This window comes from Microbispora triticiradicis (assembly GCF_005864065.1).
Classification (GTDB): Bacteria; Actinomycetota; Actinomycetes; order Streptosporangiales; family Streptosporangiaceae; genus Microbispora; species Microbispora triticiradicis.
Window position 1 is genome coordinate 57,283 of record NZ_VANP01000009.1, and the last position, 57,671, is coordinate 114,953.

51 protein-coding genes (2 of these 51 only partly in view) are annotated in these 57,671 nt (G+C 72.5%); 21 read left to right on the plus strand and 30 right to left on the minus strand.

Annotated elements, in window-relative coordinates; genetic code table 11:
- Nucleotides 1-634 carry the 5' end (the start) of a tetratricopeptide repeat protein gene (locus FED44_RS22880; protein ID WP_111700849.1) on the minus strand. The gene continues 962 nt to the left of window position 1, outside the view, so only the first 634 of its 1,596 coding nucleotides appear in the window; it begins with the start codon at nt 632-634; the stop codon falls past the left edge of the window.
- Between the two features lie 333 nt (nt 635-967).
- Between FED44_RS22880 and FED44_RS22885 the strand changes: the two genes are divergently transcribed.
- The 4 genes from FED44_RS22885 (at nt 968) to FED44_RS22900 (ending at nt 4,505) form a co-directional block, all read left to right on the plus strand.
- Complete coding sequence (locus FED44_RS22885; RefSeq protein WP_111700928.1) at nt 968-1,228, plus strand: hypothetical protein; 261 nt, start codon at nt 968-970, stop codon at nt 1,226-1,228.
- Nucleotides 1,229-1,489: 261 nt separating this feature from the next.
- Nucleotides 1,490-2,506, plus strand: coding sequence for a mechanosensitive ion channel family protein (locus tag FED44_RS22890; protein ID WP_244302164.1), 1,017 nt, complete (start codon nt 1,490-1,492; stop codon nt 2,504-2,506).
- Between the two features lie 34 nt (nt 2,507-2,540).
- Nucleotides 2,541-2,924, plus strand: coding sequence for a globin (locus tag FED44_RS22895; RefSeq protein WP_244302165.1), 384 nt, complete (start codon nt 2,541-2,543; stop codon nt 2,922-2,924).
- Nucleotides 2,925-2,954: 30 nt separating this feature from the next.
- Nucleotides 2,955-4,505, plus strand: a complete 1,551-nt coding sequence (locus FED44_RS22900) for a glycoside hydrolase family 13 protein (protein WP_138461987.1) — start codon at nt 2,955-2,957, stop codon at nt 4,503-4,505.
- A gap of 174 nt (nt 4,506-4,679) precedes the next feature.
- On the opposite strand, the gene FED44_RS22905 is transcribed toward FED44_RS22900, so the two are convergent.
- The 10 genes from FED44_RS22905 to FED44_RS22950 form a co-directional block, all read right to left on the minus strand.
- Nucleotides 4,680-5,120: an acyl-CoA thioesterase gene (locus tag FED44_RS22905; protein WP_244302166.1), complete on the minus strand. Its 441-nt coding sequence runs from the start codon at nt 5,118-5,120 to the stop codon at nt 4,680-4,682.
- 112 nt (nt 5,121-5,232) lie between these two features.
- Nucleotides 5,233-6,897, minus strand: coding sequence for an energy-dependent translational throttle protein EttA (gene ettA / locus FED44_RS22910; protein ID WP_111700851.1), 1,665 nt, complete (start codon nt 6,895-6,897; stop codon nt 5,233-5,235).
- Between the two features lie 10 nt (nt 6,898-6,907).
- Nucleotides 6,908-8,209 (minus strand): GGDEF domain-containing protein, encoded by a 1,302-nt coding sequence (locus tag FED44_RS22915; protein ID WP_111700852.1) that lies wholly within the window; start codon nt 8,207-8,209, stop codon nt 6,908-6,910.
- A gap of 186 nt (nt 8,210-8,395) precedes the next feature.
- Nucleotides 8,396-9,106: a single-stranded DNA-binding protein gene (locus tag FED44_RS22920; protein ID WP_138461988.1), complete on the minus strand. Its 711-nt coding sequence runs from the start codon at nt 9,104-9,106 to the stop codon at nt 8,396-8,398.
- A gap of 125 nt (nt 9,107-9,231) precedes the next feature.
- Nucleotides 9,232-10,863 carry a GTPase gene (locus tag FED44_RS22925; RefSeq protein WP_138461989.1) on the minus strand — a complete coding sequence of 544 codons (1,632 nt, stop codon included), beginning with the start codon at nt 10,861-10,863 and terminating at the stop codon, nt 9,232-9,234.
- A gap of 49 nt (nt 10,864-10,912) precedes the next feature.
- The gene (locus FED44_RS22930) at nt 10,913-13,261 is read right to left on the minus strand and encodes a GTPase (protein WP_262367151.1); all 2,349 of its coding nucleotides are present in this window, start codon (nt 13,259-13,261) and stop codon (nt 10,913-10,915) included.
- The gene (cobA, locus tag FED44_RS22935; RefSeq protein ID WP_111700855.1) at nt 13,258-14,490 is read right to left on the minus strand and encodes a uroporphyrinogen-III C-methyltransferase; all 1,233 of its coding nucleotides are present in this window, start codon (nt 14,488-14,490) and stop codon (nt 13,258-13,260) included. The genes FED44_RS22930 and cobA overlap by 4 nt, the downstream gene beginning before the upstream one ends.
- A gap of 116 nt (nt 14,491-14,606) precedes the next feature.
- Nucleotides 14,607-15,692 (minus strand): nicotinate-nucleotide--dimethylbenzimidazole phosphoribosyltransferase, encoded by a 1,086-nt coding sequence (gene cobT / locus FED44_RS22940; RefSeq protein ID WP_138461990.1) that lies wholly within the window; start codon nt 15,690-15,692, stop codon nt 14,607-14,609.
- 257 nt (nt 15,693-15,949) lie between these two features.
- Nucleotides 15,950-17,179 (minus strand): sirohydrochlorin chelatase, encoded by a 1,230-nt coding sequence (locus FED44_RS37560; protein ID WP_244302169.1) that lies wholly within the window; start codon nt 17,177-17,179, stop codon nt 15,950-15,952.
- Nucleotides 17,180-17,506: 327 nt separating this feature from the next.
- Nucleotides 17,507-18,595, minus strand: coding sequence for a GNAT family N-acetyltransferase (locus FED44_RS22950; RefSeq protein ID WP_111700857.1), 1,089 nt, complete (start codon nt 18,593-18,595; stop codon nt 17,507-17,509).
- Nucleotides 18,596-18,730: 135 nt separating this feature from the next.
- Between FED44_RS22950 and FED44_RS22955 the strand changes: the two genes are divergently transcribed.
- Nucleotides 18,731-19,150: a DUF2795 domain-containing protein gene (locus FED44_RS22955; protein WP_111700858.1), complete on the plus strand. Its 420-nt coding sequence runs from the start codon at nt 18,731-18,733 to the stop codon at nt 19,148-19,150.
- A gap of 9 nt (nt 19,151-19,159) precedes the next feature.
- Nucleotides 19,160-20,227, plus strand: a complete 1,068-nt coding sequence (locus FED44_RS22960) for a baeRF2 domain-containing protein (protein WP_138461991.1) — start codon at nt 19,160-19,162, stop codon at nt 20,225-20,227.
- Nucleotides 20,228-20,236: 9 nt separating this feature from the next.
- On the opposite strand, the gene FED44_RS22965 is transcribed toward FED44_RS22960, so the two are convergent.
- The 11 genes from FED44_RS22965 to FED44_RS23015 all read right to left on the minus strand — a co-directional run bounded on the left by FED44_RS22965 (nt 20,237) and on the right by FED44_RS23015 (nt 32,470).
- Nucleotides 20,237-20,863, minus strand: coding sequence for a LutC/YkgG family protein (locus tag FED44_RS22965; protein WP_138461992.1), 627 nt, complete (start codon nt 20,861-20,863; stop codon nt 20,237-20,239).
- Nucleotides 20,860-22,254 carry a lactate utilization protein B gene (locus FED44_RS22970; RefSeq protein ID WP_208759142.1) on the minus strand — a complete coding sequence of 465 codons (1,395 nt, stop codon included), beginning with the start codon at nt 22,252-22,254 and terminating at the stop codon, nt 20,860-20,862. The genes FED44_RS22965 and FED44_RS22970 overlap by 4 nt, the downstream gene beginning before the upstream one ends.
- 56 nt (nt 22,255-22,310) lie before the next feature.
- Complete coding sequence (locus FED44_RS22975; RefSeq protein WP_111700862.1) at nt 22,311-23,069, minus strand: (Fe-S)-binding protein; 759 nt, start codon at nt 23,067-23,069, stop codon at nt 22,311-22,313.
- A 145-nt stretch (nt 23,070-23,214) separates the two neighbouring features.
- On the minus strand, nt 23,215-24,087 hold the full coding sequence (locus tag FED44_RS22980; RefSeq protein WP_138461994.1) for an alpha/beta fold hydrolase: 873 nt from the start codon (nt 24,085-24,087) through the stop codon (nt 23,215-23,217).
- Nucleotides 24,088-24,200: 113 nt separating this feature from the next.
- Nucleotides 24,201-26,030: an asparagine synthase (glutamine-hydrolyzing) gene (gene asnB, locus FED44_RS22985; protein WP_138461995.1), complete on the minus strand. Its 1,830-nt coding sequence runs from the start codon at nt 26,028-26,030 to the stop codon at nt 24,201-24,203.
- A 30-nt stretch (nt 26,031-26,060) separates the two neighbouring features.
- Nucleotides 26,061-27,194, minus strand: coding sequence for a potassium transporter TrkA (locus tag FED44_RS22990; RefSeq protein ID WP_138461996.1), 1,134 nt, complete (start codon nt 27,192-27,194; stop codon nt 26,061-26,063).
- A gap of 32 nt (nt 27,195-27,226) precedes the next feature.
- Nucleotides 27,227-28,453 carry a hypothetical protein gene (locus tag FED44_RS22995; RefSeq protein ID WP_138461997.1) on the minus strand — a complete coding sequence of 409 codons (1,227 nt, stop codon included), beginning with the start codon at nt 28,451-28,453 and terminating at the stop codon, nt 27,227-27,229.
- Between the two features lie 26 nt (nt 28,454-28,479).
- Entirely contained in the window at nt 28,480-29,859 is a 1,380-nt protein-coding gene (locus FED44_RS23000; RefSeq protein ID WP_138461998.1) for a DUF6002 family protein, read from the minus strand.
- Nucleotides 29,856-30,302: an aspartate 1-decarboxylase gene (gene panD, locus FED44_RS23005; RefSeq protein WP_138461999.1), complete on the minus strand. Its 447-nt coding sequence runs from the start codon at nt 30,300-30,302 to the stop codon at nt 29,856-29,858. Before panD ends, FED44_RS23000 begins: the two co-directional genes overlap by 4 nt.
- 26 nt (nt 30,303-30,328) lie before the next feature.
- Nucleotides 30,329-31,069 (minus strand): TauD/TfdA dioxygenase family protein, encoded by a 741-nt coding sequence (locus FED44_RS23010; RefSeq protein ID WP_138462000.1) that lies wholly within the window; start codon nt 31,067-31,069, stop codon nt 30,329-30,331.
- A gap of 429 nt (nt 31,070-31,498) precedes the next feature.
- The gene (locus FED44_RS23015; protein ID WP_138462001.1) at nt 31,499-32,470 is read right to left on the minus strand and encodes an ArsR/SmtB family transcription factor; all 972 of its coding nucleotides are present in this window, start codon (nt 32,468-32,470) and stop codon (nt 31,499-31,501) included.
- A 58-nt stretch (nt 32,471-32,528) separates the two neighbouring features.
- Here FED44_RS23015 and FED44_RS23020 point away from each other — a divergent pair, with 58 nt between their 5' ends.
- A complete protein-coding gene (locus FED44_RS23020; RefSeq protein WP_138462002.1) occupies nt 32,529-33,731 on the plus strand; it encodes an MFS transporter in 1,203 nt (400 codons plus the stop codon).
- 45 nt (nt 33,732-33,776) lie between these two features.
- On the opposite strand, the gene FED44_RS23025 is transcribed toward FED44_RS23020, so the two are convergent.
- Nucleotides 33,777-34,823 carry an ArsR/SmtB family transcription factor gene (locus FED44_RS23025; protein WP_138462003.1) on the minus strand — a complete coding sequence of 349 codons (1,047 nt, stop codon included), beginning with the start codon at nt 34,821-34,823 and terminating at the stop codon, nt 33,777-33,779.
- A 326-nt stretch (nt 34,824-35,149) separates the two neighbouring features.
- On the opposite strand from FED44_RS23025, the gene FED44_RS35955 reads away from it, so the two are divergent.
- Together FED44_RS35955 and FED44_RS23035 are read left to right on the plus strand one after the other, a co-directional pair.
- Nucleotides 35,150-36,517, plus strand: a complete 1,368-nt coding sequence (locus FED44_RS35955) for a hypothetical protein (protein WP_167521565.1) — start codon at nt 35,150-35,152, stop codon at nt 36,515-36,517.
- Nucleotides 36,518-36,551: 34 nt separating this feature from the next.
- Nucleotides 36,552-37,169 (plus strand): DUF4760 domain-containing protein, encoded by a 618-nt coding sequence (locus tag FED44_RS23035; RefSeq protein WP_138462004.1) that lies wholly within the window; start codon nt 36,552-36,554, stop codon nt 37,167-37,169.
- A gap of 977 nt (nt 37,170-38,146) precedes the next feature.
- Here the strand turns inward: FED44_RS23035 and FED44_RS23040 are convergent.
- From FED44_RS23040 to FED44_RS23050, 3 genes are all read right to left on the minus strand, one after another.
- A complete protein-coding gene (locus FED44_RS23040; RefSeq protein ID WP_138462005.1) occupies nt 38,147-41,728 on the minus strand; it encodes a DNA polymerase III subunit alpha in 3,582 nt (1,193 codons plus the stop codon).
- Between the two features lie 14 nt (nt 41,729-41,742).
- Complete coding sequence (locus tag FED44_RS23045; protein ID WP_138462006.1) at nt 41,743-42,009, minus strand: DUF6504 family protein; 267 nt, start codon at nt 42,007-42,009, stop codon at nt 41,743-41,745.
- Between the two features lie 189 nt (nt 42,010-42,198).
- The gene (locus tag FED44_RS23050) at nt 42,199-43,413 is read right to left on the minus strand and encodes a hypothetical protein (protein ID WP_138462007.1); all 1,215 of its coding nucleotides are present in this window, start codon (nt 43,411-43,413) and stop codon (nt 42,199-42,201) included.
- Between the two features lie 130 nt (nt 43,414-43,543).
- Between FED44_RS23050 and FED44_RS23055 the strand changes: the two genes are divergently transcribed.
- Both FED44_RS23055 and FED44_RS23060 read left to right on the plus strand, forming a co-directional pair.
- Complete coding sequence (locus tag FED44_RS23055; protein WP_138462008.1) at nt 43,544-44,464, plus strand: alpha/beta fold hydrolase; 921 nt, start codon at nt 43,544-43,546, stop codon at nt 44,462-44,464.
- 9 nt (nt 44,465-44,473) lie between these two features.
- On the plus strand, nt 44,474-45,118 hold the full coding sequence (locus tag FED44_RS23060) for a TetR/AcrR family transcriptional regulator (protein WP_138462009.1): 645 nt from the start codon (nt 44,474-44,476) through the stop codon (nt 45,116-45,118).
- Nucleotides 45,119-45,123: 5 nt separating this feature from the next.
- Here FED44_RS23060 and FED44_RS23065 read toward each other — a convergent pair whose 3' ends face one another.
- Nucleotides 45,124-45,639: a GNAT family N-acetyltransferase gene (locus tag FED44_RS23065; protein WP_167521566.1), complete on the minus strand. Its 516-nt coding sequence runs from the start codon at nt 45,637-45,639 to the stop codon at nt 45,124-45,126.
- A gap of 213 nt (nt 45,640-45,852) precedes the next feature.
- A complete protein-coding gene (locus tag FED44_RS23070; RefSeq protein WP_138462011.1) occupies nt 45,853-46,428 on the minus strand; it encodes a TetR/AcrR family transcriptional regulator in 576 nt (191 codons plus the stop codon).
- A gap of 93 nt (nt 46,429-46,521) precedes the next feature.
- Between FED44_RS23070 and FED44_RS23075 the strand changes: the two genes are divergently transcribed.
- Nucleotides 46,522-47,415 carry an alpha/beta fold hydrolase gene (locus tag FED44_RS23075; protein WP_138462012.1) on the plus strand — a complete coding sequence of 298 codons (894 nt, stop codon included), beginning with the start codon at nt 46,522-46,524 and terminating at the stop codon, nt 47,413-47,415.
- Nucleotides 47,412-48,299 carry a CE1 family esterase gene (locus FED44_RS23080; protein ID WP_208759133.1) on the plus strand — a complete coding sequence of 296 codons (888 nt, stop codon included), beginning with the start codon at nt 47,412-47,414 and terminating at the stop codon, nt 48,297-48,299. Before FED44_RS23075 ends, FED44_RS23080 begins: the two co-directional genes overlap by 4 nt.
- 52 nt (nt 48,300-48,351) lie before the next feature.
- On the opposite strand, the gene FED44_RS23085 is transcribed toward FED44_RS23080, so the two are convergent.
- Nucleotides 48,352-48,693: an ArsR/SmtB family transcription factor gene (locus FED44_RS23085; protein ID WP_138462013.1), complete on the minus strand. Its 342-nt coding sequence runs from the start codon at nt 48,691-48,693 to the stop codon at nt 48,352-48,354.
- Nucleotides 48,694-48,779: 86 nt separating this feature from the next.
- Between FED44_RS23085 and FED44_RS23090 the strand changes: the two genes are divergently transcribed.
- Nucleotides 48,780-50,033, plus strand: a complete 1,254-nt coding sequence (locus tag FED44_RS23090; protein ID WP_208759134.1) for an MFS transporter — start codon at nt 48,780-48,782, stop codon at nt 50,031-50,033.
- A gap of 48 nt (nt 50,034-50,081) precedes the next feature.
- Here the strand turns inward: FED44_RS23090 and FED44_RS23095 are convergent, their stop codons facing one another.
- Entirely contained in the window at nt 50,082-50,825 is a 744-nt protein-coding gene (locus FED44_RS23095) for a GntR family transcriptional regulator (protein ID WP_138462015.1), read from the minus strand.
- A gap of 111 nt (nt 50,826-50,936) precedes the next feature.
- Here FED44_RS23095 and FED44_RS23100 point away from each other — a divergent pair, with 111 nt between their 5' ends.
- The 7 genes from FED44_RS23100 to FED44_RS23130 all read left to right on the plus strand — a co-directional run.
- Nucleotides 50,937-52,088 carry an ABC transporter substrate-binding protein gene (locus tag FED44_RS23100; RefSeq protein ID WP_244302170.1) on the plus strand — a complete coding sequence of 384 codons (1,152 nt, stop codon included), beginning with the start codon at nt 50,937-50,939 and terminating at the stop codon, nt 52,086-52,088.
- 4 nt (nt 52,089-52,092) lie between these two features.
- Nucleotides 52,093-52,929 carry an ABC transporter permease gene (locus FED44_RS23105; protein ID WP_138462016.1) on the plus strand — a complete coding sequence of 279 codons (837 nt, stop codon included), beginning with the start codon at nt 52,093-52,095 and terminating at the stop codon, nt 52,927-52,929.
- Nucleotides 52,917-53,792, plus strand: a complete 876-nt coding sequence (locus FED44_RS23110; protein ID WP_138462017.1) for an ABC transporter permease — start codon at nt 52,917-52,919, stop codon at nt 53,790-53,792. The genes FED44_RS23105 and FED44_RS23110 overlap by 13 nt, the downstream gene beginning before the upstream one ends.
- Entirely contained in the window at nt 53,789-54,874 is a 1,086-nt protein-coding gene (locus tag FED44_RS23115) for an ABC transporter ATP-binding protein (RefSeq protein ID WP_138462018.1), read from the plus strand. The genes FED44_RS23110 and FED44_RS23115 overlap by 4 nt, the downstream gene beginning before the upstream one ends.
- Nucleotides 54,861-55,529 (plus strand): HAD family hydrolase, encoded by a 669-nt coding sequence (locus FED44_RS23120; RefSeq protein WP_138462019.1) that lies wholly within the window; start codon nt 54,861-54,863, stop codon nt 55,527-55,529. Before FED44_RS23115 ends, FED44_RS23120 begins: the two co-directional genes overlap by 14 nt.
- A 135-nt stretch (nt 55,530-55,664) precedes the next feature.
- Nucleotides 55,665-56,699, plus strand: coding sequence for a zinc-binding alcohol dehydrogenase family protein (locus FED44_RS23125; protein ID WP_208759135.1), 1,035 nt, complete (start codon nt 55,665-55,667; stop codon nt 56,697-56,699).
- Nucleotides 56,700-56,782: 83 nt separating this feature from the next.
- Nucleotides 56,783-57,671, plus strand: partial view of a quinone oxidoreductase family protein gene (locus FED44_RS23130; RefSeq protein WP_138462020.1) — the 5' portion only. 71 nt of this gene lie beyond the right edge of the window; only the first 889 of its 960 coding nucleotides appear in the window; its start codon is at nt 56,783-56,785; its stop codon lies off the right edge, out of view.

Below are 57,671 nucleotides of genomic sequence, written 5' to 3' on the forward strand. Positions count from 1 at the left end.
TCACCATGGTCTCGTCCATCCGCCGCCTGAGGTTCTCCACGGCGCCGAGCACCTCCTCGTTGAGCTCGTTCAGGCCGGCCGCGCTCACGGTGCCGCCGGCAAGGAGCCTCAACAGCGTCCTCCTAAGCACGTTCTCGTCCTCCTCGCCCCCGTCCAACGAAGGGGTGCAGTTGTCCGGCGAGGCCGGCGACGCCGGCCCTGCCCACGGAGCGGGTGAAATGTGTGGTCTGGCGTCTTCGAACGCGGCGTCCACGAGGACCTCGTGCCCGTGTCCGCAGATGCACGGGCCGTCGTAGCCCAGAGCGAGGGGTTCGACGCGGTAGACCGAGCACAGATAGTGGAGGTACTCCGGGCCGGGCCGCTTCATGCCCGACTCGTACGCGGACAGTAGTGTCTCGCCGATGCCGGGCACCGGCTTGCCGTCCCTCTCGAACAGGGCGCGTACCTGTTCGATGACGTCGGCCAGCGCCACGCCGTGCGAGAGGCGGTGGGCCTTGATCCGCGTCGTGCCGAACCGCTGCCCGCAGGCCTCGTAGATCTGCGCGGCGATCTGGGCCAGGGTGTACCCCGCGGCCAGGCCGCGCGCCCGGACCTGGCGCGCGATCTCCGTCTCCCTGTGTTGCCTGCCGGACATCCCGGCCCCTCTCTCATGGCCGGCCGCACTCGCAGCCGCGTGTTTGACCGATCACCGAATCAGTCACGGAGGGTGACTCGTCCGTCGCACTCCGCCCACACCATAATGATGGAACACCCTTTGCGAGGCCAAGTCCCCAACTTGAGGAGATTGACTAAGGATCGTCTCCCGGTGAGGGTTTTCTTTCACCCGACAGGGGTTTTCCTCCACCGGTCATCTTGACCTGGCGTTGACCCGGACGAGTCAGTGAGCCATCTTGGGCGCACCAGAGTGATCGAGCGGAAACGCAAAGTACACAATCAGCCGGGAACGGAAATGAAGGAGGACCGGCCGGTGGGGAACGAGGATTTCCTGCGCCTGGAGCGTCTGGTGGCCGAACTCGACGCGCGGGGCCTGCTCGCGCGAGTCGTACACACCCCTTCGGGCCGCGCCTACGTGCGGGTCATCAACCCCGCCGCGACGAGCCTCACGGAGAACGTCGTCTGCCAGGCGGCGGACTACTGGTGGTCCTGGGGCGAGCGGATGCACCGGGCGGACGACCCCGCCGGAGCGGCGTCGAAGGTCGCCCGCGTGCTCGCCGCGGTGATCGAGTAGCCGCACCGACCACCGTCCGGTCCCGCCGAGCAGGCGGGACCGGACGGTCATCGAGGGGATCCCCTCCTGGAGAACGGCGCCGGACGCGCTTCCGGGTGCGCGCCCGCGCCCTGCCGTGCCGTCACCGGAGCGTGCCGTCCGCCCTCGCGGCGCCGGACGCGTTCCCGTCCCCCCGGCGATGTGACGGAGGCCGGATCTGTCGGCAGTATTGACTACGTTCGAGAAGCTGTCGTCGATCCGATCCGTGGGGGGATCCACCTCGTGTTGCCGCTGTCGCCCGCGACACCCAGCCCAGAGCCGAGCCCGAGCCTGCCCGACCCGGACGTGATCGCGGCCAAGGTGTCGGCGGCGTGCGAGAAGAGCGAGGGCGTCTTCTGCACGGTGCTGAACAGCGCCTTCCCGAACCGGGACTTCCCCGCCTGGGTTCAACTGGTGGCGGGCGTCGTGGACGTGTTCCTGATGATCGCCCTGATCCTCGTCGGGACGCTGATCGTCCGGAACGTGGCGCTCCGGCTGATCACCCGGCTCACCGTGCGGGCGAGCGTCGGCGTGCTGCCGGAGCGGCTGCGCGGCAAGACGGCGCTGACCAGCGTGGACGCCGCGGCGGCGATCATGACCGAGCGCCGCAGGGCGCGCGCCGAGACCATGGGCTCGGTGCTGCGGAGCCTCGCGTCCGTCGTGATCCTGGGCACCGGGGCGCTGATGATCTTCGCGAAGCTCGGGATACCGATCACGCCACTGCTCACCAGCGTCGGGATCATCGGTGTGGCGCTCGGCTTCGGCGCGCAGGAGCTGGTCAAGGACTTCATCGCCGGCATGTTCATGCTCCTGGAGGACCAGTACGGCGTGGGCGACGTGATCGACACCGGAGTGGCCACCGGCACCGTGGAGGCCGTGACGCTCCGCATCACCCGGCTGCGCGACGCCGACGGCAAGGTGTGGTACGTCCGCAACGGCACGATCACCCGTGTCGGCAACGAGTCGCAGGGCTGGTCGAGGGCCCTGGTGGACGTGCCTGTCCCGTACGCGGCCGACATCGCGACGGTGCGCGACCTGCTCAAGAAGCTCGCCGACGACATGTGGGACGACCCGGAGTACCGCGACCTGGTGATCGTCGAGGAACCGCAGGTCTTCGGGCTGGAGTCGGTGTCCGGCACGTCCGTCATCTTCCGGGTCAGCGTGAAGACGGTACCGGCCCGGCACCTGGAGGTCGCCCGTGAGCTGCGGCTGCGGGTGAAGAAGGCCTTCGACGAGAAGGGCATCGCCTTCGCCGCCTGACCTTACCGATGGGTAACTGGCTTAGGCTGAAAGCGTGACCAGCGAGCAGACCCTGTCCTTCTACGAGGTGATCGGCGGCGAGGACGCCTTCCGGCGGCTCGTGCACCGGTTCTACGAGGGTGTGGCCGAGGACCCCCTGCTGCGTCCGCTCTACCCCGAGGAGGACCTCACCGGGGCCGAGGAGCGGCTGCGCCTGTTCCTCATCCAGTACTGGGGAGGTCCGAAGACCTACAGCGAGCAGCGCGGCCATCCCCGGCTGCGGATGCGGCACATGCCGTTCGTGATCGGCGAGGCCGAGCGGGACGCCTGGCTGCGCCACATGGGCGACGCCGTACGCTCCCTGGAACTGCCGCCGGAGCGGGAGAGTCAGTTGTGGGACTATCTCGTCTACGCCGCCCACAGCCTGGTCAACGCATAAGTAACGCGAGCAGCGGGCAGCCCATCTCTCATGGAAAAAACCCCCTGGTGGCGTGATGCCGTTGTCTACGAGATCTACGTCCGCAGCTTCGCCGACGCCTCCGGCGACGGTACGGGCGACCTGGCGGGAATCCGGGACCGCCTGCCGTACCTCGCCGAACTCGGCGTCGACGCGATCTGGCTGACCCCCTTCTATCCCTCCCCCATGGCCGACGGCGGCTACGACGTGGCCGACTACCGCGACGTCGACGCGTTGTTCGGGACGCTGGCCGACTTCGACGACCTGGTCGCCGACGCGCACGCGCACGGCCTGCGGCTGATGGTGGACATCGTGCCCAACCACAGCTCCTCGGCCCACCCGTGGTTCCAGAAGGCGCTGGCGGCGCCCAGGGGCTCGCAGGAGCGCGAGCGGTACATGTTCCGGGAGGGCGGCCCCGAGGGCACCGGCGGCGGCCACGGCGAGCCGAACAACTGGATGTCCACCTTCGGCGGCCCGGCGTGGACACAGGTGCCCGACGGGCAGTGGTACCTCCACCTCTTCGCGCCGGAGCAGCCCGACTTCAACTGGCGCAACCCCGAGGTGCGCGAGGAGTTCCTCGACATCCTGCGGTTCTGGCTGGACCGCGGCGTGGACGGCTTCCGCATCGACGTGGCGATGGGGCTCATCAAGGCGGAGGGGCTGCCCGACACCGATCCGGGGTTCACCGCCAGGTCGCCCATCTGGAGCCAGCCGGAGGTGCACGACGTCTACCGCGACTGGCGGCGGGTCCTCGACTCCTATTCCGGCACCCGCGTCGCCGTCGGCGAGGTCTGGACCGACTCCGCCGAGGACCTCGCGCTCTACGTGCGGCCGGACGAACTGCACCAGAGCTTCAACTTCGCCTGGCTGGAGGCCCCCTGGTCGGCCACGGCGTTCCGCAAGGTCATCGACGACACCCTAGTCGCGGTCGCCTCGCCGACCTGGGTGCTGTCCAACCACGACGTCGTACGGCACATCACCCGGTACGGGCAGGGGTCGCTCGACCCCGGGGCCGGCCTCGCGCGGGGGCGTGCGGCCCTGCTGGCCATGCTCGCCCTCCCCGGCTCCGCGTACCTGTACCAGGGTGAGGAACTCGGGCTCCCCGAGGTGACCGACCTGCCGCCGGAGTCGCGTCAGGACCCGATCTTCGCGCGCTCGAACGGCGAGGTGCCGGGCCGGGACGGCTGCCGGGTGCCGCTGCCGTGGTCGGGCACCGAGCCGCCGTACGGCTTCGGGCCGGGCGGGTCGTGGCTGCCGCAGCCCGCGGACTGGGCCGGCCTCACGGCCGAACGGCAGGCCGCCGACCCGGCGTCGACGCTGTGGTTCTACCGGCAGGCGCTGCGGACGCGGCGGGAACTGCGCGGCACGCTGCCGGACGCGATCACGTGGCTGGACTCGCCCGAGGAGACGCTGTTCTTCCAGCGGGGACGGCTGCTCTGCGTCGTCAACTGCGGCGAGGGCGCGGTCCCGCTGCCGCCGCACGACCAGGTGCTGATCACCAGCAGCCCGCTCGACGGCACCGACCTCCCGCGCGACACCGCGGCCTGGCTGCTCACCGCCTGACCCGAGGGCGGCGCGCGTCCCCGCCGTCCCGCTCCCCGATCGCCCTCGTTCCCCCGCCACGTGGCGACCGGCCGCCGTTGCTCCTCGGCCGGTCCCAGGCGGGGCTCGGGGGGTCGTCGGAGGGCCGCCGGGCGGGTCGCCGGAAGGGCGGCGGCCAGGCGGCTCAGGGTGGGCTCAGGCGGGGGCGGAGAACCGGCGGAGGAAGGCGACCTCATCCTCGCCGAGCCTGCGTGGCCACGCCGCGGCTGAGTCGTAGGCGACCAGGATCGTGCGTGCCTCGGCGTAGAGGGTCGCGTCGTCACGGATCTCGTACGCCAGGGTGAACCGCGACCTGGAGATCTCGGTCACCCACACCTCGACGCGCACGGGATCGGGGCGGAAGTTCAGCGGCCGCCGATAGTCGATCTCCTGCCGGGCCACCACCAGGTCGAGCCGGTTTCCATCGCTGTCGCGCGGGCGCTCCCACAGCATGGACACCCGCGCGTCTTCGAGGTAGTCGAAGAATCTGACGTTGTTGACGTGGCCGTAGCTGTCGATGTCGGCGAAGCGCACCTTACGCTCGAAGATGTAACGGTGGGCGTGCTCGGCAGGGCCGGCGAGGATCGGCTCGGTCACCGCTCCAACCTAGTGCCGCGACCACCGAGGTTCGCCCGGACGGGGCGGTGTCCGCGAAGGTGGCCGCGAGGTCCCCCGCCGGGCACGGCGGGGGACGGGACGAGAGTCCTGATCAGTCGCGGGTGAGCTTGCGGTAGGTGACGCGGTGCGGGCGGGCCGCCTCCGCACCCAGCCGCTCGATCTTGTTCTTCTCGTAGTCGGCGTAGTTGCCCTCGAACCAGAACCAGTTCGAGCCCTCTTCCCACGCGAGGATGTGGGTCGCGATCCGGTCGAGGAACCACCGGTCGTGGGAGGTGATCACGGCGCAGCCCGGGAAGTCGAGCAGCGCGTTCTCCAGGCTGGAGAGGGTCTCGGTGTCGAGGTCGTTGGTGGGCTCGTCCAGCAGCAGCACGTTGCCGCCCTGCTTGAGTGTGAGCGCGAGGTTGAGCCGGTTGCGCTCGCCGCCGGACAGGATGCCCGCGAGCTTCTGCTGGTCGGGACCCTTGAACCCGAACGCCGCGACGTACGCCCGGGACGGCATCTCGACGTTGCCGACCTTGATGTGGTCGAGCCCGTCGGAGACGACCTGCCAGACGTTCTTGGCGGGGTCGATGCCGGCCCTGCTCTGGTCCACGTACGAGATCTTGACGGTCTCACCGACGGTGATCGCCCCGCTGTCGGGGGTCTCGGCACCGGTGATCATCCGGAACAGCGTGGTCTTGCCGACGCCGTTCGGGCCGATGATGCCGACGATGCCGTTGCGGGGCAGGTCGAAGGAGAGCTCGTCCATGAGCAGCCGGTCGGCGAAGCCCTTGCTCAGCTTCTCGGCCCGGATGACCGTCGTGCCCAGGCGCGGGCCCGGCGGGATCTGGATCTCCTCGAAGTCGAGCTTGCGGTACTTGTCGGCCTCGGCGGCCATCTCCTCGTAGCGCTGGAGACGGGCGCGGCTCTTGGTCTGCCGGGCGCGGGCGTTCGACCGCACCCACTGCAGCTCCTCCTCCAGGCGCTTCTTGCGCTTGACGTCCTTCTGCCCCTCGACCTTCAGGCGCGCGGCCTTGGCCTCCAGGTAGGTGGAGTAGTTGCCCTCGTAGGGGAAGCAGCGGCCGCGGTCCAGCTCCAGGATCCAGTTCGCGACGTTGTCGAGGAAGTAGCGGTCGTGGGTGACGGCCAGGACGGTGCCGGGGTACTTCTCCAGGTGCTGCTCCAGCCACTGCACGCTCTCGGCGTCGAGGTGGTTGGTGGGCTCGTCGAGCAGCAGCAGATCGGGCTGTTCGAGCAGCAGCTTGCACAGCGCGACCCGGCGGCGCTCGCCACCGCTGAGCTGGGTGACGTCGGCGTCGGGCGGCGGGCAGCGCAGCGCGTCCATGGCCTGTTCGAGCTGGCTGTCGAGGTCCCACGCGTTCCGGTGGTCGAGGGCGTCCTGCAGGCGGCCCATCTCCTCCAGCAACGCGTCGCTGTAGTCGGTGGCCATCTGCTCGGCGATCTCGTTGAACCGGTCGAGCATCGCCTTGGTCTCGGCCACGCCCTCCTCGACGTTGCCGAGCACCGTCTTGGCGTCGTTGAGCGGCGGCTCCTGCTGGAGGATGCCGACCGTGAAGCCGGGCATCAGCCGGGCCTCGCCGTTGGACGGCTGCTCCAGCCCCGCCATCATCTTGAGCAGCGTGGACTTGCCCGTGCCGTTCGGGCCCAGGACGCCGATCTTGGCCCCCGGCAGGAACGACAGCGTGACGTCGTCGAGGACCACTTTGTCGCCGTGCGCCTTGCGCACGCGCTGCAACGTGTAGATGTACTCCGGCATGCCTTCAAGCCTAGGGGATCGCACCGGCAGCGCCGTCCGCGCTGCGGGGAGGAGGGGCCAGTGGTGCGGCGGGGAGGCAGATTCTGTCCCTGCCGAGTTCCTTGGCGCGGTAGAGGGCGAGGTCCGCCGCGGCGAGCAGCTCCAGCAGATCCTCGCCGTGGATGTTGAGGATCGCGACCCCGGCGGAGACCGTGACCGTGACCGCCGCCTGCTCGGTGGGCACCGCCATGCGGCCCACCCGGACGCGCAGCCGCTCGGCCACCCGCCGTGCCTCGTGCACGTCGGCGCCCGGGAGCAGCACGACGAACTCCTCGCCGCCGAACCGGCCCACCACGTCGTACTCACGCAACTGCGTGCGGAGGGTGGCGGCCACCTCGGCGAGCACCTGGTCGCCGACCAGATGACCGTATGTGTCGTTGACCTTCTTGAAGTGGTCGATGTCGACCAGCACCAGCGCGAGGGGGTTCCCGGTCCGCTGCGCCCTGACGATCTCGGTGTCCGCCTCCCGCTGCCAGGCGGCGGCGTTCAGCAGGCCGGTCTTCGCGTCCGTCCGGGCGGCTGCCTGGAGCTGCGCGTGCAGCAGGCTCCGCTGGAGCAGCACGACGGGCGGCAGCACGAGCAGCAGCAGCGTGAGGTTGATCCCGCAGACGACGGCGACGAGCACACCGAGGCAGAGCTCGACCGCGTCGAGAAGGACCCGCTCGCGGTCCCAGAGAACCTCGCCCCAGCGGCCCTCGGGATCGGACGCGTGCGCCGCGACCGCGATCAGCGCCGTGTTGAGCACGGTGAACAGCACCGCGCAGGCCGCGGCGACCACGATCGGCCCGCCCTGCCCCGAGGACAGCCGCGCCGGTCCGGCCACCCAGTGGTGGAAGGCGGCGGACGCGGCGCCCGCCGCGAGCCCGATCGCCGCCGCGCTGAACACCCGCCGGTAGAGCACCGTCGCCCGCACCCTGAGCTGGAGCAGGATCTGCATCGGGACGGGCGCCAGCAGGGCGTAGACCGGCGGCAGCAGGAACGCCGCCGGGAGCCACCAGGCCGACAGCAGGTCGCGGGACACGCCGGCGGGCATGCCGAGGCGGCGGGTGGCCTCGATGCAGACGGCGCCGCACAGCGTGAGCGCCCCGAACATGGCGAGGTCGCAGGTGTGGAAGACGGTCGCCCTGGCCAGCACCGCGACCAGGACGGTGTAGAACGCCAGAATCGCGCAGACGTAGGACACGAGGGCGGGCGGCTGGGTCAGCAACGGCCAGCGGCTCCGGGAGCAGATCGTGCCGCGCGTCCTCGCCGAGGTCTGACCGGTTGCCGTCATCCCGCCCCCCAACGACGCCAAATCAGCATCTCACGATGTGTAACACAATAGTTGCGGAGTGTGCGACGCGCGACGGGAACCGCTCCCTTCACGCGGGCCATCTGCATCCGATGGACTGCGGGGGTGTCTGCGGCGATTTGCCCGGGGCCCGAGCCCGGCGACGCCGCGCTCCCGCGACCAGCGGGTTCAGGCCGCCAGAGCGCGTGGGAGCAGGGAGTGGTCCGCGTTCTCCTGTGCACCGGGCGCCATGCCCGTGACCACGCCCTCGTCCCCCTCGGCATCGGGCTCGGCATCGGGCTCGGCGACAGGATCCGCGTCCGCCATGGCGCCGCCGCGCTCCCCGTCGGGGGCGCCGAGGGCGGGGCGCTCCGCCGCGGTCGTGCTCCGGCCGCCGACGAGGGCGTCGAAGGCCTCGTCGGTCTCACCGCCGTCGGCGGGACGGGCGCCGGCGGCGGTGCGTCCGGTCAGTTCCCACTCCCTCGTGGCGTCCTCCATCGCCTGGCGGTCGTCGTCGCTGACCGCTCCGGCGGAGTAGGCGCGGATCGGCTTCTCGTAGGTGGTGATGCCCCACTTGAGGTCGTGGCCCACGGAACTCGCCTCGATCTCGGCCCAGAACCGCTGCTCGCCCTCCCGCTCGAACTGCTTGATGCGCAGCTTGCCGTACACGACGACCGGATGGCCCTTGCGGATTGACTGCTGGACGTTGTCGGCCAGTCCCCGGTAGCAGCGGACCACGTAGTAGGTGGTGTCCCTGGTCTGCCAGGTGTTCGTCTGCTGGTCGAGCACGCGCCGGTTGACGGCCATCCGCATCGACGTGACGTGCGAGCCGTCGCGGAACCGGTACTGCCTGGGGTCGTCGGTGACGTTCCCGCTCAGCGTGACGTAGATGTCGCTCATGGAAGTGCCTCTCCGGCCCGGTCACCCGCCGGGCTCGGATGCCACCCTCGCCGGGGCGGCCGTCCCCGTACGGGCCGGAAACGCGTTCTGTGGACGGCCGGGCACCTGTGGACAACCCGGCGGGGTCAGCGGCGGGTGGCCGCCATCGCGCCGAAGAACTCGTTGTAGCGGTTCAGTTCGCGTTCGACCGGCTGGATGACCATGTCCTGCGCGAGGAGGTCCACCCGGCGCCTCATGTCGCGTTCCAGGCGGTCGCGTTCCCTGCCCGCGCCCAGGACCACGAAGTTCCTGCTCGCCAGGGCGGAGAAGAGGCCGAGCCCGAGGACGCTGATCATCATCAGCCCCACCCAGGGCAGCAGGGCCACGTCGCCGAGGGCCTCGGCCGGCGGCCGGCCCGCTCCGAACACGCCGTACGCCAGGATCGCCCCGGCCCAGGCCAGGCCCGCGGCGAACATGATCACGAGGAGGTACTGCCAGATCTTCAACAGCCACCACCAGCCGGGCACCCGGTCGAGTGGCGGGGCCACCTCCGACAGTTCGGCGGACAGCGCCCCGGGCAGCTCGCCAGACCGGGACCGGGCGGCCTGGCGCACGCCGTCCCGCCACTGTTCCGGCATGCCGGCGGTGAGCCCGTCGGAGAGCGCCGTCACGGCGTTGTCCACCTCGGCGGGCTGCGCCGTGATCGAGCTGCCGACCAGGCCGCGGATGTCGTCCTTCACGGCCCCGAGGCGGAGGCTCTTGATCGGATCGGGCCGCACGCGGGCCGCCCAGCGCGCGTACGGCCATCCGACCCAGGAGATCGAGCGGACGCCGTACACGTTCTCCATCGCCTCGCCGAGCGCGGAGACGCCGATCGCGTCGCACAGAGCGTCGACGAGCGCGGCACGCCGCGCGGCGTCCACCGCCGGTTCGACCCGCAGCATCTCGGGGAGGTTCTTCACCAGGCGCACCACCAGGCGGTCGAGGTCGGCTTCGAGCCGCTGGTAGGCCGCTCGCCGGGCGGCGACGGACTCGGCCAGGACGGCCTTCAGGCCGTCGACGCCCTCGCCGGTGGTGGCGGAGGTGGTCACCACCCGGGGGTGGGCGACCCCCTCACGCCGGAGGAGGTCCTCCAGATCGCCCGCGCACTCGGCCCGCTCCTCGGAGGTGAGCCGGTCGGCCTGGTTCAGCACGAACACCGTCACCGCGTCGTGCCCGGTCAGCTCGGCGACGTAACGCCGATGGACGGAGGCGTCGGCGTACTTCTGCGGGTCGAGCACCCACACGACGAGGTCGGCCAGCTGGATGAGCCGATGGGCCTCGGGATCGGTGAGCGCGCGGATCGAGTCGTGGTCGGGCAGGTCCAGCAGGATCAGCCCGTGCAACTGGCTCTCGCCCCGGTCCAGGGCGCTGGCGCGGGCGAACCTGTGCCGCCACTGGATCTGCAGCCAGTCGAGCAACGGGCTCGCCCCGTCGATGCCCCACACGCAGGCGTGCGTGCGCGCGGTGGTCGGCCGGCGCGCCCCGGTGGGTGAGAGCTCCAGCCCGGAGATGGCGTTGAAGAGGGAGGACTTGCCGCTTCCGGTGCCCCCGGCGAGCGCGACGACGGTGTGGTCGGACGACAGCTTGAGCCGGTCGCCCGCGCGCAGCAGGAGCTGGGCCGCCTCCGTGATCAGCGCGGGGTCGACCCGCCCCTGACCCAACTCGACGATCTTGGCCAGGGCGGCGAGCCTGGACCCCAGCCCGTGCTGCGTTTCGGCGGTGCTGACAGTCGTCATCGATCCCTCACCGTCGGTGCCCGGGGCGTCCCGGGCCGGATGGGCTCCGTCATCGTGCGACCTCGAGGTTGTACGTCGCCTGGTACAGCCGCGTCGCCGCGGCCTCGTCCGGTATGCCCGCGCTGTCGAGGGCGTCGACGTACCTGAGGGTCTCCTCGTCGAAGAGCAGGCCGATTCTGGCCCGGAGGTCGCTGCGGGCCTTGGCGCTGATGCTGCGCAGCGACTCGGCCCCGAGCAGGCCGCGCAGCAGCCGCTGGGGCAGCGCCCCGGCGCCGGTGGCGGCCTGCGGATCCGTGGCGCCGTAGCCGAGCAGGCCGATCATGAAGATCAGCGACAGCGACTCCACGTCGAACGAGACCAGCTTGGCCACCGAGCGCTTGGTCACGCCCTCGGTGCGGATCAGTTCGGTGACGTGCTCCTGCCAGGCGGCGACCGTCCTCGCGGTCCTGCGGGCGATGTCCTCCGGCGGACGGCCGAGTCCCGGAGTGGCGGCGAGCCGGTCGCCCGCGCCCGCGCGCTGCCGCCACCGGGTCACGACCTCCTCGGCGGCCCGCTCGACCGCCGAGGTGACCAGGGATTCGAGGCCGGCGCGGATCGCCGCCTTCAGCCCGCGGACCCGCTCGGGACCCTGGTGGTGGCCCTTGGCGCCGCGACGCAGGTGCAGCGTGCGCATGAGGTCGCCGGAGCCGGCGAAGTCCTGCCACCGCGCGAGCACCTCGCCCCGCAGCAGCGAGCCGTCCCGGGTCGCCTCGTCGATCTCCGTGAGCGCCCCCATGTACGCCGCGTCCACGTCCGAGCGCAGGTCGGCGCGCAGCGCGACCTGGGTCTCCAGGTGCCGGGCGAGCGCGGGCAGGCGGGTGCGGAAGCTGTTGAGCACGCCGTTCAGGGTCGCCCGTACGGCCTCCTCCCGCCGTTCGTCGTCGACGGACAGCCCGGTCAGCCACATCCGCAGCTCGGCGATCTCGATCTCGGGCAGCCGCCCTTCCTGGACGGTCGTCTCGTTGATGACGAAGCGCTCGACGTCGCCGAGGCCGTACTCCTTCAGCATCCGGCCGAAGTGCTTCATGATGACGTCGCGGGACCGGGGCGGCACCCGGGACAGCACGATGACCAGGCGCGCCCTGCGCTCCTTGGCCCGCCGCAGCAGGCCCCAGGACGGCGCGTCGGCGTACCGGGAGGCCGTGGTGACGAACACCCACAGGTCCGCGGCGTCCAGCATGCGGTGCGCGATCTCGTGGTGCTCCTCCACGACCGAGTCGATGTCGGGCGTGTCGAGCAGGGCCACCCCCGCGGGCATCGACGGGCTCGGCACCAGGACGACGCCGCCGGGCGCGGCCTCCGCCGGGGGCTCGTCGAGCCTCTCCAGGCCGCCGAGGAGATCGCCCCGCGCGTACCATTCGAGGTCGCCGGGGTGGACGGCGAGCACGGGCGTGCCCGTGGTCGGGCGGCGCACTCCCGTGGCCGTGACCCGGCGGCCCGCGAGCGAGTTGACGATGGTGGACTTGCCCGCCCCCGTGGACCCCGCCACGACGATCATCGCGGGCGCCGTGCTCAGGTGGACGCGCGGGATGACGTAGTCGTCGAGCTGGGCCAGCACGGCCGCCTGCGCCTTGCGCGCCTCCTCCGCCCCCGGCACGTCGAGGCCGAAGTGCAGGTCCTTGACCGCCGTGCGAAGCTGGTTGAGCGCCTCCGTCAGCGCGGCGGAGACCGGCTCCGGCATCGGGATCTCGCGCATCCGGTCCTCGCCCGGCGCGTCCTCCCCGTCCTCCGCGTTCTCGCCGTCGTCCGCGCCGACCGCGTCCGCCCCGGCTTCCGGATCCTCCGCGTCCGCCGGATCTGCCTCGCCGGAGTCGCCCTCCGCGTCCCCCGGGTCCGCCGCGTCCGCCGGGTCGGAGTCGTCCGCCGGGTCCTTCGCGCCCGTCTGGCGGGCGTCTTCCTCCGCGCCTGCGGCGTCTACCGCCGCCGCCTCTTCGGCCGCGACCGCCGGGTCCGTTCTGTCCGCCTCGCCGGCCGCGTCCGCCTCGTCTCCGGCGTTGTCCCGTACGTCTCCGGGCGCGCCGTCCGGTCCGTCCTGGCCCGGGATGGTCCCGTCGTCCGCCGCGCCGGGCACTGCCTCGTCCGTCCCGGGTACGGCCACGGAACCGGCCCCGGCCCCGGCCCCGGCCCCGGGGCCGGAAGTCTCGGGGCCGGAGCTCTCGGACAGGGCGTCGTCGTGGGCCGTGGGCTCCGGGGCGCCGGGCCGCAGGACGGGAACGTCGTCGCGGATCTGGGGAAACGCGACCGTACGCTCCCCCGGCGACTCGGGCGGCGGATCCCCGGCGTCCGGCTCGTCGGTGACGGCCTCGCCCGAACCCGCACCGGTCCCGTGGTCGGGCGTCTTCCTGGCTGCCGATCTCACGGGACCCGCTCCGCTCGCACCATTTCGATCTCCTGGCCGACCTTGACGACCTCGCCGACGATCACGATCGCCGGAGGCCGAACTCCGGCCGCGGTCACCCGTTCCGCCACCGTCGACAAGGTGGCGGAAACGGCTCGCTGGGTCGGAAGAGTACCGTCCTGCACCACCATCACGGGAGTTTCCGGCGAACGTCCGTCTCGAAGCAGGGCCTCGGCGATCTCCTTGATCCTTTCGACCGCCATCAGAAGTATCAGGGTTCCCGCTGATCTCGCCAGTCCCGGCCAGTCGACGGTGGACCTCGGGTCGCCGGGCGCGACGTGCACCGAGACGACGTGGAACTCCTGGCTCACACCGCGATGGGTGACCGGGACGCCGGCCGCGCTGGGGACCGCGACCGCGCTGGTGATGCCGGGCACCACGGTCACCGGGATCCCCGCGCGGGCGCAGGCGATCATCTCCTCGCCGCCCCGCCCGAAGACGAAGGGGTCGCCGCCCTTCAGCCGTACGACGAACTTGCCCATCCGGGCGTGCTCGACGAGCAGTTCGTTGATCTTCTCCTGGGACAGCGACCGGCCGTACGGGACCTTCGCGGCGTCGATCAGCTCGACGTCCGGGGACAGCTCGTCCAGGAGGGCTCGCGGCGCCAGGCGGTCGGCCACCACCACGTCGGCCTGGGCCAGAAGCTGGCGGCCGCGCACCGTGATCAGGCCGGGGTCGCCGGGGCCGCCGCCGACCAGGGCCACCCCGACCGGCCTGGTGCGGTGCCGCCGGGCGTCGACGGTCCCGTCCCTGAGCGCGCCGACGATGGCGTCCCGGATCCCCGCCGCACGCCGGGGGTCTCCGCCGGCGGTGACCGCCACGCCGATCTCGTCCACCCGGCCGTGCGCGGGGGTCCAGGCGGCGGAGGCGTCCTTGTCGTCCGCCCTGACACACCAGATGCGCTTGGCCTCGGCCTCGGCGGCGACCGCGGTGTTGACCTCGCGGTGGTCGGTGCAGACGTGCACGAGCCACGCGCCGTCACAGTCGCCGACCTGGTACGGACGCTGTTCCCAGGTCACCCGCCCGGTCGCGATGAGATCGTCCAGCGCGGGGGTCACGCTGGGCGAGATCAGAGTGACGGAGGCTCCCGCGTCGAGCAGCGCGGGGATCCGCCGCTGGGCGACGCGTCCGCCGCCGACCACGAGCACACGCCGCCCGTCGAGGCGCAGTCCGAGCAGGTAGGGCGCCATGACCTCAGTCTCCCTGTTGCGTCAAGGGTGCATAGTTAGGAGGCAAACCTACCCGCTGGGCTCCGGCCGCATTCACCGGACGAGACCGGACGGCCGCGGGCGGGTGTCCCACCGTCTCAATCGCCCTTGTCCGTCACGCCGGCGGAGTCGAAGGTGGCGACCTCGTGCATCACCCGCGCGGCGGCGCTCACCAGAGGGTGGGCGAGCAGGCCGCCGGTGCCCTCCCCGAGGCGGAGCCGCAGGTCGACGAGGGGCTCCAGGCCCAGATGCGACAGCGCCACCGCGTGCCCGGGCTCCGCCGAACGGTGCCCGGCCAGGCAGTATCCGACGGTGTCCGGGGCGAGCGCGCTCGCGGCCAGGGCCGCGGCTCCGGCGATCACTCCGTCGAGGATCACCGGCACCCGGGCCACGGCGGCGCCGATCACGAAACCCGCGATCGCCGCGTGCTCCAGCCCGCCGACCGCCGCGAGCACGCGCAGCGCGGAGTCCGGGCCGCCCGGTACGGCCTCCGCCTCGGCGATCCCGTTGACCCGCAGGCCGCGCCGGACAATCTCGATCTTGTGCTGATACATGGCGTCGTCGACGCCGGTGCCCCGCCCGGTGACCCCGGCGGCCTCCCTGCCCGTGAAAGCGCAGATCAGGGCGGCAGAGGCGGTGGTGTTCGCGATGCCCATGTCGCCGGTCACCAGGCAGCGCGCGCCGGCGGCGACGAGATCGCGGGCGACCTCGACCCCGGCCGTCAGGGCCGCGGTCGCCTGCTCCCGCGTCATCGCCGGGCCCTGGGACAGGTCGGCCGTGCCGTACGCGACCTTGCGGACGAGCAGTCCTTCGGCGGGAGGCAGGTCGGCCGCGACACCCACGTCCACCACCGTCACCGACGCGCCGACCTGCGCGGCGAAGGCGTTGGCGACCGCTCCCCCGGCGGCGAAGTTGGCCACCATCTGCGCGGTGACCTCCTGCGGCCAGGGGCTCACCCCCTGCGCGTGCACGCCGTGGTCCGCCGCGAAGATCGCCAGGGCGGCCGGGGCCGGGAGCGGCGGCGGGCAGGCGCCCGCGATGCCGGCCAGCCGGGCCGCGACGTCCTCCAGGACCCCCAGAGAGCCGCTCGGCTTCGTGAGCCGGTCCTGGTGCGCCCGGGCCTCCGCCATCGGGCCGGGCTCGACCGGCCGGACCGCGCCGAGCGTCTCGCCGAGGGACGTCATGCTCTCTCCTTCGTCACGGTTCCGCCGTGTCAGCCCGCCAGGCCGGCTCACCGAGCCGGCTCGCCACGTCAGCCTGCCGAGCCGGCCAGCGATCCCGGCCCGCCATGCCGCCCCGGCACTCCGGTCCGGCCCGCCGCACTCACTCGTCACGCCCGCCCGCCCGCCCGCACCCGCCCGTGGCTCCCGCCGCGACCGATCACGCGGCCGATCAGCGGGCAGAACCACCATGCGGGGCCACCGCGCCGGACGAGGCCGGGCTACACCGCGCTGGCCACTCCGGGCTGGGCGAGCGGTCCGTCCGGTGAACCGCCGCGGATCTCCGTGACGGCCTCGGCGTGGCCGGTCGCGCCGATCATGGTATCGGTCTCGGCGGCGGCCTCCGTCCTCCCGTCGAACGCCTCGGCACCGAACGCCTCAGCGTCGAATGCCTCAGCGTCGAATGCCTCGGAGTCGAAGACCTCCGGCGAGAGCACCTCCGCGTCGAACGTCTCCGCTTCGAGAGCGTCGACGTCGAACTCCACGTCGAGGGCGTCCACGTCGAGGGCTCCGGCGTCGAGCGTCTCGATCGCCGGCATGTCCGGCCCCGCCGCCCCGATCGCGGGCACGGCGACCGGCACGACGGACGGACGGCCCGGGGCCGCCGGGGCCTGCCGCGTCGTGGCGGGGACGGTGACCGGCGCCGGGGAGTGCGCGGCTCCCGCGAGCGCCTCCTCGTACCGGTCGATGACCACGTCGGCGAGTCCCTCGCAGTCGCCGATCACCTCGGCGCAGCGGATGTCGAGCCCCTCGTGGTTCGCGCCGTAGGCGAGCGCCTGCGCCCAGATGCGTTCGAGGACGGCACCCGCGAACAGGACGTACGGGAGGACGATCACGCGCTTCGCGCCGAGCCTGCGGCAGCGCTCCAGGCCGCCGGGCACACCGGGACGGGTGTGCGAGACGTAGGCGGTCTCCACGGTCAGCAGGTCGGCGGCGTGGGTCTCCCAGAACAGTCGCGAGACCCGGTGGACCTCGGCGTTCACGGCCGGATCGGTGGAGCCGTGCCCGACGAGGACGACCGCGGTCTCGCCCGGCGTGATCTCGGCGGGCGGCTCCTCGGTGACGAACCGGGGCATCTCGGCGCGGGCGTCGGCGAGTCGCTCCGCGAGCAGCCTGAGCACGCGGGGATCGGGCCCGAGCGGACGGCCGAGGTCGTACTCCAGTGTCGGATGCCGCTCCTGCTCCAGGGCCATGGTGCCGGGGATGTCCCCGAGCGCGCGCCGGTCGCCGGTCAGGCTGAGCGGCACGGCGACCAGGTGGTGGTGGCCGCGGGCCACCAGGGAGGCGATGGACTGGCCGAGCTGGGGGCGCGCGTTCGTGATGAAGCCGCCGCTCACTTCGGCGGGAAGCCCGTCGAGGCGGCAGCGGAGCCGATGGACGAACCTGCCGAACTCGGCCACGCCGGTCTCATCGTGGGTGCCATGGCCGATGAGCAGCAGCGGCGGTTTCATTTAGCTGATCTCCCCTGCGTTGACCTGCGTGTCGTTCACAATCCTCCGCTCCCACCGGAGCGCCCGCGCGCCGGCCGGTCGTGCCGGGCGTGCCGTGGGCGGGGTGCCGGGCACGCGCGTGACGGCAGGCGCTTCCTCGTCGCGTGGAGTCGCTCGCTTCTCGCCTCCAGTCACTGCCGGTCCGCTCCGGACGGCCGGCGACCCGGCCGGGCCGCTCCGTCGCCTCCCGCCGGCCGGCGGGACGCTCTGGCAGGCGAGAATAACCTTTCGGCCCCAATCATGGAGGTCTCTTGACCGGAGGGCCCAGGGTCTAGAGCGATTCTTTACCTATTGCCATGAAATTTCCCCGTTAAGGATGCTGAAGAGGACGGCGTCGGCCCAGCCCCCCGGCACGGGCAGCGCCTGCCGCATGATCCCCTCCTCGATGAACCCGGCCTTCCTCGCGACCCCCTGACTGGCCCGGTTGCCCGTCGCCACCAGCAGGTGGACCCGGTGGAACCCCAGGTCGAACAGGTGCGCGGTGGCCATGCGGGCCGCCTCCACGGCGTACCCCTGGCGCCTGGCCCACGGCGCGATCCAGTACCCCAGCTCCGCGTCGCCGCGCTCGTGGTCCTCGCGCTGCACGCCGACGGCGCCGGCCAGCCGTCCCCCGTCCCGCGGCTGTATCGCGAAGTTGCCACCATAGCCGGGGCCCGGCGCGTGCGCGAGGCGGGTGCACCACTCCAGCGCGCGCTCCAGCGTGTAGCCCTCGGCCCACGGCATCCAGCGGGCGATCTCCGTGTCGCCTCTGACCGCGTCGACCATGTCGAAGGCGTCCTGCCGGACGAAGGGCCGCAGGACCAGCCGCTCGCTCTCGATCCGGCGGCGCGGCGCCTGCCGCTCGTCCCCGCGGAGCCTGCCGAAGACCACCAGGTCGTGCGGGCCGTCGTCCTCGAACCCGGCACCGCGCAGCAGGCCCTCACGGACGAAACCGGCCTTCTCGGCGACCCGGATCGACGCCAGGTTGTCGGCGTTGGCCCGGAGTTCGACGCGGCGCAGCACCCCCGTCCCCAGCAGGCGGCCGGCGAGCCCCCGCACCGCCTCGGTCGCGTATCCCCGGCGGCGGTACGCGGGGTGCACGCCGTACCCCACCTCGGCGATGCCCGCGCCCCACTGGGCCTTGAACATGCTGATCGATCCCACCACCCCGTCCCTGGCGTGCATCGCCAGGTGGATGCCCTGTCCCGAGCGCCACAGCTCGTGCACGCCCTGCGTCAGCCACTGGCCGATCCCGGAGGCGTGCCCCGGCGCGCCGGGCGGCAGCGCGGTGGTGTGGGCGCCGTCCTCGATGATCGCCCGAACCTGGCCCGCGTCACCCGGGCCGAACGGCCGCAGGATCAGCCGCTCGGTGTTGATCGTCAGCCGTTCGTCGAACAACGCATCGCTCCATCACATACAGGGATTTTTCGCCCGTCGCCGGTTAAGTAGGGCATGTCCTTCACCGCTCACGATGTTTGGGGCAGGCGGTTCGGGTACGAGGCACGACAGTGACCCTAATCGGGAGGTGAGGTCATGAGTATCCAACGCGGCAGCGACAAGCACGGCCGCCGCCTCGACGAACAGCAGAAGCACGAGACGCAGGGCCTCGTACAGGGCTCCGGGACCAGCCGGGCCGAGGAATGGCGGGAGACCGAGCCGACGCAGCAGCCCGAACAGGACATGTCGCCACCGCGCCGCCAGCCGCCCGGCCGCGAGCCGGGGACGCCGCTCGGCATCACCCCCGCCGATGTGGAGCGCCGCAGCCACCTCGCCACCTGGCTCAGCGACGCGGGCTTCCCCGCCGACCCCGCCAAGCTGCTCGGCCACGCCGAGCGCAAGAACGCCCCCGACGCCGTGATCGACGCCGTACGGCGGCTGCCCGAGATGAAGTTCCACAACATCGGGGAGGTGGCGGAGGCACTCGGGCTCGGAGTGGAACGCCAGCGCTGGTAGGGAGACCCGGTGAGACTCGACTTCATTCGCGGACTGTACGAGCCGGGCGGACCGTACGCCTCGGTCTACCTGGACACCGACCGGTCGTCCGAGGGAGCGGCCAACGTCGTCCAGCGGCGATGGGCTCACCTGCGCGAGCTTCTGGCCGCGGAGGGAGCGCCGCCGGAGGCCCTCGATCCCATCGGGGAGCTGATGCTCGATCCCGTCTGGGCGGCGCCCGGTCGCGCGGTCTTCGCGCGGCGGGGCGAGGTCGTGCTCACCGAGCCGCTCGCCTGCCGCCCTCGCCGGCAGACCGCGCGGTGGTCGCCGCTCCCGCACGTCGTGCCGCTGCTGGCGCAGCGCGGCGAGCACGTGCCGCACGTACAGGTGCTCGCCGACCGGGCGGGCGCCGAGGTGACCGTGGTCGCGGAGGGGCGGCGGCGCGAGACGACGGTGGAGGTCGCGGATTGGCCGATCCAGAAGACGGGCGCGGGCGGCTGGTCGCAGGGCAACTTCGAGCGGGAGGTCGAGGAGACCTGGCGCCGCAACGCCGTCGCCGTCGCGGAGGTCGTGGAGAAGGAGGCGCACGGCGTCTGCGCCGAGGTCGTCGTCCTCGCCGGGGACCCCAAGGCGCGGGCCCTGGTGACCGACCACCTCGCCAAGGACGTCGTACGGCGGCTGACGGTGGCCGAGCACGGCAGCCGCGCTCCCGGCGCCGACCCGCACCATTTCCTGCAGGAGGCCGACGCCGCCTGCCGGGCCTGGGTCGACCGCCGGTGCGCGGAGTTGCTGGAGGCGTTCGCGGCCGGACCGGCCGTGGCGGGCCTGCAGGAGACGGCCCGCGCTCTGCGCGACCGGCGGGTCGGCACCGTGCTGCTGCGCGACGACCCGTCCTCCACCGCGACGATGTGGATCGGGCCCGAGCCCACCCACCTGTCCACCGACCCGGCCGAACTGGCCGCGTGGGGAGTCGAGGAGCCGGTGCGGGAACGGGCCGACGCCGCCCTCGCGCGGGCGGTGGCCGCGACGGACGCGGAGTTGTGGTTCGTCGATCGCATCGACTCGCCGGACGGCATCGGCGCCCTGCTTCGCTTCTGACGGCCCGCGTCAGGTGACGATCAGCACTTCGAGCGTACGGGGGCCGTGCACGCCCTCCACCCGGTTCAGCTCGATGTCGCTGGTGGCGGAGGGGCCGCTGATCCACGTCAGGGGCCGGACGGGGTCCAGCCTGGCGACCGCGTCCGGCACCCCGGCGACGATCTGGCCCGCCCGCACCACGCACAGGTGATAGTCGGGCACCAGCGACAGCGCCCGCCGCCCCTGGCCGGGCCCGGCGTCCAGGACGATCGTGCCGGTATCCGCCACGGCCACCGCGCACGTGGTCAGCACGCCGTCCAGCGCGTCGAGATCGGCGGCGGTCAGCGGCGGCTCGTCGGCCACGAGCTCGGCTTGGGCGGCGGCCGGCCACGCCGCGGGGAACCCCCCGGGCACGGCGACCCGCCGCGCCCCGCGTTCGGCGAGGGACCGCGCGACCCGCTCCGGCACGGCCGCCTCGGCCACGACGTGCACGACGGCGCGGTAGTCGCGGAGCCGTTCCTCGAACAGCCGGACCTCACCCTGCGTCTCACCCGGCGTCGCGGACGGGCCGCGATAGGCCCGCGGGATCTCGACGTCGGGCACGCCCGCGAGAGCGGCGCGTACCCGGGCGAGGATCAGGTCGCGGGAACGGCTCATCGGCGGCCTCCGTCCGTGCGGTCCCACCAGTCGCGGAAGGACTCCCGGGGGATCTCGGGCAGGTCCCTGGTGTCCGTCCAGGCCGCCGGCGGCCCGGGGAGCCGCCGGGGCACCAGGTTCCGCAGCCGTCCCCCGATCCGCTGCATCCGGGCCAGCCGTCCCGACCGCCGCAGCACCCAGCCGGCGGCGGCCATCCCCGCGCGTTCCGGCCAGGGATGCGGGCTCCGGGCGCGCAGGTCGACCAGCACCGACGGGATGTCGATGGCCACCGGGCAGACGTCGTAACAGGCGCCGCACAGCGAGGAGGCGTACGGCAGCGAGCGGTCCAGCTCGGAGCTCATGCCGCGCAGCTGCGGCGTGAGGATCGCCCCGATCGGCCCCGGGTAGACCGACCCGTACGCGTGGCCGCCCGTCCGCTCGTACACCGGGCAGACGTTCAGGCAGGCCGAGCAGCGGATGCAGCGCAGCGCCTGGCGTCCCACCTTGTCGGCGAGGACGCGGGTGCGGCCGTTGTCGAGCAGCACGAGATGGAACTCCTGGCCCTCCGTCGCGCCCGTCCACATCGAGGTGTACGGGTTCATCCGCTCGCCGGTCGAGCTGCGGGGCAGGAGCTGCAGGAAGACCTCCAGGTCGCGCCAGGACGGCAGCACCTTCTCGATGCCGACCACGCTGATCAGGGTGGTCGGCAGGGTGAGGCACATCCGCCCGTTGCCCTCCGACTCCAGCACGACCAGGGTGCCGGTCTCGGCGACCGCGAAGTTGGCCCCCGAGATCGCCACCTTCGTCTTCAGGAAGCGCTCGCGCAGGTGCAGCCGGGCCGCCTCGGCCAGCGCCGCGGGATCGTCGGTCAGGTCCTCCGGGGCGGGGCGGCCCCAGCCCGCCATGCGCCCGGCGAAGATCTCCCGGATCTCCGCGCGGTTGCGGTGGATCGCCGGGACGACGATGTGCGAGGGCCGGTCGTCGCCGAGTTGCACGATGAGCTCGGCCAGGTCGGTCTCGTACGCCGTGATGCCGTGTTCGAGCAGCGCCTCGTTGAGGCCGATCTCCTGGGTGGCCATCGACTTGACCTTCACGACCTCGGTCTCGCCCGTGGCCTTCACCAGGCCCGCGACGATCTCGTTGGCCTCGGCCGCGTCGGCGGCCCAGTGCACGTGCCCCCCGGCCGCCGTGACGGCCTCCTCCAACTGAAGCAGATACCGGTCGAGGTTGCGGAGGGTGTGCTCCTTGATCGCCCGCCCGGCGTCGCGCAGCGCGGCCCAGTCGGGCACCTCCGCGACCACGCTCGCCCGCCTGGCCCTGATCGTCCGGGTCGCCTTGCGGAGGTTGAACCGCAACTGCGAGTCGCGTACGGCTCTCGCGGCGTTCCGGGGGAAGGGCCGGGTCGCCGGCATCCCGAGGAAGGTGACGCTCGCCGCGCTCACCGGGCGCTCACCGCGTTCACCGGACCTCATCGGGCGCTCACCGGACGCCCGGCGGCGCCCGCCGGCTCGGCCGCGCCGAGGATCTCGGCCAGATGCATCACCCGTACGCCCGAGTTCTGCCGGGCGAGCATGCCGCCGATGTGCATGAGGCACGAGTTGTCGGCCGCGCACAGCACCTCGGCGCCGGTGTCGAGGACCGCCCGCACCTTGTCGGCGCACATCGCCGCCGACACGTCGGCGTTCTTCAGCGCGAAGGTGCCGCCGAAGCCGCAGCACTCCTCCGCCCCCGGCAGCGGCACCAGGTCCAGCCCCTTCACCTGGCGTAACAGGGTCAGCGGCCGGTCGCCGAGGTGGATGCCGCGCAGCGAATGACAGGTCGGGTGGTAGGTGACCCGGTGCGGGAAGCTCGCCCCCACGTCGGTCACGCCCAGCACGTCGACGAGGAACTCGGTCAGCTCGTACGTCACGGCCACGACCCGATCCACCGCGTCCGCGAAGGGCCCGGAAGGCCCGGCCAGCTTCGGGTACTGCTCGCGGATCATCGCCGCGCACGAGCCGGAGGGCACGACCACCGCGTCGTAGCCGCGCAGGACCGCCACGCTGCGCCGGGCCAGCCGTACCGCCTCGTCCCGGTAGCCGGTGTTGGCGTGCATCTGGCCGCAGCAGGTCTGGCCGCGCGGGAACTCGACGTCGACGCCGAGCCGGCGCAATAGCGTCACGACCGCCCGCCCGGTGCCCGGGAAGAGCGTGTCGTTGACGCAGGTGACGAACAGGGCGACCCGCACGTGCCCTCCCGGCGTGTACGGTCGGACCGGATTCGGACCGGATACGGTCAGACCATACCTCCTGGTCCGTATCCGGCCGCCCGGGGGCGGCCGGGGACCAGCCGGACCGTCCGGCCGCCGCATGCGCCCGTCCCGGTCCGCCGTCTCAGCCGGAGACCTCCCGCCACGCGGCGCGCAGCTCCCGGCTCAGGCGTTCCGGAGCGTCCTCGGCGATGTGGTGACCGCTGTCGACTCCCCTGCCGACGACCTCGGGCTCGACCCACTCCTGCCAGACACCGGTGATGTCGTCGTAGAGGACGGGCAGGTCGTCGCGCGTTCCCCAGAGGACGAGAGTCGGGCACTTGACGCGGTGGCCCGCCTCCATGTCCGCGTCGTCGTGCTGCCGGTCCACGCCGAGCCCGGCCCGGTAGTCCTCGCACATCGCGTGGATCCTCTCGGGGTCGCTCAGCGACTCCTGCAGGTCCTCCCAGGACTCCTGCCCCAGTTGTTCGGGCCCTTCCTGGTACCACAGGCTCAGGTTCGACCCGATGACGGTCTCCGGTTCCGGGCTGGGCTGGGCGCGGAAGAACCAGTGCCACCAACGGGTGGCGAAGTTCGCGTCGCACCGCGCGAGCGCCGCGCCGATCGGCACGACGTCGAGCGCGGTCAGGTGCGTCACCGCGTGCGGATGGTCGAGGGCGAGCCGGGTCGCGACGTAGCCCCCGCGGTCGTGTCCGACGACGTGGAAGGTGTCGTGCCCGAGCGCGCGCATCAGTTCCAGGCAGTCGTTCGCCATGCTGCGCTTGGAATAGGACGAGTGGTCGGGGGTCGTGGCCGGCTTCGACGACTGGCCGTACCCCCGCAGGTCGGGGCAGACGAGCGTGTAGTCGGCGGCGAGCAGCGGGGCCACGCGGTGCCAGGTCATGTGCGTCCGGGGATGCCCGTGGACGAGAAGCACCGGCGGCCCCGAGCCGCCGTGCCGGACCCGCAGCGTCACCTCGGTCAGGTCGACTCGATCAAGCGTGAATCCATCGAACATACCGTGCTTACTTCCTTCCGGCGGGGCCGGCACACACGATGGCCGGGATGTTCCGGCATGTGGAACCGGGCGCTGCGCCACGCGGACGCCACGGGCGGTGGAGGCCGCCCGGCTCAGGCGAGCGTCACGCCGTACGCCCGCATCCAGGCGTCCACCTCGAGGATCGGCAGCAGCAGGTGGCTGGCGTTGAGCCAGGTCATGGTCCTGGACCCGGCCCGGGTGAGGTCCTCCACCCGCTGGGGATCGAACACGCCGAACAGTGGGGAGCTCCGATCGGTGAGGATCTTGTCGATCGACCGCATGACCTCGGCCTCGTAGGCGGGGTCGTGCGTCCCGGGATATCCGCTCTTCGCGCGGTCCAGCGTCGCCTGAGGCAGGATGTCGGCGAAGGCGAGCCGCAGCAGGCTCTTCCAGTGGCCGTCCGCGTTCTTCATCTCCCAGGGCACGTTCCAGACGTACTCGATCAGCCGGTGGTCGCAGTACGGCACCCGGACCTCCAGGCCGACCGCCATGCTCATCCGGTCCTTCCGGTCGAGGAGATAGGTGAGCGGGCCCTTCAGGCTGAAGTACATGACCTCGCGCATACGCGCGTTCAGGCCCGTCTCGCCGGGAAGGCGCGGAACCTCCGCCTTCAGCGTCAGGTAGCGGTCGTGCTCCGCGTCCGCCGGCCGGACCCGGCGGTGCAGGTCCGGCGCGAAGCAGTCGGCCAGGCGCGGGGCGTCCCCGATCCAGGGGAAGCGGTCCCGCCGGACCAGGCGCTCGTCGTGGAACCACGGGTATCCGCCGAACACCTCGTCGGCGGCCTCCCCCGAAAGGGCCACGGTGGAGTGCCGCCGGATTTCCTTGAACAGCAGGTACATGGACGTGTCGAACTGTCCCAGCGACGGCAGGTCACGGGCGCGGCGCGCCGCGGGAAGGGCGCCGATGACGTCCGCGGTCTCCAGGACGATGTCATGGTGCCGGGTGCCGAGGTGACGGGCGGCCAGCCGGGCGTACGGGCCGTCGGGTTCGGGCCGCAGCTCCGTGGGCTTGAAGTCGCTGTCGTCGCCCGCGAACTCGACCGAGAAGGTGTTGAGAGGTCCCTCGCCGGCCTTGGTGAGGCTGCGGTGGGCCAGGGCGGACATGATGGTGGAGTCCAGCCCGCCGGAGAGCATGGCCGAGCGCGGCACGTCCGCGACGAGCTGCCGGTCGACGACGTCTTCGAAGAGCTCCCGCACGGTTCCCACGGTCGTCTTCAGGTCGTCGCGGTGCTCCCGGCTGACCAGGCGCCAGTAGGGGAACTCACTGGCGCCGGCGCGCGAGAACCGGACGAGGTGTCCCGGGCGCACCTCTCGCAGTCCCCGCAGCGGGGTCTCGCCGGGCAGCGAGAGGCGGGCGTTGAAGAGGATCGGGAGGCTCTCCTCGCCGACCACGGGGGTGAAGAGCGGGCTGGCCATGATGCCCTTGGGCTCGGAGGCGAACAGCAGGCCGCCCGGATAGGCGTGGTAGTAGAGCGGCTTGACGCCGATGCGGTCGCGGGCGAGGAGAAGCTCCTCCCTGGAGGCGTCCCAGATCGCGAAGGCGAACATGCCGTTGAAGCGTTCGACGCAGCTCGCGCCCCATTCGAGGTAGGCGCGCAGGACGACCTCCGTGTCCGAGCGCGTCGTGAAGCGGTGGCCGCGGGCCATGAGCGTGCCGCGGAGCTCCTGGAAGTTGTAGACCTCGCCGCTGTAGACGAGCACGACCGGTTCGTCGTACGGCCCGTGGCGGGCGATGGCCGGCTGGGTGCCGCCCTCGAGGTCGATGATCGACAGCCGGCGGTGACCGAGCGCCGTGTGCGGGCCCGTCCACATGCCTTCGGCGTCGGGCCCGCGCAGGGACATGGTCCGGGTCATGCGCCGCAGCGCCGGCGTCTCCTGCCGTAGATCACGCCTGAAGTCGATCCATCCCACTATGCCGCACATCGGGTTTCCTTCCTGGGGTGAGCGAACTGATCAGCGGGCCGCGGTGTCCGGCCCTTCACCGGAGTGGTGGGACGGGAGGCCGCGCAGCCGGCGACGCAGCCGCAACTGCTCGGCACGGAGGTCGTCGAGGTCCCGCGGGCCGAAGGCGGCGGGGGCGTCGGGCCAGTGCCGCCGGAGCGCCCGCAGCGCGCGGGGAGTCGGACGGGCGGTGCCGTGCCGGTCCACCACGAGGCCGTCGAGTTCCGCGCGGGCGGTGTTCCACGCGACGGCCTCTCCTTCCGCCGTCTCCGGGGGGAGACGGAGAGTCACGTCGCGGCCGGTGATCGTGACCGGGTAACCGCCCGGCAGCCCTCGGGGCCCGGGCACGTGCCCGGCGTAGCCCCGCTCCTCGTGGAGGACGGCGTCCAGCACCGCAGCGCCCTCCGCGGCTCCCATCTCGTTGAGATGTTCGCGGGGCCGTGCCCGGATCAGACCGAGAATGTCGGCGACGTCGCCGAGGGGCCGGTCGTCGAGCCAGGCGAGCGCCTCCTCCGCGGGGCTCGGCGGGGGGTGGAGATGTGCGTGGTGGGCGAGGAGCCTGAGCCGTGACCCCTCGCGGACGCCCAGATGGGCGCGGAGCGCCATGGCGAGGCTGGACACGTTGCCCAGGCCGCACAGCACGGGCACGCCCGCGGCGTACACCATGCCGTTGACCGCGTCGGGGAAGCAGGCGTTGATCACGGCCGTGTCCCCGCCGGCCTCCGCGCTCGCCCGCGCGCAGCGCAGGACCACGGCCGCCTGGAGCGGCAGGGTGACGCCGAACCCGGCGGTGCGCACCAGGTCCGTCCAGGCCGAGGGTGTGGACCGCATCTCCGCGGGGGACTGGTCCGAGGCGCAGAGCACGAGGGCCGCGGGCCGGACCCGGGCGAGGAGAGGACGGAGGTCGTCTCCCCCCGGCACGTCGAGCGCGTGGGGCGAGAACCCGACGGCGGTTCCCGCGAGTGCCGCGTGGGCGCCGGCGACGGCGCAGAGGTCACGGGCCCGGCCCAGGTCGCGGCTGACGACGTGGACGGTGGCCGGGCCGGACGCCAGGTGGGCGAACGACCGCACCAGGGCACCGGCGAAGGCTCCGGTGCCCAGGACGACCACGCCGCGGGCGGGGCGGCCGGTCACTGCGCCGGTCACTGCGCCGCTCGATGCGCCGCTCGATGCGCCGGTCATGGTGCCGTGCTTCCCGGCGGCGTCGGGCAGGACCCCAGGAACGCGTCCAGGTCGACGATCTCGGGTTCCGGGACTCCCGGGCACCGCGCGCTGACATCCAGCCTCGGTGGCCGCCGCGCGTCGGTGAAGTACACCGGGGTGAGGGTCTGCCGGTCGTCGATCCGCAGCAACGGGTTGGCGACGAGGAAGTCCCTGACCGCGGGGGTGTCGCGGCGTACGTAGATCCGCATCCGTTTCGTGGAGAAGTGGTTCGGCGGCAGTTCCAGGCGGGGCGCGAACTTGCGTTTCCACTGGAAGATGCCCTTGCTGACGAAGGCCTCGGTGCCGAAGAAGTCGACCCGCGGCACACCATGGGCGCAGGCCCACAGCAGGAGCAGGTGATAGACGGCCTTGAAGGCGCCGCTCCGGTAGTGCTCGTCCCGGCCGTCCAGGACGCCGAGGAGGCGGGTGGTCAGGGTCCGCCGGTCCGCGGACCACTGGCACAGGACGCCGGCGACGCGCGTCCCCGCGCGGTCGGCGACGAAGAAGAGCGTGCCGCGCGGGAGGATCGCGTGCCGGGCGACGGCGAGCCGCTCCGTACGGCTGCGGTCGCCGTGCCGGTGGCCCATGGTCGGCACATGCATCCGGTGGTAGAAGAAGTCGAGCGCCCCGGGTGAGGAGTCCTCCTCCAGCCTCCAGTCGTGCTCCCGCTGGTTGCGGCGGAACTGCCACCGTTCACGCCGGGATATCCGCTGCTGGAGTTCCTCCTCGCCGTCCGGGATGTCGACCACGAGGTGGATGCGGAAGGGCGCCGTCAGACCGCCGAGCGAGGGCAGCGTGCTCATCCGCTGTTCCTCCGCGCCGATGACGACCAGGTCGGCGTCCGGCCAGCGGCCCGCCGCGATGTCCCGCCAGCCGGTCGAACCGGTGTCCCGGCCCGCCGTCTTCCAGCCCAGCTGGGCGCGCTGGTGCTCCATGAGTTGCAGGATGTTCGTCTGCCCGATGGGCAGGCCGGCATAGGCGATGCCGGGGCCGTCGCCTTCGGCGTGGGAGAGGACGACCGGCACGGAGGAGGTCAGGGTGTCGGTCAGGCGGCGGGCGGCCCGCCACACCGGCCGGGGCGTGTTGTTCCACGTGTAGGCGAGCCGGGCGAGCGCGGGCGTCAGGCCCGGCGCCCCGGACGGGCGCGCGGTGGGCTCCGGGGGTACGGAGGCGGGTGCGGCATCGGTGATGTGGACGGGCATGGGTGTCTCCTGGGAGGACCGGGCCGTTACCGGGCGGCCGCCGCGTGGACGATGTCCCGCAGGTCGCCGAGGGAGCCGATCGAGGACAGGTGGTGGGCCTCGGGCGGCCGGTAGTCGCCGGTGTGGTAGGAGCCCGAGCCGTGGACGAGGACGTCCTGCAGGTCCAGCAGCCCGCGGTCGGCCGCGTTCAGGACGCCGGTGACCGCCATGACCAGCGACCATTCGCGGACCTGGCGCGGGTCGGCCGGCAGGTCGACGCCCGCGGGTTCCAGCAGGCGCCGGATCGACGGGTAGCGGTCGAGGCACTCGGCCAGCGACACGACGATCCCGCCCCCGCCCTGGGTCTTGATGATCTCGTTCATGCGGGGCGAGGTGACCGGCGTACGGGTGTAGAACGTGGGGTCGAGGTCCTCGTCGGAGGCGTAGGCGACGCGCGGGAAGTGCGGGTCGGCGTGCTGCGTGAGCAGCCCGTCGTGTGACGTCCACTCGGGCCGGTAGCCGAACGTCCCGTGGTAGAGGCTGGCGACCATGTCGGGCGTGCCCAGGTGCTGGACGAGGAAGTATCGCGCGCCGGTTCCGGGCCACTCCCGGCCGGTGTGCCACTGCTGGCCGTAGAAGTGGCCCAGCAGGCCGAAAGCGCTCGACACGGAGTGCGCGTGCACCCGGGCCGCGGCCGGCAGGCGGTCGCGTTCGAACAGAGCGCGGGCGGCGTCCGCGACCGCGTAGTTGGCCAGGTCGAGCGAGTGCCAGAGCCGTACGCCGTGACGGTCGAAGACGGCGTGCGCCTCCTCGTCGGCGACCGCGCGCGCCAACGTCTTGACCTGTCCCGCCTCGCCGGAGTCGAGGACGGCGAGGGGATTGCGGCGGCGCGAGCGAGGATCCTCGACGAGGGCGGAACGCCACAGCTTGTGGCGGGACGCCGAGGGCACGACGCAGACGATGCCGAGTTCGTCCTCGCCGGCCAGCCCGGTCTCGTGCGCCCGCTGGACCGCGTCCCGGAGCGCGGTGGCCTTGTTCGCGCTGGACGGAGTGATGATCATGACTGCTTCGCCGGTGCGCCGGATGTGCGCGACCGCCCGGGCGACGATCATCAGGGACGCGAAGGTCTTGGTCGTACGCGTCCGGGGGTTGTGCATCAGGTTCAGCAGAGTCAGCCGGGTGTCCCTGTACGGCTCCAGCTCGTGCGCGGTGATCAGGCTGGGCGCGAAGAACGCCTCGAGTTCGGGCGTGAGCGGGGGAAGGCTCCAGCCGGGGGTGAACGCGCCTCCGTCCGGCGCCCCGGACCGCGCGCGGGTCTCGGCGTGCGCGAGGATCCGCGACAGTTCGTCGTAGTACCGGACCAGGGCGGGACGGGTCGCGGCGGACGCGCTCGCGGACGCGACCGGGGCGGTGGCGGTGACGGTCATCGGGGGGATCCCTTCGCGAGCAGGTCGCCCCGGACGAGCCGGGACATTCCGGCCGCCGCGGCCGTCGCGGGCACCCGGGCCGGGTCGGGGCCGACGTCGACAGGCCTGTTGTCCCGGTCGACGAACACGATCCTCGGCTGCAGGAGACGCGCGGCCTCCTCGCCCACGGTCTTGTAGGCGATGATGATCACCAGGTCGCCCGGCGAGATGAGCCTGGCCGCCGCGCCGTTGATCCCGATGATCCCGCTGCCCCGCTCGCCTTCTATGACGTAGGTGCTCAGGCGGTTGCCGTTGTCGATGTCGACGATGTCCACCTTCTCGCCCGGCAGGAGATCGGCGGCGTCGAGCAGGTCCCGGTCGAGCGTCAGGGAGCCGACATAGTGCAGGTCGGCCTGAGTCACGGTGGCGCGGTGGATTTTGCTGTGCAGCATGGTCCGGTACACGTGGGGGCCCTTCGTCGAGTGGGGGATCAGGCGGCGATCTGGATTCGGCGCAGGTGGCGGCTGCGGTCGCTGAAGGCGTTGCGCGCGTGCAGGAGACGCCAGTTGTCCCACACGAGCATGTCGTTCCTGTGGTAGTGGATCGCCACGTGGTCGTCGTCGAACGCGGCCTTCCAGCGCTCCTGGATCTCGACGACCGGGTCGTGGTCGTCCCGCAGGAGGTTGTTGCAGCTGAATCGGACGATCAGTCCGTCCTCGGTGTCCTCGAGGATCGGGTGACGCGTCTTGAGGTCCAGGCCGAGGCGCTGCACCCCTTCGGTGGTCTTCCAGTCGTAGTCGGTGGCTTCGAGCATCTTGCGCTCCTCCTCCGACAGCGCGTCGACCCAGGGACGCGTGTCCGCGAGCGTGGTCTCCCCGCCCGGACCGCCGGCCGGCGTCACGCACCACAGGGCGATGTAGCGCGGCGGCGCGATCGCGAAGTCGTAGCCCTCGGTGTGCGGGGTGAGGGGCCGCGTGTTGCCGGCGTGGTAGACGTCGTCCATGCCTGGCTCCGGCCGGACGTCCCCGACCACTGCTCCGGTGTAGTTCGGCACGAACGTCCCCTGCGCGCGGCAGAACCGCACGGGGTCGAACCGGTCGGGGACGTTGCACATGAGGACGTATCCGTGCTCGTCCATGAGCTGGCGGAACGTTCTCATCAGCAGTTCCTCGGCCAGCGGCTGCCCGTTGAAGTCGACCTGCGAAAGGATGCTGATCGGAGAATGCGACATTACTCCTCCTGTTTTTGCCGGACATGACGGCATGATTCGAACCACACAATTCGAGGGTGCGGAGATCGAGCCGGCGAGATGCCGTAATAGAAGATCCACCGGGATCGACTTCCGTGGATCATCGAACGTTTTCCACCATAACAAATGGACTTTCAGCATTGTCAAGCGCTCGCAACAATTCACTTATAGTGACGAACCGGCCGGGTTAATCGGGCCGACCATAGGTGACAATGCCTGCGTATCGGCGCCCGGACCCCGATGGAGGACGTCACCCAAAGTAGTCTGTTTGCCGGAGGCAGGGCCGGGCAGACAGCACGCGCCACCTGAATCGCGCTTCTCTTTTCCCCTCGGAAAAGGGACGTCCAGGTGGTTCTCCGCTGCTACGAAAACCCCCGGAAAATGGCCGCCCAGGCCGGTCCGGGTGATTTCCTATTCCGCGGCTCCGGGCTCGACGAGAGCGTCTCCCAGGGGCGTCCTCCGATACAGGACGCTCCGGCCGTCGCGGGTTTTCGTCACCGCGCCGGCGTCGTACAGGACCGCCAGGTGATCACCCACCCCGCCCGTGCTGAGGCCGAGCCTGCGGGAGAGCAACGTGGTCGTGGACGGCTGGTCGAGAGCGCGGAGGAGGGCGGCCCGCGTCTGGCCGATCAGGCGGTCGGCGCCGTCCGTCGCGGCCCGGCCGCCGCCCCAGAGCCGACCGGCGCCGCGCGCCGGGTAGATCAGCGCACAGGCCTCCGGAGGAGCCGTGGCCAGCCATCGTCCGCCGAGCGTGCAGGGCACCAGCGTCAGGCCCGCGCCGTCGAGCGCACGGTCGGGTCCGCTGATGCCGGCGATCTCGATGCGGTCGCTGGTGAGCCAGCGGACCCCGAGGTTCATCCCGGACAGGGCTCCCGACCAGCCGTGCGCCGTCAGCAGGCCCGTACGGTAGAGCACGTCCTGCTCGGCGATCGCCTGGAGACGGGGCCACATCGGCTCGACCAGTTCGCTCCAGACGGAGAGCAGGCTGTCGGCGACGCGCTCCGCGACTCCCGCGCCGGCGAGGCCCTCGCCCAGCGGGCGGCCGCCACTGCTCACGTCCAGGTCGTGCCGGGCCCGCGCGTCGGGGGTCTCGGCGATGCGGGTCAGTTCCCGGGTGACGGTCGTACGCAGGTCCGGCGGCGGCGCGCAGATGAAGTCGGGCAGCCAGGAGGTGGTCGCGACGAGCTCGGCGAGGGCGGCGACGGTGGGGTCGCGGCGGCAGAGACCGGCGTAGACGGCGCGGCCGTATTCGCGCCAGGGACGCAGTTCCACCGGGCGCCTGCGGCCGGCGAGAATCTGCAGCGCCGCTATGGTCTCGCCGATCGGCGACAGCGCGAATCGAATTCCCACCAGATCGTCCGCCGAGACGCGGAGCACGACCATGTTTCGCCTCCAGGCGTAAAGATGGCCCGCATAATCAGGCCTGCCGCATGATGTCGACGTGGTGAGTTACGGTGACGTGCTGAAGGTGCCCGAATTCCGGGCGCTTTTCTGCGGGCACAGCCTGACGATCGCCGGCAAGACCATGCAGCAGCTGGCTCTGGCGTCGCTCGTCTTCGCGGCGACCCGCTCGCCTCTCCTGTCGGCGGTCGCGTTCCTGGCCGGGTTGTTGCCGCAGGCGATCGTCGCCCTGACGGTGATGTCCCTGGCCGACCGGCTTCCGCCTCGCCTCGCCCTCACGGTCTGGGAGGCCGTCAGGGCGGTGACGCTGTGCGGCCTGGCGTTCGGCGTGCTCCCGGTCTGGGCCGTGCTGCTGACGATCCTGCTCCTCGGCTCCGGCGACGCCGTCGCCGTCGCCGTCCGGCAGGCCCTCCTCACCGACATCCTCGGCCGGGAGCAGTACGTGCCGGGCCGGGCGCTGCTGAACATCGTCGTCGGCGTGATGCAGATACTCGGATTCGCCGCCGGCGGCATCCTGGTCACCTCTGTCGGTGTCTCGGGAGCTCTCTGGGTCGCGGCCCTCGCCGCGCTGGGCGCCGCCGCGGTGAGCTGGTGCGGGCTGCGGCCGAGGCCCTCGCGCGGCCCCGCCGGAGACGCCGTGCGAGCCACGTGGGCGGGCAACCGGACGCTCTTCGCGGACCGGCGCACCCGCGGCCTGCTCCTGGCGCACTGGCTGCCCAACGGTCTCGTCGTCGGCGCCGAGGCGCTCTACGTGCCGTACGCCGGGGACATGGCCGGCGCGCTGTTCGTGGCGGCGGGGGCCGGCATGCTCCTCGGCGACGTCGTCGTCGGGCGTCTCACGCCGGAGCTCAGAGGCCGGCTGATCCTGCCCCTGTCCCTTCTGCTCGCGGTGCCCTATCTGGCGTTCCTCGTGATCCCTCCCGGGCCGGGCGCCCTGGTCGCGGTCGCCGTGGCGTCGTTCGGGTTCGGCTCCACGCTCGGCGTTCAGGAACGGCTCGTGGTGGCCATGCCCGAGCGGCTGTGCGGGCAGGGCCTCGGCCTGGCCATGAGCGGCATGATGACGATGCAGGCCGTCGCCGCGTCCCTGACGGGGACGGCGGCCGAGCTCACGAGCACGGGCACCGCCATGGCCCTGGCCGGCGCCGGTTCCCTGGTGCTGACGCTCGCCCTGATCGCGCACGTCGGGCCACGCTGGCGCGCCGCCCGGGGCGGCGCCGTACCGGATCTCGACCCGGCGGTCTGAGTGGTCCGCCGGGTTCACGCTGCGGGACGCGCGCATCGGGGAGCCTCACCCGGCGCCCGACACGGAGTCGACGAGGGCGCGGCCCAGCGGCGTGGCGACGTACAGCACCTCGTTGGCCCGGCGGCTGCTGCCCACCAGGCCGGCGTCGCGGAGGACCGACAGGTGCCTGCTGACCGTGCCGGGCGCCAGGTCGTGGCGGCGGGCGACCTCCGTGGTCGTGTACGGACTGCGGAGTTCGGCGAGGATCGCCGCGCGGGTGCCGCCGAGAAGGTTCCCGAGGGCCCGCCGGCCGTTCACGCCCTCGCCCGGGCCGCTGTGCAGGCCCAGCGCCAGATCACGTGCGGACGTCCCCATGGGATGCACCAGGAGGGGCCGGTCGGCGTCCGGCAACAGGATCTCGCTGCGCTCGCAGAAGACGGACGGGACCACGACGAGGCCGCCGCCGTCCCGGAGCCGCGGACCGGCCTCCCCGTCACCCTCGACCCACAGCCTCGGCCGTCTCCACGCGAGGCCGTGTCCCAGGGACCGCAGCAGTTCGTCCGGGCCGCCGCTGAGCAGCGCCCGCGCGTGGACGGCCCGCTCCGACTCGACGGCCGCCCTGAAGCGGTTCCAGTACGGCGCGATCACCGTCTCGCAGTACCAGAGCAGCGCGGACACCACGGGTTGTGCGGGAACGGGCTCAGGCGGTGCCGTCGGCCGGCGGGTGCCGTGGCCGGAGGCCCCGGCGCCGGCCTCGGCACCGGCGTCCGCGCCGGCCTCGGCGCGGTGCGTGAGGGGATCGTGCTTTCCGACCGCCCACGAGACCACGCGCACCTGGTCGGCCAGGGTGCCCGCGCCGCCGATCACGCGCCGTACGATCCTCAGCGCGCCGTGTCCGAACGCGCCGTGTTCCGTCGTCCCGTGTCCGACGGCCCTGCCGCCGCCGTGGCCGAGCCTCAGCCGGGCGCGGGTCCGCGACCGCCATCTCGCGTACGAGCCGGCGGAACGCCTGTCGAGGATCTGGAGGCTGAGCGACACTTCGAGCGCCAGCGACGGCATGGACGCCACACTTATCCGGGAAAGATCGGTCTCGCTGAGGGTGATGCCGCCCAACTCTCCTCCACTCTCGCGCGACGCCGGAGCCTCGCGGATACCCAGAGCCGTTTCCCGGAAATCGCCCGGCCAATCCCCTCATAACAAGTCCGAAGATTCGCCTGTAAGCGAATAGCGGCAGAGGCGGGCCGATCATCAGGGACTTTTCCCCACCGCCGAATCTCATTGCCAGGCGGCCGCGGCGCTCCTAGCGTCGGCATGGCGAACCCGGAACCACAGGTGTTCGCCCCGTTCGTTTCCGAGTCGCGGAATGCGGGTTCGCGTTCGGTTTGCCAGGGGGCGTTCGGCCATGCCCTCGCGTCACAGGGAGGACCGGTGGGCGGCTCGTGAACACCATGAACGGATCGGCGGAGCGGACGCGGCCGCACGACTGGTTCGGCGACCGGCAGGCGATCCGCCCGCGCGGCCTGCGACCCCGGCAGATCCGCGACCTGGTCCGCTACTACATGGCGGACACGCACCTCATGCCGACCTCGGTGCTGCCCCTCTCGCCCATCGTCATCCCGCGCAGTTCCTACGCCGAGGTCTTCCGCGCCGGCCGCGTGCTGCTCGACCTCCTGCGCCGCACCGTTCTCGGGCTCGCGCCGACGCTGCGGGGCAGGCTCGACGGGCTCGGCACGAGCGCCGCGGACTATCCCCTCGTGGTCGGCGACCCGTTCGTCGAAGAGGAGTTCGCCGCCGCCATGGCGAGGCCGGACGTCATCATCGGCGCCGACGGGCCGCGGTTCATCGAGTTCAACCCCTGCGGCACCCCCGGCGGCGTCATCGAGACCCATTCCTGGCTGAGGGCGTGGCGGGCCGCCTACCACCGCTACGGCACGGCGCCCTTCCGCAGTTCCGACCCCGTGCACGCCCGGGCGGACTTCGTCGCCGACGCCTGCGACCGTCTCGGCGTGGAGCCGAGGGCCGCCTGGGTGACCAGCATGCGGGATCTGCCGAGCCGGATCGCGGTCAAGTACTTCCACCTCGAACTCGAACGCCTGCACCACCGGGGGATCTCCGCCGAGTTGTTCACCCCCGAGGACCTGCCGCACGGACTGATGGACGGCGACCGCCTGGCGTTCCCGATCGGTGTCCGCTGCTTCACGGTGCCGGAGTGGCGGGAACTCGGCATCGACATCGAGCCGGTGCGCCAGGCTCTGGACGCCGGCTGCCTGCTGCTGCCCACGCAGACGTGCGGGCTGCTCGACAACAAGAAGGCGCTCGGCCTCCTCTCCGAGGGGCAGCCCTGGATGAGCGCGGCCGAACGCGCCTTCGTCGAGCGCTACGTGCCGTGGACCCGGATCGTGGCCGACCGAGCCGTCGACTGGCGTGGCGAGCAGGTGGACATGGTCAAGCACCTGGAGGCCGGCCAGCGGGCGATGGTGCTGAAGCGCGGCATCGGCATGAAGGGCGAGGCCGTCCTCGTGGGCCGGGGATGCACCGCCGCGACCTGGCGGCGCGCCCTGGACGAGGCCGTACGGCTCGGCGACAGCGTCGCGCAGGAGTACGTCGAGCCCGTCGCCTGCGAGGTCGACCTGAGCTGGAGCGACAACGACGCCGGCGTCGTCGAGACCTACCCCGTCCTCGGCCCCTTCCTTTTCGGCGACCGTCCCGGCGGGCTCTGGGCCCGGTTCTTGACCGAGGGAAACGAGGGCGTCTTCACTCGATCCGTCTACGGTTCCTGCGAGAACGTCGTGGTGGCCGCGGCCTGAGGCCCGAAATCGCGAGGACCGCCCGATTCTCCTCGTGAACGATTCCCCGAACTCGGTCGTTTTCCCGGAAAACAGGCGGATCGATGCTGCGAGGGAATGGATGGATCTGCTCGGCGCCGCCACTTTGGCGGTCTCTCTGCTCGCGCTCGCCGTGTCCGTCGCGACGGCGCTGCGGCAGATACGGATAATGCACCACACGAACCAGCTCCCCGTTCTGGTCGAACTGTTCCAAGAATTCCGGTCATCGGAGTTCCAGCTCGCCGAGCGGTACGTCGTCCAGCGACTGCGGGACGAGCACGATCCGGAAACGGGCTGCATGCTGCTGCCCGAGGAGGCGTTTCTCGCCGTCACCAAGGTCATCGGTTTCTACAGCGGATGCGGCGCCTTCATCGCGCGGAAGGTGGCGGACGAGGGGCTGGTCGTCCCGCTTCTCGGCTATCGGGCGAGCAGGGCGTGGGACGCGCTGGAGCCGTTCATCAGGAGGGAACGGGAGATCCGGGAGTCGAGCGATCGCTATGCCAGTGTTTTCGAGGATTTCGTGTGGCGGGTCCGGCGGCACACGTCGCTGGAGAAGGCCTACGGTCTCCGCCTCAGAACGCTCCCGCCGACCCCGGCCAGGGATGTTCCGCCCCCGGAGCCGCAAACGACGTAACCCTCCCTTATCGGCGAGCGAGCCAAGGCCTGATTAGCGGCGTCGCGGACGGGATAAGAGTGAGGAAGGTCACTGCGGCGCCGAGGGGAGAACCAGATGCGGTCCACGTCGTCACCGGTGAGCCGGGCGGCCGCCGGCGTGTACGCGGGCCTCGCCGCCCAGGTCGTCTCGCTGGCCGCGCTGGCGGTGTTCGAGCAGGCCAGGGGCAGGCGGCTGGCCGCCCAGATCGCGGCCTTCGGCGGTGACCCCGCCTCCCCCGCCGCACGGGCCGTCAGCGGCGCGGCGACGGCGTTCGCCGTGCTCGTCCTGGTGCTGATGACCGCCACCGTGGCGGCCGCGTTCGCCTACCTGGCCTGGCTGCGTCTCGTACGGCCGGCCACCCCGCCCGCGGTGCTCGCGGTGGCCTGCCTCGTGCCCGGGATCAACCTGGTGATGCCGCCGATCCTGGCCGACCGGGCGTGGCGTGAGACGCCGGCGCCCGGACGCAGGGGTCCGGGACGAACGCGGCGCGCCGACGGGGACGACCGCGATCCCGCCTACGGCACGGCTCCGGAGACCGGGGCGCCCGGCGCTCCGGGCGACGGGCCCGGCCGCGTCCGGTGGCGGGCGACGCTCGCCTGCTGGTGGCTGAGCTGGCTGGCCGCGCTCGGCCTGGTGTTCGCCGGCCCGGCGCGGGACGGGCTGACCGGCCTCGGCCTGCCGCAGGTCGCCGCGGTGACCGTCGCGGCGATCCTCTGCGGCGCCGCCGTCCGCGAGGTCACCGACCGGCACGCGGGCGTGGCCGACCGCGGGCGCGACAGGCGGGGCGCCGCCCGCCCGCTGATCCGCCTCAAGCAGACCGGAGCGCTCTTCGAAGCGCTCGGCGGAACGACCGGCACGCCGAGCGGCCCGGTGCGCATCGCGGCGGACGGCGCCATGGAGGGCGCGATGGAGGGCGCCGGCGCGCGGCGCGCCGCAGCAGGTGACGGGACGGCCCGTCAGCGGCCGGGCGGGGGCCCCGAACTGCCGGAGCTGGCGTGCCAGAGCCGCCGCTGGGGCTCTCCCGGATGGCCGGGGAGCCGTCCCTCCCGCGCGGCGGGCGGGGCCCCGTTGTCGGAGTAGGGCGACACCCGGAAGCCGTTGCCGTACTCGATGGGCCGCCCGCCCACTCCGGCGCCCGGCACGGGCACCTCGCCGAGCACGGCGCGTACGGCGTCGAGCCCCCGGGTGCGCCACACGTGGTCGAGGTCGGTGAGGTTCCAGCAGTGCACGGCGCGCAGCGAGACGGCCCTGATCCCGGTGCGCCGCACCACTCCCCGGGCGGCCAGCAGCCACGAACCGAACACCGTCGCGGCCGTGTGCGCCTGCACCGACTCGAAGAAGGTCAGGTCGATCGGGCCGGTGGAGTCGTCCAGGGTGGTGAAGATGACCCGCTGCCCCGAGCGCACCGCGGGCGTCTGGGTGGCGACCTTGACCCCCGCGACCAGGATCTCCGCGCCGTTGCGCTGCCGCAGCAGGTCGGCGGACCTCGTCACGCCGAGCGCGTCGAGCAGGTCGTGGTAGAAGTCCATGACGTGGTGGCTGACGTCCATGCCGAGGATCGCCAGCTCGGCCTCGACGGCCTCGGCCTCGGTCATCTCCGGCAGCTCGCCGGGCGCGACCCGCTCGGTGAACCCCATCGGCAGCTGCCCCGCCGCGCCGGCGGCGCCGCGGTCGAGCGCGCCGACCTGGGCGATCAGGTCGCGCCTGGTCAGCCGTCCGGGGCGCCAGCGCGGCTCCCCCGGCCGCAGGCCGTGCAGCGCGTCGAACCCGCCGACCTCCACGATCCGCTCGGCGACCGGCCGTGAGGGCCGGGCCCGCTCCCAGAAGTCCGCGAGCGAGGTGTACGGCCGGCCGGCGACCATGCGGTCCACCTCGGCCTCGCTCACCCCCCGTACCGCCGAGAACGGCACCCGCAGGCCGTACCCGCGGCCGAACCCCCCGGGCCCGTCCTCCGCCGGACCCGTACGCTCGACCAGCCAGGTCTTCCCGGAGTGATTGACGTCGAGGGGCAGGACGTCCACGCCGCACTGGCGGGCCTCGTCGAGGATCACCCGGCTCGGGTACATGCCGGGGTCGTGGGTGAGCACGCCCGCGAGGAACGCGGCGGTGTGGTGCCGCTTGAGCCAGGCCGACTGGTAGGTGGGCAGCGCGAACGCCGCCGCGTGCGCCTTGCAGAACCCGAACCCGCCGAACGCGTCGAGCACCCTCCACGCCCGCTCGACGACGTCGGGGGCGTACCCCCTCTCCCGGGCGAGCGGCACGAACCACGCCCGCACGGCCTCGCGGCCCTCCGGCGTCCCGAGGGCGCGGCGGGCCCGGTCCGCCTCGGCCAGCCCCGCCCCGGTCATGACGTCGATGACCTTCATGACCTGCTCGTGGAAGACGACCACCCCGTTGGTCTCCCGGAGCGCCTCGCGCAGCGACTCGTGCGGATAACGCGCCTCCCTGAAACCGTGCCGGGTCTCCAGGTACGGCGTGACCATGTCGGAGTTGACCGGTCCCGGGCGGAACAGCGAGATGTCCACGATCAGGTCGTGCATGGTGCGCGGCTCCAGCTTGGCGACCAGCTCGCGCTGCCCCGGCGACTCGATCTGGAAGCACCCGATCGTACGGCTGAGGCGGATCATGTCGTAGGTGTCGCGGTCGTCGCGGGGAACGGCCTCCAGGTCGATCCGCCGGCCCTCCACCCGCTCGACCTCCTGGAGGGCGTAGGCGAGCGCCGACTGCATGCGCACGCCGAGCACGTCGAGCTTGAGCAGGCCCGCGTCCTCGACGTCGTCCTTGTCGAACTGCGACATGGGGAACTCCAGCAGGCTGCGCTCGACCGGGGTGCGGTCACGCAGCGTGGAGTTGCCGATCAGCACGCCGCAGGGGTGCAGCGCGATGTGCCGGGGCAGCCCGTCGAGCCGCTCGGCCAGCCGGAACACGGCCTGGAGCGACCGGTCGTTCAGCCCGCTGTCCCGCAACTCGGGCAGGTCGGACAGCGCGGCCCTGATCTGCCTGGCCCGCACCTGCGGGAACGCCTTGGCGATGACGTCGATCTCGTGCGGCGGCAGGCCCATGGCCGCCCCGACGTCCCTGATCGCGCTGCGGGCGCGGTAGGTCTCCATCATCGACACGCAGGCCACCCGGTCCTCGCCGTACCGGCCGAGGATCGCCCGGTAGCAGTCGAGGCGGCGGGCGGACTCCACGTCGAGGTCGATGTCGGGCAGGCCCGGACGGCCCTCGGACAGGAAGCGCTCCATCAGCAGGCCGTGTTCGAGCGGGTTCACCTCGCCGACGCCGATCAGGTAGTTGACCAGGCTGCCGGCCCCCGAACCGCGGATCGCGCACCGCACGCCCATCGCCCGGATCATGTCGGTGATGCCGACGACCGCGGTGAAGTATCCCGACAGCCGCTTCCGCTCGATGATCCCCAGCTCGGCCGCCAGGCGGTCGCGGGCCTCCGCCGAGCGGTCCAGGCCCCGCCGGGCCAGCCCCTCCTCGCACCGGCGGCGCAGCAGGGGGACCGGGTCCTCGCCGACCTCCGGCAGGTGCAGCCGGGGCCGTTCGGGTTCGAGCATGGGCACGATCTCGACGGGGTCGAGCACGCACCGCTCGGCCACCCGGCGTGTCTCGGCCAGCAGCCGCCCGGCCCGGCCGGGGTCGCCGCCGCAGATCCGCGCGGCCACCCGCGCCATCTCCGCGCCGTCCTTCAGGTACGCGTGGGCCGTGGGGTCGTCGATGTGCCGCCCGTCGAGGGGCACGAGCTTGCGCGCCGCGTCGAGCACGTTGCCGACCTGGTGATCGGCGGCGTCCAGATAGCGGACCGCGTTGGTCAGCACGACCGGCACGCCCATCGAGTCGGCCAGCCCGATCATGCGGGCGGCGACGTTCGCGTCGCGGTAGCCGTACAGGTCGGAGACCTCGACGACCAGATCGGGGAGCACCGCGCGCCAGGCGGTCAGCAGGGAACGGGCCTGGTCGTCGCGCCGTTCGGCCACCGCGCGGCCGAAGCCGGAGCGGGGCCCGAGCAGCACGGTCAGGCGCGGCCCGCCGTCCGGGCCGGTCGCGTGCTCGGCGATCATCCCCGGCGTGACGTACGGCTCGCCGCGCTCCCCCGCCCCGTGCGCGGCGGTGACGAGACGGCACAGCGAGGCCCAGCCGTCGGTGCGCGCGAGCACGACGACCCGCGCCGGCTCGCCCGGTGTCCTCCGTACGGCCCGCCGGCCCGGCGCCGGGAACAGCCCTTCACCCGGGAACGGCCCTCCGGCCGCGAACGGGCCTTCGGCGGCGAGTGGGGCGGAGCCGCCCGCCGCCGACGGGCCCGCGCCGAGAGCGAGGTCCACTCCGGCGATCGGGCGGACGCCCCGCTCGTGACACGCCCTGACGTGCTTGATCGCGCCGTAGAGGCCGTCTCGGTCGGTCAGCGCCAGCGTGTCCATGCCCTGCTCGGCGGCCCGCCGGACGAGGGCGTCCGGGAACGCGGTGCCGTACCTCAGCGAGAAGGCCGACGCCACGTGCAGGTGAGCGAAGGGCCGCCCCTGGAGCGTTCCCATCGATCCCAGGCCCATCAGTCCCAGGCCCTCAGGAGGAGCCAGCCGTCGCTCGCGGTGTCGAAGCGCAGCTCATAGGTCCCCACCTCCCTGCCGGCCGCCGCCCCCACCCGCCAGAAGCGCCGCTCCCCGGGATCGGCGTCCGAGGTCTTCCACCATTCACGGGCGACCACCCAGTGATCCTGGATTTCGCGGACGGTGTAGAGCCGGTCACGCCAGACGAACTGCACAGGCTGCCCGTCCCGCACCCACACCTCGATCGGATCGCCGTAAAGTCTGCTCAAGACTCCTTCTCCCTGTGGCTTCGTGGCCACCCGGGGGAAGACGGGCGGATGATTCGGGCAGAATCGCCGCTACTTCGAACATACGTTCACAGAGGGCCGAACGCAAGTCGGCGCGGCGCCTTCGGCCGTCCGTTCCGGGAGGTGTTCGCCACACCCGCGCCTCACGCCCGAGCAGCGGTCACCGGCCGGTCATCCGGCCACCCAGATCCCGCTCCCCCGGTACGGCGGCTCCTCACGCTCGGTCCCGTCCGCCGCCACCGCCCAGACGCGCGCCGTCCCCGGCTCCCTGACGACGGACCCCACCCCGGTGTGCCCGAGTGGACCTGCCGGAAACGTCCCGTGCGTCCACTCGCCGCCCGACAGGTGACCGACCGCCGTGTTCCACTCGTTCTTCGCGTAGAACAGCCAGAACCCGCCCCGGCCGTCGGCCTCCAGCCGCAGGTGGGGGTCGAGCTCGGGCTCGGGGACCAGGCTGTAGCCCCACCGTCCGTTCTCCCGCCGGAGAAGCAGCGTGCGGCCGCAGAAGGTCACGTCCTCCTCCTCGGTGCCGCAGACCCACGCGACCCAGCCGACGGCCGCCACCCGGCCCGACTCGTCCACCGCGAGGTCCACGAGCTCGGAGAGCTGGTTCCGGTGCAGCGCGGGAACCGCGGGGAGCGGGACCGTGCTCCAGGACCAGCCGTTCCACCGGGCGACGGCGGCCCGGCCGCGGCTCGAACCGGCCACCCAGACCTCACCGCCGGGCATGCCGTCCACGTCTTTCGCGACCAGCGGCGGCCGTGCCGTGCGCCAGGCCCTGCCGTCCCAGCGCCGCAGATCGGCTCGGGAGCCCCAGGGCCCCTCGGCTCCCCCGGCTCCGTCCAGGAAGTTGGCGTTCACGACCGCCCACACGTCGCCGGGAGCCGCCGCGTGCACCCGATCCGGTCTCCCACCCGGGCCGGGCGCCGTGGTCCACCTCCGCCCGTCCCAGCGCGCGGCGGTCATCTCCCCGAACAGCCACACGTCGCGGTCGGAGGCGGCGGCCACGGCACGCGGCTCGGTCACCGGCGGAGCCGCGACCTCCCGCCACCCTCCGCCGTCTCCGCGCAGCAGCAGCGGCGCACTCGTCTCGGGCCCGCAGGCGTGGGGCACCCGGGTGCCGGCCGCCCACACGGTCTTCTCCCGGGTGACGGCCAGGCCCATGAGGCGGTCGCGGTAGTCGTAGTACGCGCCCCGCCACTCTCCGGCCCGCCCGCCGTCTTCGCCAGGGCCGGGCCGAGGCGTCGGCGAGCCGGTCAGGCAGGGGGGCGACGGGCGCTCGGCGGGCGTGTCGCCCCGGGCGTCGGCCTCGTTCCAGGTCTCGAGATCACGCGGCAGGGTCGACCCGCACGCCGCCAGCACCATCGCGGCCAGCGCCGCCGTCACGCACCTCATCCGCGTCCGCACACCCCATAGGACGCCCCCATCCGGCATCCGGTTCTGCCGAGTCCCGCAGTCCGCCGGTGGATTCGCGTTAGGATACGACTGTATCCATTCAGAGGGGACGGGGCACGCCATGCGTACACCTGACCGGCCGTCGGCTTTCACCGGCGACTCCGCGCGCGACAGGTACCACGCCGCCTATGACCGAGTGCTCGGCGAGTTGTGGCCGGCGCCGGTGGACGCCGCCGACGTCGAGACCCGCGCCGGCCGTGTGCGGATCCTCCGGGCCGGGCCCACCACGGGAGATCCCGTAGTCCTCCTGGCCGGCGCCGGGGGAAACGCGCTGGCCTGGTACCGCTACATGGAGCCGCTGGCGCGCACGCGCCCGGTCCTCGCCGTCGATCCGCTCGGCGAGCCCGGCCGCTCGGTCCAGACGCGGCCGCTCACGACCGGAGCCGAGGTCGGCGGCTGGTTCACCGACGTCCTGGCCGCGACCGGTGCCGAGCGCGCGCATGTGGTGGGGTCCTCGTACGGCGGCTGGACCGCGATGGAACAGCAGCGTGGCGGGGGCGGCCGGGTGGCCGCGCTGACGCTGGTGGACCCGGGCGGCTTCGCGCCGTTGCCCAGGCGGTTCATCCGGTGGGCCCTTGCCGGAGCCGTCGCCTCCACGCTTCCTCGTACGTTGCGGCACCGCATGGCCGGCGTGGTCGACAACGGGGTGCTGCGCGAGGATGGGCTGGTGGAGCTGATGCGGGCCGGCTGGTCCTTCCGCCGGCGTATGCCCGTCCCGCCCGCCTACACCGACGAGCAGATACGCGAGGTGTCCGTACCCGTGCAGGTGCTGCTGGGCGCCCGCAGCGCGCTGCTCGACGCGGAGGCGGTGGCCGCGCGGCTGACCGGCATCGTGCCGTCCTGGCGCGTGGAGATCGTGCCCGGCGCCGGACACGCGCTGCCCGTCGAGGCTCCGGACCTGGTCGTCGAGCGGATCCTCACCTTCCCCGGCCGAGCCCGGGCCGAGAGCTCACCACCGAAGCACAGCACGGACCGCGGATAGGAAACCGGCATGCCGAAACAGGTGGACCATGACGAGCGGCGGCGCCGGTTGACCGAGGCGCTGCTACGCATCGCCGGCACCCGCGGCCTGCAGGCCGTGTCGATGCGTGAGATCGCCGCCGAGGCCGGGGTCTCACTACGCGTCGTCCAGTACTACTTCACGAACAAGCAGGCCCTGCTCGACTCCGGCCTCACCGAACTGGGCGCCCGCATGGACCGCCGGGTCCGGCAGCGAGCCGCCGTCGCCACGGGCGAGCTGTCCACTCGAGGTCTCTTCGCCGCCGTCCTCGGCGCGATCCTTCCCTCCGACGAGCAGAGCCGGCTGGACTCCCTGGCCTGGACCGCCTACTACACCGCCGCCCTCACCGACCCGGCGCTCGCCGCGGCCGGGCTCACGCTCCCCAACGCGCTGGAAGACTTCCTCACCACCCGGCTCACCACCGCGCAGCAGGCCGGGGAGATCAGCCCCGACCGCGACCCGCGCACCGAGGTCGCCGCCCTTCTGGCGCTCGCCAACGGCCTGACCTCCAGCGTCCTCAGCCGGCAGCGCAGCCACGAGGCCGCCGCCGCGATCATCGACTACCACCTCGACCGCCTCTTCGGACCGGCGGCCGCTCCGCGACCACCCACAGTCCGAACCGCGCCCCCCACGTGACCGGATCAGCGGGGAAGGGGCCTCACCGGTGAGTCCAGGGTTCCTCTGGTCATGACGTACTTGCGCAGGCCCGGGTCGTGTGGGTGGACTTCGTACGCGCCCGTGCGCTCGAATCCGAGCCGCCGGTACACCCGTTCGGCGGAATCGTTGCCGCAGATGACCCACAGCTCCACCTGAGAGCGCCCTGCCTCCCGGGCCCAGGCGACCACTTCCAGTGCGAGGCGCTCGGCGATCCGGCCGCCTCTGGCCTCGGGACGCACCCACATGCCGAAGAGTTCCACGGCCCCGGTCCGTTCTGCCGGGGTACGTCCCGCGGCGACACCGACCGGCACGCCGGCGTCGAACGCGGCCACCTTGACACCGTCCTCGGTCCACGTGCGCCACCGCGCCTCGTCGTAGGCCCGTTCCTCTGCCAGGTCCCCGTGGAAGATGCCGGGCGCGTCGGCGAGTGCCGCCAACCGGAGATCACGCCAGGTACGCCAGTCCTCACCGCCGAGACGACGTACGACAACCGCATTCATGCGTGTGAACCTGTGCCCTTCCTCGATGCGTGATCCCGCTTCGCCCGGCGGTTCCGAACGACCGCACGGGGACCGGCCGTGCCGCGTCGCGATCATCTGTTGCCCCCGTGTCCGTCGCCGTAGTCGTGATCCCGTGCAAGAGGATCCCATCGGCGGGCAGAACGCGCCGGGTGTGTGCGGTGAACAACGCCATCACGACGCGGCCAGGGCGGATCATGCGCGGGTGCGGAGACCTTCGAGGAGGAAGGTGAGGTAGCGGCGGGCCGTCGCCGCGCGGTCCTCGGTGTCGGTGGCCGGGTGGACGGTCGCCGCGAAGGCCACCCCGCACATCAGCGGCAGCATGTCGGCCTGGGTCACGCTGGGGTCGATCACGCCGGCCGCGTGTGCCCTTTCGAGAAGCCTCCCGAACAGTACGGCGAGCCGTTCCTTCAGGTCGCCGACATGCGGGAGGACGTTCACCGGCGCGGCGAACACCGGGGAGATCGACGCATCGGTGACCTGGGCGTCGGCGGCCGCGAACAGGAAGTCGCGCAGCGCCGCCCAGGGGTCGCCGCCGGAGAGCGCCCGCTCGGCGTGCGCGGCCAGGGCTTCGAGCCCGGGGGTGGCGACGGTTTCGAGCAGCGCCTCCGGTGTGGGGAAGTGCCGGTAGACCGTGGCCACCCCGACCGAGGCGGCCCGCGCCACGTCGTTGAGCTGGATCGGCGTTCCCTCGTCCACGAGCCGGCGGCCCACCTCGACGATGCGTTGCCAGTTGCGGGCGGCGTCCTTGCGGAGCGGGGCGGTGGACATGCCCCCAAGCATAACCGGATGACTCATCCGGATTGTGTTACAGTGAAACGGATGAGTCATCCGTTTTTGGCGGCCATTCCCTGGGAGATCTCTGTGCCTTTCACCGTGACCGACGTTCCGCACCTGCCGGACGGCTTCACCGACACCTTCACCAGCCGTACCGTCGACGTGGGCGGGCTCGCCCTGCACGCCGTGACCGGCGGGAACGGCCCGGCACTGCTGCTGCTCCCCGCGTGGCCGCAGTTCTGGTACGGCTGGCGCCTGGTGATGCCCGCCCTCGCCGAGCACTTCACGGTCGTCGCCGCCGACGTACGCGGGGTCGGGGCCAGCGACAAGCCCGCCACCGGCTACGACACGGCCACCCTCGCCGGGGACATGGCCGCCCTGATGACCGGCCTCGGCCATGAGCGCTTCGCCGTGGCCGGCCACGACCTCGGCATGATCGTCGGGTACGCGCTCGCCGCAGCCCATCGCGACCGGGTCACCCGGCTCGCCGTCGCGGAGGCGATCCTGCCGGGGCTCTCCCCGATGCCGCCGCTGCTGATGGAACCGGCGCTGAACGAGTACCTCTGGCACTTCGCCTTCAACCGGCTCCGGGACGTCAACGAGCGGATGGTGGCCGGGCGGGAGGAGATCTACTTCGGGCACCAGTTCGCCTCGAAGGCCGCCACGCCGGACGCGATCCCGCCGCACGCGGTGGAGGTGTACGTCGAGGCGCTGCGCGATCCGGCGGCGCTGCACGCGAGCTTCGAGTTCTACCGTGCGGGAGAGGGAGCGGCGCAGATCGCCGCGTGGGCGGCGGCCGGGCCGCTGACCATCCCGGTGCTGGCCGCGGGCGGCGAACGGGCCTCGGGCGAGGCGGTCGAGCAGGTCATGCGGAAGGTCGCCGCCGACGTGACCGGGGTGGTCGCGCCCGGAGCGGGACACTTCCTGCCCGAGGAGGCCCCGGAGTGGACCGCCCGCACCCTCATCGGCTTCCTCGGATGAACGGGAAGGGACAGACGGTGATGCGGGACAGCGTCGAGGTGGGCGGCAGGCCGCGTACGTACACGGTGGTGGGGCCGGCGGACGGCAGGCCTTCGCGTGATCTGGTTCTCGTCTTCCACGGGTCACGGCAGACCGGGGCGAAGCACCGGAAGTTCACCGGGAAGGCGTTCGACGCGCTGGCGGACGGCGGCGCGGCGGTGGTCGTGTACCTGGACGGTCACAAGGGGAACTGGAACGACGGGCGCCGGGAGAGCCGGTTCCCGGCCCGCAGGGAGAACATCGACGACGTCGGCTTCACCCGGGCGGTGATAAGGAAGCTGGTGGCGAGCCACCGCGTCGACCCGGGACGGGTGTTCGCGATCGGTTACTCCAACGGCGGGCAGATGGTGATGCGCCTGGCCCACGAGACGCCGGAGCTGATCTCAGGGGCGGCGGTGCTCGCGGCGACGATGCCGGCCCCGGAGAACTTCCTGGTGGCCGACGCGCCCGCCGTGCCGATGCCGGTGCTGCTGGTCCACGGCACGAAGGACCCGATCATCGGCTACGCGGGCGGCGAGCTGAGCTGGTGGGCGCGGAAGCTGTTCAGGATCGGCGGGCGGAGCCTGTCGATGCCGGAGACCGCGGCCTACTTCGCGGCCCGCAACGGCATCACCGGCAGGCCGGTCAGCAGGACGCTGCCGAGGCGGGCCGGCTCGGCCGGTGGGACGTCCGCCGAGCGCACCGACTACCGGCAGCCGGGCCGGCCGCCGGTGACGCTGCTCACGGTGCACGGCGGCGGGCACACCATCCCCGGCCCCCGCAGAGCGCCGGCCGTCCTCGGCAGGACCAGCCAGGACGTGAACACCGCCGACCTGGTCGCGGAGTTCTTCGAGCTGTCGCGCTAGTGCCGCCCTCGCGTTCAGCGCCTCGCGGGGCCGGGCGGAGGGACCACCCGACCTACGCGGGGCGGTGTGCGGGGGCCGACGACAGGACGGCGTCCAGCAGCGCCGGGAAGCGCTCGTCGACCTCCGCCTTGCGCAGCGTGACGATCCGCTGCCGGCCGGCCGGATCGTTGCGGATCAGCCCGGCCTCGCGCAGCGTCTTCAGGTGGTGGGAGAAGGTCGACTTGGGCACGCCGGGCTCCGTCGCCTGGCACTGCGCCACCGTCAGCGGCCCCTGCGCCGCGAGCTGCCGTACGAGGTCGAGCCGGGCCGGGTCGCTGAGCGCGAACAGGACGGCGGGAAGCTCGACGTCCTTCAGCTCGGGATGCGGGAGCCGGCGCGTTGTGGCGTTGCTCACAGTTCGACCTTCTTGGAACTATCGGCGTGACGGTGTGGTTCCAACGGTTCGATAGAAATCGAACAGTAGGCAGGTTGGAGCCCACGATGACAAGTCTGCTGCACGGATCACGGTCCTCCCTCGACAGCCCGGCACCGGAACGCCGCCGCCTTCCGGTGCTGCCGCGCGCCGCGGCCTTCTGGCTGGTGGCGGGCACCACCGCCATCCTGCTGGCCGCGTCGAGCGCGCCGAGCCCCCTCTACCCCGTCTACCAGGCCGAGTTCGGCTTCAGCGCCCTCACACTGACGGCGATCTTCTCCGTCTACGTGCTGGCGCTGCTGGTCAGCCTGCTCACCGCGGGACGGCTCTCCGACTTCCTCGGCCGCCGCCCGGTCCTCGCCGCGGCGCTGGTCGTCGAGGCGGCCGCGATGGCCGTCTTCCTCGGCGCGCACGGCGTCGCCGCCCTCTTCGCCGCCCGTGTCGTCCAGGGCCTGGCGACCGGCGCGGCCGTCGGCGTGGTCGGCGCGTACCTGCTCGACCTGCAGCCGGACGACGGCTCGCGGCTGGGCTCGCTCGTCAACGGCGCGGCGGCCACCGGAGGTCTCGGCCTCGGCACGATCGGGAGCGGCGTCCTGATCCAGTACGCCCCGCACCCGACCCGGCTGATCTTCGTGGTCCTCACCGCGGCGTTCGCCGTCCTCGCCGCCGCGACGGCGGTGCTTCCGGAGACGGTCACGCGGACGCCCGGCGCCGTGGCCGCGCTGCGCCCGAAGGTGTCCGTCCCCGCGCCGGCCAGGCGCGCGTTCCTGCGCGCGGCCCCCGTCCTGATCTCCACCTGGATGCTCGGCGGGCTGATCCTCTCCGTCGGGGGCTCGCTGCTCGCCACGGTCTTCGCCGAGCGCAACCACGCGGCGATCGGCGTCACGCTCGGTGCGCTCGCCGCATCCTCGGCGCTGGCGTCCGTGCTGCTCAGGCGGCACACCCCGGAGCGCATGCAGCGGGAGGGCACGCTGCTGCTCCTCCTCGGCACGATCCTGCTGGTGGTCGCCGTGGCGTCGTCCTCGCTGAGCGTCTTCGTCGCGGCCGCGGTCGTCGCCGGCGTCGGATGGGGGCCGGCCTACCTGGGCGCCTTCCGGATGGTCAGCCAGCTCGCGGCGCCGCACGAGCGGGCCGCGCTGATCTCGGCGATCTACGTGGTCAGCTACCTGGCCTTCAGCATCCCGGCGCTGGTCGCCGGGCTGGCCATCACCACGCAGGGCCTGCGGGGAACGTCGCTGGTCTACGGCGTCGTGGTCGCCCTCGTGGTCGCCGGCGCCCTCGCCTACGAGACGCGGAACCGGCGCCTCGCGGCCGCCTCGTGACGGCCGCCTCGTGACGGCCGCCTCGTGACAGCCGCTTCGTGACGGCCGTCAGCCGGGCTCGCCGGCGCGGCGGCCGAGGGGGTTGGCAGCGGTGGAGTTGCGGATGCTGAAAGTGACGCTGCCGGCGCGGTAGCGGTCGTCGGAGCACTCGACGGGCCGGCCCTCCTGGCTGGTGGTGGTCCGGCGCTGGCGCAACAGGGGGCTGCCGCGGCGGACGCCGAGCAGCCGGGCTTCCCCGGCCCCGGCCGCCACCGCGTCGATCAGGTGCTCGCCGTACGCGAAGACCAGGCCGACCGACTCGTACAGCTCCTGGGTCACCGACTCGCACTCCGGGTCGAGCCTCTCGACGGCGGGGGCGATCCAGCCCGCGTAGACGGTGTGCTCGACCAGCACGGGCTCGCCGTCGAGGCGGCGCAGCCGCCGCACGTCGAGCACCTCCTCCCCCGGCTCCACCGACAGCCGTACGGCCTCGGCGGGCGCGCACGGGCGGCGGCGGGAGGACAGCACGCTCCCGCTGGCGCGGTAACCCATGGACCGCGCCCACTGGGCGAAGCTGTGCAGTTCGGTGAAGCTCTGGCTGCGCTCGCTGCCCAGCACGATGCGCCGGGCGCCCTGCCGGGACCCGACCAGCCCTTCGGCGGCCAGCAGGGCGACCGCCTGGCGTACGGTCCCCCGCGAGGCGGAGTGGCGCACAGCCAGATCGGCCTCCGAGGGGAGCCGGCCGCCGATCGGATAATCCCCCCGCACGATGGCGTCCCGCAGGTCACCGGCGATCTGTTCATAACGGGCCATCGTGCCGAGCCCTCCCGTTCACGCGACCGACATCGATGTGCGACGTACTTGGTCTGGCTTGTTTGTACAAGTTCGCCTACGTTCGTTGCACGAACCCTATGGGAGGGACTCTTGTCCGCACGCACCGCCGGTCTCGTGGCCGCGCTCGCAATGACCACATCGGTGATCGCGGCCTGCGGGGCCGCCCCCACGACCGCCGGCGGCGCTTCGGGGTCCGGTGACTCCAAGGCCGCCTCCGCGACCTCGGCCCAGGACCTCGGCGGCCTGGACAAGCTCGTCGAGGCCGCCAAGAAGGAGGGGCAGCTCAACACCATCGCGCTGCCGCCCGACTGGGCGAACTACGGCGAGATCATCAAGGCGTTCGAGGCGAAGTACGGCATCAAGGTCACGAACGACAACCCGGACGGCTCCAGCCAGGATGAGATCAACGCGGTCAAGACCCTGAAGGGCCAGGGCCGCGCCCCCGACGTGCTCGACCTCGGCAGCGCCTTCGCGCTGAGCGGCGCGCAGGAGGGCCTGTTCGCGCCGTACAAGGTGCAGAGCTGGGACAAGATCCCCGACGGGCAGAAGGAGCCCGGCGGCGCCTGGTCCTACGACTACGGCGGCTACATCTCCATCGGCTGCGACGCCAAGCGGGTCAAGACCTGCCCGGAGACGTTCGCCGACCTGCTCAAGCCCGAGTACAAGGGCAAGGTCGCGCTGAACGGCGACCCGACCAAGGCCGGCGCGGCGTTCGCCGGCGTGTACGCCGCCTCGCTGGCCAACCAGGGCTCCTTCGACGACATCCAGCCCGGCATCGACTTCTTCGGGAAGCTCAAGAAGAACGGCAACTTCAACCCCGTCGAGGCCACTCCCGCCACCGTCGAGAAGGGCGAGACCCCGATCACCATCGACTGGGACTACCTGCAGGCGAGCTACGCCAAGGAGTTCGCGTCCAAGGGCGTGGACTGGAAGATCGCCATCCCCTCCGACGGCCGGTACGCGAACTTCTACGCCCAGGCGATCAACAAGTGGGCGCCGCACCCCGCCGCCGCCCGCCTGTGGCAGGAGTTCCTCTACAGCGCCGAGGGCCAGAACCTGTGGCTGAAGGGCTACGCCCGGCCGGTGCTGCTGCCCACCATGCAGCAGGACGGCAGCGCGGACGCGGCCCTGGTCGCCCAGCTTCCCAAGGTCGAGGGCACCCCCGCCTTCCCGACGCCGGACCAGGTCAACAAGGCCAAGGAGGTCCTGGCGAGCGGGTGGGGCGCGGCGGTCTCCGGCTGACGTCGTGGGCGACAGCCGTACGGGATCGAAGAGCGGGTGGGCGGTCCTGCCGCTGCTGGTCTTCGTCGTCATCGTCTTCGGCGTGCCGATGCTGGTCCTCCTCGGCGGCACGTTCACCAGGGAGGGCACGCCCAGTGCCGCCAACCTCACCGAGTCGCTCCAGGGGGCGTACCTCACCTCGCTGATCGGGAGCGTGGAGATCTCGGCGCTCGTGGCGGTGCTGGGCGGGGTGCTCGGCACGTTCCTCGCCCAGGCCGTGGTGACCTCCCGGTTCCGGGCCCTGCGGGAGGGGGTGCTGACCGCCTCCGGCGTGCTGGCCAACTTCGGCGGCGTGCCGCTGGCCTTCGCCTGGATCGCCACGCTCGGCAACTCGGGCGTCGTGACCCAGACCCTGGGCCTCGGCGACCACGGGTGGAGCCTGTACAACTTCTGGGGCCTCACCCTGGTCTACCTCTACTTCTCCATCCCGCTCATGGTGCTCACGGTCGTGCCGGCCCTCGACGGGCTGCGCCCGCAGTGGCGCGAGGCCGCGCAGAACAACGGCGCGAGCACCTGGCAGTTCTGGCGGTACGTCGGCGTCCCGGTGCTGACCCCGGCGCTGCTCGGCGGGGTCGTGCTGCTGTTCGGCGGCGCGTTCGCGGCCTACGCGACGGCCCAGGCCATGGTGGGCTCCAGCGTCCCGCTGGTCACCCTCAAGATCGCCGATGCCCTCACCGGCAACGTCCTCATCGGGCACGAGAACGTCGCGCTGGCCCTCAGCCTCGACATGATCGTGGTCGCGGGCCTGGTGATGGCCGTCTACCTCCCGCTGCGGCGAAGGAGCGCCCGATGGCTCCGCTGACTCCCCAGGTCACCACGCCTGCCGCCCTCGGGGCGGCGCCCGGCCGCGGCGGCCGGGCGCGCCGTCCCCGGCTCTGGCGCGGAGTGGTCCTCCTCCTCGCCGCCGTGTACTTCCTCGTCCCGCTGATCGCGTCGTTCGTCTTCACGGTGAAGGTCCCGGACCAGGGCTTCTCGCTCGACGCGTACGGGGAGATCTTCTCGGCCGAGGGCTTCGCCGGGAGCCTGCTGCTGTCGCTCGGGCTCGGGGCGGCGACGATCGTGATCGTGCTGCTGCTGACGCTGCCCGCCGTCGTGGCCGTACGGCTCGGCGCGCCGCGGTGGCGGCCGGTGCTGGAGGTGGTCTGCACACTGCCGCTGGTCGTGCCCCCGATCACGTTCGTGGCCGGGATCAGCACGGTGCTGCGATGGGGGCCCGACTACCTCGCGAGCACGCCCTTCTACCAGACGATCATCGCGGTGCAGGACCCCGGCTTCCCGGTCGTGCTGGTGCTCGCCTACGTCGTGCTGGCGCTGCCGTTCGCCTACCGCTCGCTCGACGCGGGCCTCGGGGCGATCGACGTACGCACACTGTCGGAGGCGGCCAGGAACCTCGGCGCGTCGTGGCCCCACGTGCTGCTGCGGGTGATCATCCCCAACATGCGGTCGGCGATGGCCGGCGCGTCCTTCCTCACGCTGGCGCTGGTGCTCGGGGAGTTCACCATCGCCCGGCTGCTCTCCTTCCAGACCTTCCCCGTCTGGATCTACACGATCTCCGGCGCGCACGCCCAGGTGTCGGTGGCCGTCTCCGTGTTCAGCCTGCTGATCACCTGGCTGCTGCTGCTCGCCCTGTCGTCCGCCGGCGCACGCCAAAGGAGTGGGTCATGAACGGCGCCCGGGTGGAGTTCCGCGGGCTGCGCCGGAGGTTCGGCGGCACGGTGGCGTTGGACGGGCTCGACCTGACGGTGGAGCCCGGCGAGCTGATCGCGCTGCTCGGCCCGTCCGGGTGCGGCAAGACCACCGCGCTGCGCTGCCTGGCCGGCTTCGAGCGGCCCGACGAGGGCGAGGTGCTGGTGGACGGCGCCGACATCACCCGGGTGCCGGCCAACCGCCGCGACGCCGGGATGGTCTTCCAGTCCTACTCGCTGTTCCCCAACCTCAACGCCCGCGACAACGTCGGCTTCGGCATGCGGGTGCGCAAGGCGCCGGCCGCCCGGCGGCACGCCCGCGCGCAGGAACTGCTGGAGTTGGTCGGCCTGCCCGACGTGGGCGGCCGCTATCCCCACCAGCTGTCCGGCGGCCAGCAGCAGCGGGTGGCGCTGGCCCGCGCGCTCGCGCTCGAACCCCGGGTGCTGCTGCTGGACGAGCCGCTGTCGGCGCTCGACGCCAAGGTGCGCGTCACGCTGCGCGAGGAGATCCGCCGCCTCCAGCTCTCCCTCGGCATCACGACGATCTTCGTGACGCACGACCAGGAGGAGGCCCTCTCGATGGCCGACCGGGTCGCCGTGCTGCGCGACGGCCGCCTGGAGCAGGTCGCCGCCCCCGCCGTCCTGTACGACCGGCCGGCGACCCCGTTCGTCGCCGAGTTCGTCGGCGCGATGAACCACCTGCCCGGCCTGCTGTCGGGCGACAGGGTGACGGTGCTCGGCCAGACGCTGCCGGTGGAGGGCCCCCGGCCCGCCGGGCCCGAGGCCGACGTGCTCGTCCGGCCCGAGGCCGTGCTGGTCACCCCCGACGGCGAAGGGGAGGGGGTGGTGACGGTCTCCTCCTTCCGCGGTTCCACCGCCCGCCTGCGGGTCCGGCTGGGCGGCGGCGCCGAGGTGCTCGCCGACGTCCCCGGCCACGACTCCGCGCGCCTGGCTCCCGGCACCGCCGTACGGGTCCGCCTGGTCGAGCGGCCCGTGCTCGTGTCGGCCCGTACGGAGATCGGAGTCACGGCGGCGGTCCCCGAACCCGATGTCGTCCAGTGACCATCTGGCGGCGGTGCTGTTCGACATGGACGGCACGCTCGTGGACACCGAGGGCCTGTGGTGGGACGCCTGTACGGAGGTCGCGGACGGCCTGGGCTCCCCTCTCGGGGAGGCCGACCGGGAGGCGCTGTTCGGCCTGCCGGTCGAGGACGCCGCGGCGCACCTCCTCGGCCGGGTGAACGGCGGTCCGGGGCGGAGCGCCGTCGAGGCCATGCTGACCGGCACCTTCATCCGGCGGATCGAGGGCGGGGTGACCATGCTCCCCGGCGCGGCCGCGCTGCTGGAGGCGCTGCGGGCGGCCGGGATCCCGGCCGGGCTGGTCAGCGCGTCCCCCCGGCCGGTCGTGGACCTGGTGCTCGAGACCGTGGGCAGGCATCGCTTCCGGCTGTCGGTGGCTGCCGGAGACGGCGCCAGGAACAAGCCCGCGCCCGATCCGTACCTGGCCGCCGCCGCGCGTCTCGGGGCCGACCCGGCAGCGTGCGTGGTGATCGAGGACAGCCCGGCCGGCGTCGCCTCGGCCCGGTCGGCCGGGTGCGCCGTCATCGCGGTCGGTCCGGCGCCGCCGGACGGCGTGCCGGCCGTGCCGACGCTGGAGAGCGTCGACCTGCCGCTGCTGCGCCGCCTGGTCTCGGGGCGGGTTCCTCCAGGGACATAGGCTGCTCTCACCTCGATGGTTTCCCGATGGATACTCGTGTCCCTTGCGGGTAACCAGGCGCCGGTGGATACCGTGCCGAGCACGCCGCCGGGCCGTGCGACCGGCGGAATCTCCATCATGAGCGAGGGGACAGACATGACCGAGAACCGGAACGGGACCATGCCCGCCGTCGCCTACCGGCGCAGCCTTCCCGTCGACGACCCCGAAAGCCTCCTGGACGTCGAGCTGCCGGTGCCCGAACCCGGCCCGCGCGACCTGCTGGTCCGGGTCGAGGCCGTCGCCGTGAACCCAGTGGACTACAAGGTGCGGCGGAACAGCGATCCGGGCGGCGAGCCCAAGGTGCTCGGCTGGGACGCCGCCGGCACCGTGGTCGCCGTGGGCGGCGAGGTGGAGCTGTTCGAGGCCGGCGACGAGGTCTACTACGCCGGCGCGATCGACCGGCCCGGCGCGAACTCCCTCTTCCACGTCGTCGACGAGCGCATCGTGGGGCACAAGCCCGCCACGCTCTCCTTCACCGAGGCCGCCGCGCTGCCGCTGACCTCCCTCACGGCCTGGGAGGGCCTGTTCGAGCGCCTGGGCCTGCGCGGCGACGCGCTCGATCAGACCGGGACGCTGCTGGTGACCGCGGCCGCGGGCGGCGTCGGCTCCATCGTCGTGCAGCTCGCTCGCGCCCTGACCGGGCTGACCGTGATCGGCACGGCCTCCCGGCCCGAGACGGTGGAGTTCGCCCGCCGGATGGGCGCCCACCACGTCGTGGACCACCGCGGGCCGCTGGCGAAGCAACTGGCCGAGGTCGCGCCGGACGGCGTGACCCACGTCTTCAGCACGACCGGCACCGACCGCAACCTCGCGGCCTACGCCGAGGCGCTCACCCCCTTCGGCCGGATCGTCGCCATCGACGACCACGACTCCCTCGACATCGGCGTGCTCAAGTCGAAGAGCATCGCGTTCCACTGGGAGCTGATGTTCACCCACTCGCTGTTCCAGACCCGGGACCAGGTGAACCAGCACCGCATCCTCGACCGGGTCGCGCGGCTCGTCGACGCGGGGGTCCTCACCACCACCGCCAACCGGGACCTCGGTCCGGTGAACGCCGCCAACCTGCGCGAGGCCCACCGGATCCTCGAATCGGGCACCGCGATCGGCAAGATCACTTTGACGGGCTTCTGAGGCCCGCCGTACCGGACCGGGAACAACGGGCGGGGGCCGGCGGGTTGAGGAAGATCAGAAGAGGCCTCAGACAGGAGTTGCGCATGCGTGCCATCGTCGTCTCCGCGTACGGTGATTCCTCGGTGCTGGAGTACGCCGAGCGGCCCGACCCGGTGCCCGGCCCGGGTGAGGTGCTGATCGAGGTGGCGGCGACCGGGGTCAACTTCATCGACGTCTACCACCGTGAGGGGCGCTACCCGCTGCCGCTCCCGCTGGTCCCCGGATCCGAGGCGGCCGGGACGGTCACGGCCGTGGGCCCGGACGTCACCGACGTCGTGCCCGGCGACCGCGTCGTCTCGGCCAGCGTGGTCGGCGCGTACGCGACGAAGGCCCTCATCCCGGCGGACAAGGTGGTCCGGCTGCCCGACGGGCTGGCCCCCGACCTCGCGGCGGCGGTGCTGCTCCAGGGACTCACCGCGCACTACCTGACCCACTCCACGTACGCGGTCCGCACGGGTGACGACGTGCTCGTCCACGCCGCGGCGGGCGGCATGGGCCTGCTGCTGGTGCAGATGGCCAAGCTGCGCGGCGCCCGCGTGATCGGCACGGTCTCCAGCGCCGAGAAGGAGAAGCTCGCCCGGCAGGCCGGCGCCGACGACGTCATCGGCTACGAGGACTTCCCGGAGGCCGTCAGGGAGATCACCGGCTCGGGCGTGCACGTCGTCTACGACGGGGTGGGGGCCGCCACCTTCGAGGGGTCGCTCGCGTCGCTCCGCCCGCGCGGCATGATGGCGCTGTACGGCGCGGCCAGCGGGCCGGTCCCGTCCTTCGACCCCCAGCGGCTCAACGCGGGCGGTTCGCTGTTCCTCACCCGGCCCACGCTCGGGCACTACACGGCCACCCGGGAGGAGTTGCTGTCCCGGGCGGACGACGTGCTCGGCTGGGTCGCCTCCGGCGCGCTGAAGGTGCGTGTCTCCGAGCGCTACCCGCTGG

Bases quoted from the DNA above. Each gene is read 5' to 3' on its own strand.
- FED44_RS37560 (WP_244302169.1), bottom strand. From the start codon at position 17,179: ATGAAACCGCCGCTGCTGCTCATCGGCCATGGCACCCACGATGAGACC.
- FED44_RS22900 (WP_138461987.1), top strand. From the start codon at position 2,955: ATGGAAAAAACCCCCTGGTGGCGTGATGCCGTTGTCTACGAGATCTAC.
- FED44_RS22915 (WP_111700852.1), bottom strand. From the start codon at position 8,209: ATGACGGCAACCGGTCAGACCTCGGCGAGGACGCGCGGCACGATCTGC.
- asnB (WP_138461995.1), bottom strand. From the start codon at position 26,030: ATGTGCGGCATAGTGGGATGGATCGACTTCAGGCGTGATCTACGGCAG.
- FED44_RS23010 (WP_138462000.1), bottom strand. From the start codon at position 31,069: ATGTCGCATTCTCCGATCAGCATCCTTTCGCAGGTCGACTTCAACGGG.
- FED44_RS23055 (WP_138462008.1), top strand. From the start codon at position 43,544: ATGCGTACACCTGACCGGCCGTCGGCTTTCACCGGCGACTCCGCGCGC.
- FED44_RS23115 (WP_138462018.1), top strand. From the start codon at position 53,789: ATGAACGGCGCCCGGGTGGAGTTCCGCGGGCTGCGCCGGAGGTTCGGC.
- FED44_RS23040 (WP_138462005.1), bottom strand. From the start codon at position 41,728: ATGGGAACGCTCCAGGGGCGGCCCTTCGCTCACCTGCACGTGGCGTCG.
- FED44_RS23090 (WP_208759134.1), top strand. From the start codon at position 48,780: ATGACAAGTCTGCTGCACGGATCACGGTCCTCCCTCGACAGCCCGGCA.
- FED44_RS22925 (WP_138461989.1), bottom strand. From the start codon at position 10,863: ATGACGACTGTCAGCACCGCCGAAACGCAGCACGGGCTGGGGTCCAGG.
- FED44_RS23060 (WP_138462009.1), top strand. From the start codon at position 44,474: ATGCCGAAACAGGTGGACCATGACGAGCGGCGGCGCCGGTTGACCGAG.
- cobT (WP_138461990.1), bottom strand. From the start codon at position 15,692: ATGACGTCCCTCGGCGAGACGCTCGGCGCGGTCCGGCCGGTCGAGCCC.
- FED44_RS22995 (WP_138461997.1), bottom strand. From the start codon at position 28,453: ATGCCCGTCCACATCACCGATGCCGCACCCGCCTCCGTACCCCCGGAG.
- FED44_RS23065 (WP_167521566.1), bottom strand. From the start codon at position 45,639: ATGAATGCGGTTGTCGTACGTCGTCTCGGCGGTGAGGACTGGCGTACC.
- FED44_RS23000 (WP_138461998.1), bottom strand. From the start codon at position 29,859: ATGACCGTCACCGCCACCGCCCCGGTCGCGTCCGCGAGCGCGTCCGCC.
- FED44_RS22920 (WP_138461988.1), bottom strand. From the start codon at position 9,106: ATGAGCGACATCTACGTCACGCTGAGCGGGAACGTCACCGACGACCCC.
- FED44_RS22980 (WP_138461994.1), bottom strand. From the start codon at position 24,087: ATGTTCGATGGATTCACGCTTGATCGAGTCGACCTGACCGAGGTGACG.
- FED44_RS23095 (WP_138462015.1), bottom strand. From the start codon at position 50,825: ATGGCCCGTTATGAACAGATCGCCGGTGACCTGCGGGACGCCATCGTG.
- FED44_RS23110 (WP_138462017.1), top strand. From the start codon at position 52,917: ATGGCTCCGCTGACTCCCCAGGTCACCACGCCTGCCGCCCTCGGGGCG.
- FED44_RS23125 (WP_208759135.1), top strand. From the start codon at position 55,665: ATGACCGAGAACCGGAACGGGACCATGCCCGCCGTCGCCTACCGGCGC.
- FED44_RS23015 (WP_138462001.1), bottom strand. From the start codon at position 32,470: ATGGTCGTGCTCCGCGTCTCGGCGGACGATCTGGTGGGAATTCGATTC.
- cobA (WP_111700855.1), bottom strand. From the start codon at position 14,490: ATGGCGCCCTACCTGCTCGGACTGCGCCTCGACGGGCGGCGTGTGCTC.
- ettA (WP_111700851.1), bottom strand. From the start codon at position 6,897: ATGCCGGAGTACATCTACACGTTGCAGCGCGTGCGCAAGGCGCACGGC.
- FED44_RS22965 (WP_138461992.1), bottom strand. From the start codon at position 20,863: ATGAGCCGTTCCCGCGACCTGATCCTCGCCCGGGTACGCGCCGCTCTC.
- FED44_RS23120 (WP_138462019.1), top strand. From the start codon at position 54,861: ATGTCGTCCAGTGACCATCTGGCGGCGGTGCTGTTCGACATGGACGGC.
- FED44_RS22955 (WP_111700858.1), top strand. From the start codon at position 18,731: ATGAGTATCCAACGCGGCAGCGACAAGCACGGCCGCCGCCTCGACGAA.
- FED44_RS22970 (WP_208759142.1), bottom strand. From the start codon at position 22,254: ATGCCGGCGACCCGGCCCTTCCCCCGGAACGCCGCGAGAGCCGTACGC.
- FED44_RS23070 (WP_138462011.1), bottom strand. From the start codon at position 46,428: ATGTCCACCGCCCCGCTCCGCAAGGACGCCGCCCGCAACTGGCAACGC.
- FED44_RS23080 (WP_208759133.1), top strand. From the start codon at position 47,412: ATGAACGGGAAGGGACAGACGGTGATGCGGGACAGCGTCGAGGTGGGC.